At 72.8% G+C, this 56,154-nt stretch carries 51 protein-coding genes and 1 riboswitch (1 of these 52 cut by a window edge); of the genes, 32 read left to right on the forward strand and 19 right to left on the reverse strand.

What is annotated here, in order from left to right; all coding sequences use genetic code 11:
• The 4 genes from AC3X7R_RS11895 to treY form a co-directional block, all read left to right on the forward strand.
• On the forward strand, positions 1-1,716 hold the 3' portion of the coding sequence (locus AC3X7R_RS11895) for a PP2C family protein-serine/threonine phosphatase (RefSeq protein WP_489965860.1). The gene continues 462 nt to the left of window position 1, outside the view; the window shows 1,716 of its 2,178 coding nt (coding positions 463-2,178); the start codon falls outside the window, past its left edge; it ends in the stop codon at positions 1,714-1,716.
• A gap of 98 nt (positions 1,717-1,814) precedes the next feature.
• Complete coding sequence (locus AC3X7R_RS11900; protein WP_489965861.1) at positions 1,815-2,138, forward strand: STAS domain-containing protein; 324 nt, start codon at positions 1,815-1,817, stop codon at positions 2,136-2,138.
• Between the two features lie 138 nt (positions 2,139-2,276).
• Positions 2,277-4,451 carry a glycogen debranching protein GlgX gene (glgX, locus tag AC3X7R_RS11905; protein ID WP_489965862.1) on the forward strand — a complete coding sequence of 725 codons (2,175 nt, stop codon included), beginning with the start codon at positions 2,277-2,279 and terminating at the stop codon, positions 4,449-4,451.
• The gene (gene treY / locus AC3X7R_RS11910; RefSeq protein WP_489965863.1) at positions 4,448-8,656 is read left to right on the forward strand and encodes a malto-oligosyltrehalose synthase; all 4,209 of its coding nucleotides are present in this window, start codon (positions 4,448-4,450) and stop codon (positions 8,654-8,656) included. The genes glgX and treY overlap by 4 nt, the downstream gene beginning before the upstream one ends.
• Here the strand turns inward: treY and AC3X7R_RS11915 are convergent.
• From AC3X7R_RS11915 to AC3X7R_RS11925, 3 genes are all read right to left on the reverse strand, one after another.
• Complete coding sequence (locus tag AC3X7R_RS11915) at positions 8,653-9,975, reverse strand: TolB-like translocation protein (protein WP_489965864.1); 1,323 nt, start codon at positions 9,973-9,975, stop codon at positions 8,653-8,655. The two genes, treY and AC3X7R_RS11915, sit on opposite strands and share 4 nt — an antisense overlap.
• Complete coding sequence (locus tag AC3X7R_RS11920) at positions 9,972-10,535, reverse strand: SigE family RNA polymerase sigma factor (RefSeq protein ID WP_489965865.1); 564 nt, start codon at positions 10,533-10,535, stop codon at positions 9,972-9,974. Before AC3X7R_RS11920 ends, AC3X7R_RS11915 begins: the two co-directional genes overlap by 4 nt.
• A gap of 133 nt (positions 10,536-10,668) precedes the next feature.
• Positions 10,669-10,854: a hypothetical protein gene (locus AC3X7R_RS11925; RefSeq protein ID WP_489965866.1), complete on the reverse strand. Its 186-nt coding sequence runs from the start codon at positions 10,852-10,854 to the stop codon at positions 10,669-10,671.
• Between the two features lie 38 nt (positions 10,855-10,892).
• Here AC3X7R_RS11925 and ppk2 point away from each other — a divergent pair, with 38 nt between their 5' ends.
• Positions 10,893-11,789 carry a polyphosphate kinase 2 gene (gene ppk2 / locus AC3X7R_RS11930; protein ID WP_489965867.1) on the forward strand — a complete coding sequence of 299 codons (897 nt, stop codon included), beginning with the start codon at positions 10,893-10,895 and terminating at the stop codon, positions 11,787-11,789.
• Here ppk2 and AC3X7R_RS11935 read toward each other — a convergent pair.
• A complete protein-coding gene (locus tag AC3X7R_RS11935; protein ID WP_489965868.1) occupies positions 11,758-11,952 on the reverse strand; it encodes a hypothetical protein in 195 nt (64 codons plus the stop codon). The genes ppk2 and AC3X7R_RS11935 overlap by 32 nt on opposite strands.
• Positions 11,953-12,042: 90 nt before the next feature.
• On the opposite strand from AC3X7R_RS11935, the gene AC3X7R_RS11940 reads away from it, so the two are divergent.
• The 4 genes from AC3X7R_RS11940 (at position 12,043) to AC3X7R_RS11955 (ending at position 15,329) form a co-directional block, all read left to right on the forward strand.
• A complete protein-coding gene (locus tag AC3X7R_RS11940; protein WP_489965869.1) occupies positions 12,043-13,116 on the forward strand; it encodes a serine hydrolase domain-containing protein in 1,074 nt (357 codons plus the stop codon).
• Between the two features lie 39 nt (positions 13,117-13,155).
• Complete coding sequence (locus AC3X7R_RS11945) at positions 13,156-13,698, forward strand: flavin reductase family protein (RefSeq protein ID WP_489965870.1); 543 nt, start codon at positions 13,156-13,158, stop codon at positions 13,696-13,698.
• A 106-nt stretch (positions 13,699-13,804) separates the two neighbouring features.
• Entirely contained in the window at positions 13,805-14,530 is a 726-nt protein-coding gene (locus AC3X7R_RS11950) for a hypothetical protein (RefSeq protein WP_489965871.1), read from the forward strand.
• 109 nt (positions 14,531-14,639) lie between these two features.
• Positions 14,640-15,329 (forward strand): response regulator transcription factor, encoded by a 690-nt coding sequence (locus tag AC3X7R_RS11955; RefSeq protein ID WP_489965872.1) that lies wholly within the window; start codon positions 14,640-14,642, stop codon positions 15,327-15,329.
• 6 nt (positions 15,330-15,335) lie between these two features.
• On the opposite strand, the gene AC3X7R_RS11960 is transcribed toward AC3X7R_RS11955, so the two are convergent.
• From AC3X7R_RS11960 to arsM, 5 genes are all read right to left on the reverse strand, one after another.
• Complete coding sequence (locus AC3X7R_RS11960) at positions 15,336-17,354, reverse strand: thioester domain-containing protein (RefSeq protein WP_489965873.1); 2,019 nt, start codon at positions 17,352-17,354, stop codon at positions 15,336-15,338.
• Between the two features lie 82 nt (positions 17,355-17,436).
• Complete coding sequence (locus tag AC3X7R_RS11965) at positions 17,437-17,829, reverse strand: hypothetical protein (RefSeq protein WP_489965874.1); 393 nt, start codon at positions 17,827-17,829, stop codon at positions 17,437-17,439.
• Between the two features lie 16 nt (positions 17,830-17,845).
• Positions 17,846-18,223 (reverse strand): hypothetical protein, encoded by a 378-nt coding sequence (locus AC3X7R_RS11970; RefSeq protein ID WP_489965875.1) that lies wholly within the window; start codon positions 18,221-18,223, stop codon positions 17,846-17,848.
• A 109-nt stretch (positions 18,224-18,332) separates the two neighbouring features.
• Positions 18,333-18,929, reverse strand: a complete 597-nt coding sequence (locus tag AC3X7R_RS11975) for a malonic semialdehyde reductase (RefSeq protein WP_489965876.1) — start codon at positions 18,927-18,929, stop codon at positions 18,333-18,335.
• Positions 18,930-18,953: 24 nt separating this feature from the next.
• The gene (gene arsM / locus AC3X7R_RS11980; protein ID WP_489965877.1) at positions 18,954-19,772 is read right to left on the reverse strand and encodes an arsenite methyltransferase; all 819 of its coding nucleotides are present in this window, start codon (positions 19,770-19,772) and stop codon (positions 18,954-18,956) included.
• Between the two features lie 91 nt (positions 19,773-19,863).
• Between arsM and AC3X7R_RS11985 the strand changes: the two genes are divergently transcribed.
• Positions 19,864-20,241 carry an ArsR/SmtB family transcription factor gene (locus AC3X7R_RS11985; protein WP_489965878.1) on the forward strand — a complete coding sequence of 126 codons (378 nt, stop codon included), beginning with the start codon at positions 19,864-19,866 and terminating at the stop codon, positions 20,239-20,241.
• Between the two features lie 14 nt (positions 20,242-20,255).
• On the opposite strand, the gene AC3X7R_RS11990 is transcribed toward AC3X7R_RS11985, so the two are convergent.
• Together AC3X7R_RS11990 and AC3X7R_RS11995 are read right to left on the reverse strand one after the other, a co-directional pair.
• Entirely contained in the window at positions 20,256-20,606 is a 351-nt protein-coding gene (locus tag AC3X7R_RS11990) for a hypothetical protein (RefSeq protein WP_489965879.1), read from the reverse strand.
• Positions 20,597-21,304 (reverse strand): alpha/beta hydrolase, encoded by a 708-nt coding sequence (locus AC3X7R_RS11995; RefSeq protein ID WP_489965880.1) that lies wholly within the window; start codon positions 21,302-21,304, stop codon positions 20,597-20,599. The genes AC3X7R_RS11990 and AC3X7R_RS11995 overlap by 10 nt, the downstream gene beginning before the upstream one ends.
• 104 nt (positions 21,305-21,408) lie before the next feature.
• Here AC3X7R_RS11995 and AC3X7R_RS12000 point away from each other — a divergent pair, with 104 nt between their 5' ends.
• Together AC3X7R_RS12000 and AC3X7R_RS12005 are read left to right on the forward strand one after the other, a co-directional pair.
• On the forward strand, positions 21,409-21,909 hold the full coding sequence (locus tag AC3X7R_RS12000; protein WP_489965881.1) for an NfeD family protein: 501 nt from the start codon (positions 21,409-21,411) through the stop codon (positions 21,907-21,909).
• 33 nt (positions 21,910-21,942) lie between these two features.
• On the forward strand, positions 21,943-23,463 hold the full coding sequence (locus tag AC3X7R_RS12005; RefSeq protein ID WP_489965883.1) for a flotillin family protein: 1,521 nt from the start codon (positions 21,943-21,945) through the stop codon (positions 23,461-23,463).
• A 24-nt stretch (positions 23,464-23,487) separates the two neighbouring features.
• Here AC3X7R_RS12005 and AC3X7R_RS12010 read toward each other — a convergent pair whose 3' ends face one another.
• Positions 23,488-24,762: a cytochrome P450 gene (locus AC3X7R_RS12010; RefSeq protein ID WP_489965884.1), complete on the reverse strand. Its 1,275-nt coding sequence runs from the start codon at positions 24,760-24,762 to the stop codon at positions 23,488-23,490.
• 168 nt (positions 24,763-24,930) lie between these two features.
• On the opposite strand from AC3X7R_RS12010, the gene AC3X7R_RS12015 reads away from it, so the two are divergent.
• The 6 genes from AC3X7R_RS12015 (at position 24,931) to AC3X7R_RS12040 (ending at position 31,688) form a co-directional block, all read left to right on the forward strand.
• Positions 24,931-25,770, forward strand: coding sequence for a mycofactocin-coupled SDR family oxidoreductase (locus AC3X7R_RS12015; RefSeq protein ID WP_489965885.1), 840 nt, complete (start codon positions 24,931-24,933; stop codon positions 25,768-25,770).
• A 208-nt stretch (positions 25,771-25,978) separates the two neighbouring features.
• Positions 25,979-27,571, forward strand: a complete 1,593-nt coding sequence (locus tag AC3X7R_RS12020) for a peptide ABC transporter substrate-binding protein (protein WP_489965886.1) — start codon at positions 25,979-25,981, stop codon at positions 27,569-27,571.
• A gap of 98 nt (positions 27,572-27,669) precedes the next feature.
• Positions 27,670-28,680, forward strand: coding sequence for an ABC transporter permease (locus tag AC3X7R_RS12025; protein WP_489965887.1), 1,011 nt, complete (start codon positions 27,670-27,672; stop codon positions 28,678-28,680).
• Positions 28,673-29,617, forward strand: a complete 945-nt coding sequence (locus AC3X7R_RS12030; RefSeq protein WP_489965888.1) for an ABC transporter permease — start codon at positions 28,673-28,675, stop codon at positions 29,615-29,617. The genes AC3X7R_RS12025 and AC3X7R_RS12030 overlap by 8 nt, the downstream gene beginning before the upstream one ends.
• 126 nt (positions 29,618-29,743) lie before the next feature.
• Positions 29,744-30,679, forward strand: a complete 936-nt coding sequence (locus tag AC3X7R_RS12035) for an ABC transporter ATP-binding protein (protein ID WP_489965926.1) — start codon at positions 29,744-29,746, stop codon at positions 30,677-30,679.
• Positions 30,672-31,688, forward strand: coding sequence for an ABC transporter ATP-binding protein (locus AC3X7R_RS12040; protein WP_489965889.1), 1,017 nt, complete (start codon positions 30,672-30,674; stop codon positions 31,686-31,688). Before AC3X7R_RS12035 ends, AC3X7R_RS12040 begins: the two co-directional genes overlap by 8 nt.
• Positions 31,689-31,707: 19 nt before the next feature.
• Here AC3X7R_RS12040 and AC3X7R_RS12045 read toward each other — a convergent pair whose 3' ends face one another.
• Positions 31,708-32,532, reverse strand: a complete 825-nt coding sequence (locus tag AC3X7R_RS12045; protein WP_489965890.1) for a helix-turn-helix domain-containing protein — start codon at positions 32,530-32,532, stop codon at positions 31,708-31,710.
• A gap of 37 nt (positions 32,533-32,569) precedes the next feature.
• On the opposite strand from AC3X7R_RS12045, the gene AC3X7R_RS12050 reads away from it, so the two are divergent.
• Positions 32,570-33,130 carry a TIGR03086 family metal-binding protein gene (locus AC3X7R_RS12050; RefSeq protein ID WP_489965891.1) on the forward strand — a complete coding sequence of 187 codons (561 nt, stop codon included), beginning with the start codon at positions 32,570-32,572 and terminating at the stop codon, positions 33,128-33,130.
• A 30-nt stretch (positions 33,131-33,160) separates the two neighbouring features.
• Positions 33,161-35,071 (forward strand): penicillin-binding transpeptidase domain-containing protein, encoded by a 1,911-nt coding sequence (locus tag AC3X7R_RS12055; protein WP_489965892.1) that lies wholly within the window; start codon positions 33,161-33,163, stop codon positions 35,069-35,071.
• Positions 35,072-35,096: 25 nt separating this feature from the next.
• On the opposite strand, the gene AC3X7R_RS12060 is transcribed toward AC3X7R_RS12055, so the two are convergent.
• The gene (locus tag AC3X7R_RS12060; protein WP_489965893.1) at positions 35,097-35,903 is read right to left on the reverse strand and encodes an SDR family NAD(P)-dependent oxidoreductase; all 807 of its coding nucleotides are present in this window, start codon (positions 35,901-35,903) and stop codon (positions 35,097-35,099) included.
• Positions 35,904-35,992: 89 nt separating this feature from the next.
• Between AC3X7R_RS12060 and AC3X7R_RS12065 the strand changes: the two genes are divergently transcribed.
• The 3 genes from AC3X7R_RS12065 (at position 35,993) to AC3X7R_RS12075 (ending at position 40,060) form a co-directional block, all read left to right on the forward strand.
• A complete protein-coding gene (locus AC3X7R_RS12065; protein ID WP_489965927.1) occupies positions 35,993-36,739 on the forward strand; it encodes an HAD family hydrolase in 747 nt (248 codons plus the stop codon).
• The gene (locus AC3X7R_RS12070) at positions 36,736-39,291 is read left to right on the forward strand and encodes a glycoside hydrolase family 65 protein (protein WP_489965894.1); all 2,556 of its coding nucleotides are present in this window, start codon (positions 36,736-36,738) and stop codon (positions 39,289-39,291) included. The genes AC3X7R_RS12065 and AC3X7R_RS12070 overlap by 4 nt, the downstream gene beginning before the upstream one ends.
• A 67-nt stretch (positions 39,292-39,358) precedes the next feature.
• Positions 39,359-40,060, forward strand: a complete 702-nt coding sequence (locus tag AC3X7R_RS12075; RefSeq protein ID WP_489965895.1) for a hypothetical protein — start codon at positions 39,359-39,361, stop codon at positions 40,058-40,060.
• A 291-nt stretch (positions 40,061-40,351) separates the two neighbouring features.
• Here the strand turns inward: AC3X7R_RS12075 and AC3X7R_RS12080 are convergent, their stop codons facing one another.
• On the reverse strand, positions 40,352-40,903 hold the full coding sequence (locus AC3X7R_RS12080) for a hypothetical protein (RefSeq protein WP_489965897.1): 552 nt from the start codon (positions 40,901-40,903) through the stop codon (positions 40,352-40,354).
• Positions 40,875-42,200 carry a hypothetical protein gene (locus tag AC3X7R_RS12085; RefSeq protein ID WP_489965898.1) on the reverse strand — a complete coding sequence of 442 codons (1,326 nt, stop codon included), beginning with the start codon at positions 42,198-42,200 and terminating at the stop codon, positions 40,875-40,877. Before AC3X7R_RS12085 ends, AC3X7R_RS12080 begins: the two co-directional genes overlap by 29 nt.
• Before the next feature lie 103 nt (positions 42,201-42,303).
• Here AC3X7R_RS12085 and AC3X7R_RS12090 point away from each other — a divergent pair, with 103 nt between their 5' ends.
• Positions 42,304-43,365, forward strand: coding sequence for an MBL fold metallo-hydrolase (locus AC3X7R_RS12090; protein WP_489965899.1), 1,062 nt, complete (start codon positions 42,304-42,306; stop codon positions 43,363-43,365).
• On the opposite strand, the gene AC3X7R_RS12095 is transcribed toward AC3X7R_RS12090, so the two are convergent.
• Positions 43,353-44,336, reverse strand: a complete 984-nt coding sequence (locus AC3X7R_RS12095; RefSeq protein ID WP_489965900.1) for an alpha/beta hydrolase — start codon at positions 44,334-44,336, stop codon at positions 43,353-43,355. The two genes, AC3X7R_RS12090 and AC3X7R_RS12095, sit on opposite strands and share 13 nt — an antisense overlap.
• A 25-nt stretch (positions 44,337-44,361) precedes the next feature.
• Here AC3X7R_RS12095 and AC3X7R_RS12100 point away from each other — a divergent pair, with 25 nt between their 5' ends.
• The 6 genes from AC3X7R_RS12100 to AC3X7R_RS12125 all read left to right on the forward strand — a co-directional run bounded on the left by AC3X7R_RS12100 (position 44,362) and on the right by AC3X7R_RS12125 (position 51,902).
• Complete coding sequence (locus AC3X7R_RS12100; RefSeq protein WP_489965901.1) at positions 44,362-45,327, forward strand: sulfotransferase; 966 nt, start codon at positions 44,362-44,364, stop codon at positions 45,325-45,327.
• A gap of 6 nt (positions 45,328-45,333) precedes the next feature.
• Positions 45,334-45,457, forward strand: a riboswitch (TPP riboswitch).
• A complete protein-coding gene (locus AC3X7R_RS12105; RefSeq protein WP_489965902.1) occupies positions 45,450-46,508 on the forward strand; it encodes a thiamine ABC transporter substrate-binding protein in 1,059 nt (352 codons plus the stop codon). (Overlaps the previous riboswitch by 8 nt.)
• Positions 46,484-48,139, forward strand: coding sequence for an ABC transporter permease (locus AC3X7R_RS12110; protein ID WP_489965903.1), 1,656 nt, complete (start codon positions 46,484-46,486; stop codon positions 48,137-48,139). Before AC3X7R_RS12105 ends, AC3X7R_RS12110 begins: the two co-directional genes overlap by 25 nt.
• 1 nt (position 48,140) lies before the next feature.
• Positions 48,141-49,178, forward strand: a complete 1,038-nt coding sequence (locus tag AC3X7R_RS12115) for an ABC transporter ATP-binding protein (protein WP_489965904.1) — start codon at positions 48,141-48,143, stop codon at positions 49,176-49,178.
• A gap of 9 nt (positions 49,179-49,187) precedes the next feature.
• The gene (locus AC3X7R_RS12120; RefSeq protein WP_489965905.1) at positions 49,188-50,264 is read left to right on the forward strand and encodes a phosphatase PAP2 family protein; all 1,077 of its coding nucleotides are present in this window, start codon (positions 49,188-49,190) and stop codon (positions 50,262-50,264) included.
• A gap of 171 nt (positions 50,265-50,435) precedes the next feature.
• Positions 50,436-51,902: a C40 family peptidase gene (locus tag AC3X7R_RS12125; RefSeq protein WP_489965906.1), complete on the forward strand. Its 1,467-nt coding sequence runs from the start codon at positions 50,436-50,438 to the stop codon at positions 51,900-51,902.
• 8 nt (positions 51,903-51,910) lie between these two features.
• Here AC3X7R_RS12125 and AC3X7R_RS12130 read toward each other — a convergent pair whose 3' ends face one another.
• Together AC3X7R_RS12130 and AC3X7R_RS12135 are read right to left on the reverse strand one after the other, a co-directional pair.
• Entirely contained in the window at positions 51,911-52,792 is an 882-nt protein-coding gene (locus tag AC3X7R_RS12130) for a sulfotransferase domain-containing protein (protein WP_489965907.1), read from the reverse strand.
• A gap of 10 nt (positions 52,793-52,802) precedes the next feature.
• A complete protein-coding gene (locus AC3X7R_RS12135; RefSeq protein WP_489965908.1) occupies positions 52,803-53,366 on the reverse strand; it encodes a dihydrofolate reductase family protein in 564 nt (187 codons plus the stop codon).
• 38 nt (positions 53,367-53,404) lie between these two features.
• Between AC3X7R_RS12135 and AC3X7R_RS12140 the strand changes: the two genes are divergently transcribed.
• Together AC3X7R_RS12140 and AC3X7R_RS12145 are read left to right on the forward strand one after the other, a co-directional pair.
• Positions 53,405-55,420 carry an acyl-CoA dehydrogenase family protein gene (locus AC3X7R_RS12140; protein WP_489965909.1) on the forward strand — a complete coding sequence of 672 codons (2,016 nt, stop codon included), beginning with the start codon at positions 53,405-53,407 and terminating at the stop codon, positions 55,418-55,420.
• Positions 55,417-56,016, forward strand: a complete 600-nt coding sequence (locus tag AC3X7R_RS12145; RefSeq protein WP_489965910.1) for a hypothetical protein — start codon at positions 55,417-55,419, stop codon at positions 56,014-56,016. Before AC3X7R_RS12140 ends, AC3X7R_RS12145 begins: the two co-directional genes overlap by 4 nt.
• Positions 56,017-56,154: the final 138 nt, after the last annotated feature.

The raw sequence follows: 56,154 nt of genomic DNA on the forward strand, positions 1-56,154 counted from the left end.
GCCGGCGGGACCGGCGGGGTCTCGGACGGCCCGGGCGCGGGGATGCCGGCCATCGACCTCGGCTCCCTGCTCGACCAGGCGCCGGTCGGGGTCGTCCTCTGCGAGCCGGACGGTCGGCTGCGCGGCTGGAACCGACGTGCCTCGGTGCTGCTCGACCTGCACCGGCACGGCTCGACGCCTGGCCTCGGGGACGTGCTGAACGACGCGGCCCCGTTGCTGCAGGCGGTCACGGACCGCGACGGCGAGGAGGATCCGCTCGAGCTCGGCCTGGTGGCCACGACCCCGGGCGGGCGTCACCTGGAGGTGACCGCGGTGGCGACCGAGGCGGTGGCCGGCCGGGTCGACGTCCTGCTCCTGCTGGTCGACGTCACCGACCAGCGGCGCGCCGAGCGCGAGCGCGAGCGGCTCAGCCGCCAGGTCGACCTGCTGGGCCGCACCTCCGAGGCGCTGGTGAGCAGCCTGGACATCGACGAGGCGCTGGAGCAGCTGGCCTCCGTCCTGGTCCCGGAGTTCGCCGACTGGGTGAGCATCCAGCTCGCCGACGAGCTCGGCGACCTGAGCCTGGTCACCGTCCGGCACCGCGACCCCGCGCTGGAGGCCACGGTCGCGGAGGTCGAGCGGCTCCAGGCGCGCCACGCCTCGGACGAGGCGCCGAGCCGGCGCGTGGTCCAGGGGGACGGCCCTCTCCTGATCAACCACATCGACGACGAGGAGCTCGCGCGCTCGGTGCGAGACGAGACGCTCCGCGCGCACTTCCGCACCCTGGGGGTCTCCAGCGTGATCGCGGTGCCGCTGCCGGGTCGCGACGGGATCCTCGGGTCGATGGTGCTGGTCCGCGACGAGTCGCGGCAGGTCTTCCGTCGCTCCCACCTCTCGGTCGCCGTGGAGGCGGGGCGCCGCGCCGGCATCGCCCTGGACAACGCCCGCCTCTACGCCCGTCAGCACGAGCTCGCCGGGGAGCTCCAGCGCAGCCTGCTGACCGCGCCGCCGCAGGTGGCCCACGGCCGGATCGCGGTGCGCTACGTCGCGGCCGCCCACGAGGCCCAGGTCGGCGGCGACTGGTACGACGCCTTCGCCCAGCCGGACGGCGCCACCGTCCTGGTGGTCGGCGACGTCATCGGCCACGACCGCCGCGCCGCGGCCGGGATGAGCCAGATCCGCGGGGTGCTCCGCGGGATCGGCTACACCACCGGGGAGGACCCCGCGGCGCTGCTGGCCCGCGCCGACCGGGCGATGGCCGGTCTGGCGATCCAGGCGATGGCCACGGCGGTGGTGGTGAGGCTGGAGCCCCTGGCGCCGTCCGCGCCCGACCGGCCGGCCGAGCTGGAGCTCTCCTGGTCGAGCGCCGGTCACCCTCCGGCCCTGGTGCTGACCCCCGACGGGGAGGTGCGGGTGCTCGACCCCGGCGACGCCCCCGCGGGCCCGGACCTGCTGCTGGGTCTGGATCCCGAGACGCCGCGGACCGCCTCGAGGATCTCGGTGCCCGACGGCTCGACCCTGCTGCTCTACTCCGACGGACTGGTCGAGCGCCGCGGCGAGGACCTGGACGACGGCATCTCGCGGCTCGTCGACGCGCTCTCGTACGGCCGAGAGTCGGAGTCCCTGGAGGAGCTCTGCGACCGGGTGCTCGAGCAGCTGCTCCCGGTGGAGCCAGAGGACGACGTGGCGCTGGTGGCCATGCGCCTCGGCGGGTCCGGTGCGGAGTCGGCCACGTGACGTCGCGGGGCCGCAGGTGAAGTCTGCGTGACATCGTGGCGCGAACCCTCGTCGCGCCCGTCCCGCCCGCCTAGCCTTGCTGGCAGGAGGGGGGAACGATGCCTGGTACGACACTGCACGTCATCTCCTCGGTCGCGCGGGGCGATCCCGGTCCCGCCGTGCTCGAGGTCGACGGGCTGCTCGACGCGGTCGGTGCCTACGACCTGCGGCGCCACGTCGAGGAGGCGCTGGGCGGCGGGATCCGCGAGCTGGGGCTCGACCTGACCCACGTGGTCGGCGTCGACGCCGACGGGCTCGACGTCCTGGAGTGGTGCGTGCGGCGACTGGCCGAGGCCCACGTGAGCCTGAGGCTGGGCTCCTGCAGCCGGCCGGTGCGGGTCGCGCTCCGCGACCGCGGCGCCCCGTGGCACCAGGCGGGCTGAGCGGGACGGTCCGGGCCGGCGGCAACGACGGGTGTGGGGGCGCGGTGCGGTGGGTACCCCCCGGTTGGAACGTTCAACACCCCCCTCGGCGCCCGGCTGGACAGCGCCGCTCGGGGCACCTCGACATCAGGAGCGCACGTGCAGGTCTGGCCCGGATCCGCCTACCCCTTGGGAGCGACCTACGACGGGAGCGGCACCAACTTCGCCCTCTTCAGCGAGGTCGCCGAGCGCGTGGAGCTCTGCCTCTTCGACGTCGACGAGGACGGCACCCGGACCGAGACCAGGCTCGAGGTCACCGAGGTCGACGCCCACGTCTGGCACTGCTACCTGCCCCTGGTCCAGCCCGGTCAGCGCTACGGCTACCGGGTGCACGGGCCCTACGACCCGGCCAACGGCGTGCGCTGCAACCCCAGCAAGCTGCTGCTCGACCCCTACGCGAAGGCCACCGACGGGGAGATCGAGTGGAACCAGGCCCTCTTCGGCTACGACTTCGGCGCCGAGGAGAGCCGCAACGACGACGACTCCGCGCCCTACATGACCCTCGGCGTCGTCATCAACCCGTTCTTCGACTGGGAGGGCGACCGCCACCTGCGGGTCCCCTACAACGAGTCGGTGATCTACGAGGCGCACGTCAAGGGGCTCACCCAGCTCCACCCCGAGGTGCCGGAGGAGCAGCGCGGCACCTACGCCGGGCTGGCGCACCCGGCGGTCACCGACCACCTGACCAAGCTCGGGGTCACCGCCATCGAGCTGATGCCGGTCCACCAGTTCGTCCAGGACTCCACCCTGCTGGAGAAGGGCCTGCGCAACTACTGGGGCTACAACACCCTCGGCTTCTTCGCACCGCACGCCGAGTACGCCGCCAACCGTGAGGCCGGCCACCAGGTCCAGGAGTTCAAGACGATGGTCAAGGCGATGCACGCCGCAGGCATCGAGGTCATCCTCGACGTGGTCTACAACCACACCGCCGAGGGCAACCACCTCGGGCCGACGCTGAGCCTCAAGGGGATCGACAACAAGGCCTACTACCGCACCGTCGACGACGACCAGCGCTACTACATGGACTACACCGGGACGGGGAACTCCCTCAACGCAGGCAACCCCCACTCCCTCCAGCTGATCATGGACTCGCTGCGCTACTGGGTGACCGAGATGCACGTCGACGGCTTCCGCTTCGACCTGGCCTCGGCGCTGGCGCGGGAGTTCTACGACGTCGACCGGCTCGCGACCTTCTTCGAGCTGGTCCAGCAGGACCCCGTGGTCAGCCAGGTCAAGCTGATCGCCGAGCCCTGGGACGTCGGCCCCGGCGGCTACCAGGTCGGCAACTTCCCGCCCCAGTGGACGGAGTGGAACGGCAAGTACCGCGACACGGTGCGCGACTTCTGGCGCGGCGAGCCGGCGCTGGGCGAGTTCGCCTCCCGGCTCGCGGGTTCCTCCGACCTCTACGAGCACTCCGGCCGGCGTCCCTTCGCCAGCATCAACTTCGTCACCGCCCACGACGGGTTCACCCTGCGCGACCTGGTCTCCTACCAGGAGAAGCACAACGAGGCCAACGGCGAGGAGAACAACGACGGCGAGGGCCACAACCGCTCGCAGAACTTCGGCGTCGAGGGGCCGACCGACGACATCGAGGTGCTGGCGATGCGGGCTCGCAGCCAGCGCAACTTCCTGGCCACCCTGCTGCTCAGCCAGGGCGTGCCGATGATCCTGCACGGCGACGAGATCGGCCGCACCCAGTGCGGCAACAACAACACCTACGCCCAGGACTCCGAGCTCTCCTGGGTCCACTGGGACCGCGCCGACTGGCCGCTCGCCGAGTTCACGGCGGCGGTGGCCCGGCTGCGCCGTGAGCACCCGACGTTCCGTCGCCGTCGCTTCTTCACCGGCGGCACGGTCCGCACCGGTGACGGCGAGCGGCTCAACGACATCGTGTGGCTGCACCCCGACGGGGAGCCGATGCACGACGGGCAGTGGACCGAGGAGGGCGCCCAGGTGATCGGCATGTACCTCAACGGCCACGGCATCCCCGGCCTCGACGCCCACGGCAACCAGGTGGTCGACGACCACTTCCTCCTCTACTTCAACGCCGGCGAGGGGGCGGTCGACCTGGTGCTGCCCGCCGAGGAGTACGCCGAGGCGTGGGAGGCGGTCGTCGACACCGCGGCCGCCGAGCTCGCCGAGCCCCCGCTGCCCGCGCGCTCGGCGCTGACCTTGGAGGGCCGCAGCGTGCTGGTGCTGCGCCAGTACGAGACCCCCGAGCCGGAGCCGGAGACCTCGGTCGCCGCCTCGCTGATGGCGATGGCGGAGCAGTGAGCGCCGCGGTCCCGGGGCGCCGGCTCCCGCGCAGCACCTACCGGCTCCAGATCACCGAGGAGCTCGACCTCCTCGAGGCGGCGCGCACCCTGCGCTACCTGCACGAGCTGGGCGTCGACTGGGTCTACCTCTCGCCGCTGCTCGCCTCGGAGTCCGGGAGCTCCCACGGCTACGACGTGGCCGACCACCGGGCCATCGACCCCTCGCGCGGGCGGGCCTCGGGGCTGGCCGCGCTGGCCGCGGAGGCGCAGCGGCTGGGGATGGGGGTGCTCGTCGACATCGTGCCCAACCACGTCGGCATCGCCAACCCGTGGCAGAACGAGTGGTGGTGGCACGTGCTCACCCACGGCGCGGAGTCGCCGTACGCCGGGGCGTTCGACATCGACTGGGACGCCGGCGGCGGCCGGCTGCTGATCCCGGTCGTCGGCGACGACGACCTCGTCGAGGTCGACGGGGTGACCCGGATCAAGAACCTGACCGTGCTGGCCGGGGAGCTGCACTACCACGGCCACCGGTTCCCGCTCGCCCCCGAGAGCGTGCACGCGCTGGGCCCGGACGAGGCCGACGCCGACGAGGTGCACGCCCGGCAGCACTATGAGCTCGTCAGCTGGCGCCGGGCCGACACCGACCTCAACTACCGCCGCTTCTTCGCCGTCAACACCCTGGCCGCGCTGCGGGTGGAGGAGCCGGAGTGGTTCGAGAGGTCGCACGCCGAGATCCGCCGCTGGTTCGACGAGGGGCTCGTGCAGGGACTGCGTGTCGACCACCCGGACGGCCTGCGCGAGCCGGCCCGCTACCTGGAGGACCTGGCCGCGCTGACCGGCGACGGCTACGTGCTCGTCGAGAAGATCCTGCACCCCGGCGAGGAGCTCCCCGGCTCGTGGCGCACCGACGGCACCACCGGCTACGACGTGCTGGCGCTGGTCGACCGGGTCTTCGTCGACCCCGCGGGCGAGGAGCCGCTGGACGCCCTGGAGACCCGGCTGCGCGGCAGCCGGGTCGACTGGCGCGCGATGGTCCACGACTCCAAGCGCGCGGTCGCCGACTCGATCCTCAACTCCGAGGTGCGTCGCATCTCCCGCGAGGTGGCCCACGTGCTCGCCGCCCAGGAGCAGCCGGTCCCCGGGCTCGACGTGCTGGTCGACGGGGTCGCGGAGCTCCTGGCCTGCTTCCCGGTCTACCGCTCCTACCTGCCGGAGGGCCACGAGCACCTCGAGCAGGCTCTCGCCGAGGCCCGTCGCCACCGCCCGGACCTGCTGCCGGTGCTGGAGGTCCTCGGCCCGGTGCTGGCCGACGGTGCCGCCGACCCTGCTCTGCGGTTCCAGCAGACCAGCGGCATGGTGATGGCCAAGGGGGTCGAGGACACCGCGTTCTACCGGTGGTCGCGGCTGACCTCGCTCAACGAGGTCGGCGCCGACCCGGCGGTCTTCGCCGTCGCCCCGGACGACCTGCACGAGGCGATGGCCCGGCGGCAGGCCGGCTGGCCGCACGCGATGACCGCGGCCTCCACCCACGACACCAAGCGCGGTGAGGACACCCGCGCCCGGATCACCGTGCTCGCCGAGATCCCGGAGCAGTGGGCGGCGGCCCTCGACCGGTTGCTGGAGCTGGTGCCGGTGCCCGACGCCGGGTTCGCCAACCTGCTCTGGCAGGCGATCGTGGGCGCCTGGCCCTCCTCGCTGGAGGAGCCGGTGCAGTCCTACCGCGAGCGTCTGCACGGCTACGCCGAGAAGGCGATGCGCGAGGCGGCGCAGGGGACCACCTGGACCGCACCGGACGAGGAGTTCGAGGCGGCGATCCACCGGTGCGTCGACGCCGTCTTCGACCGCCCGGAGGTCTACGCGGTGGTCGCCGAGCTGGTCGAGGCCCTGGCGGCCCCCGGCTGGGTCAACTCCCTGGGCGCCAAGCTGGTCGGGCTCACCCTGCCCGGCGTCCCCGACGTCTACCAGGGCAGCGAGCTGTGGGAGCAGAGCCTGGTCGACCCCGACAACCGGCGTCCCGTCGACTTCTCGCGCCGCACCGCGCTGCTGGAGAAGCTCCGGCTGGGCGAGCGGCCCCACGTGCACGCCCACGCCGACGACGACGGTGCCGCCAAGCTGCTGGTGACCCACGTGGCCCTGACGGCCCGGCGCGACCACCCGGAGTGGTTCGACGGCTACCGCCCGCTCGCCGCCCACGGACCGGCGGCCGACCACGTGCTGGCGTTCTCCCGGGGTGTGGACGGGCCCGGTGCGATCACCGTGGCGACCCGGCTGCCCGTCGGGCTGGTGCGCGCCGGCGGCTGGGGGGAGACCGCGCTGGCGCTGCCACCCGGCCAGTACGTCGACCTGCTCACCGACCGCCGGGTCCGCCCGGACAGCGACGGGCTGGTGGAGCTCGCCCACCTGCTGGCCGACTACCCGGTGGCGCTGCTGGTGCCCGACGAGTCCCGGGGCCGCGGCCGCTTCGACGTCTGGGCGCCGCACGCGGAGTCCCTCCAGCTCGTCGTCGGGCCCGAGGGCTCACGGCGCGTGGTGGAGATGGAGCGCGCCGAGCCCGGCGGCGACCACGACGGCTGGTGGCACCCGGTCGGACCGGAGCCGCTCGGCGAGGTCGACTACGGCTACCGGATCGACGGCAGCGACCACGTCGTCTTCGACCCGCGCGCCCGGCGCCTCCCCGACGGGGTGCACGGCCTGGCGCGCACCGACGACCCGGCGGCCCACGAGTGGCACGACGAGCAGTGGACCGGACGCAGCCTCGGCGGGTCGGTGATCTACGAGCTCCACCTCGGCACCTTCACCCCCGAGGGCACCCTGGACGCGGCGATCACCCGGCTCGACCACCTCAAGGAGATCGGGGTCGACCTGGTCGAGCTGCTGCCCGTCAACGGCTTCAACGGCACCCACAACTGGGGCTACGACGGGGTGGCCTGGTTCACCGTGCACGAGGCCTACGGCGGCCCCGCGGCCTACCGGCGCTTCGTCGACGCCTGCCACGCCGCGGGCCTGGGCGTGATCCAGGACGTCGTCTACAACCACCTCGGCCCGTCGGGCAACTACCTGCCGCTCTTCGGTCCCTACCTCGCCACCGAGGGGCGCAGCACCTGGGGCGACCACCTCAACCTCGACGGCGAGGGCAGCGGCGAGGTACGGGCGCTGATCCTCGACAACGTGCGGATGTGGCTGGAGGAGTTCCACGTCGACGGGCTGCGGCTCGACGCCGTGCACGCCCTGCCCGACTCGTCTCCGACCCACCTGCTGGAGGAGATGGCGGTGCTGGCCGCGCGGCTCTCCGCCCAGCAGCGGCGCCCGCTCACCCTGATCGCGGAGTCGGACCTCAACGACCCCCGGCTGATCACCCCGCGCGAGGGCGGCGGCTACGGCCTGGACGCGCAGTGGAGCGACGACTTCCACCACGCCGTGCACGTGGCGCTGACCGGGGAGACGAGCGGCTACTACGCCGACTTCGCCCCGCTGGCGGCGCTGGCCAAGGTCTGCGAGCGCGGCTTCCTCCACGACGGCACCTGGTCGTCGTTCCGGGGCCGCGAGCACGGCAGCCCGGTCGACGTCGAGCGCATGCCCGGCTGGCGCCTGGTGGTCTGCAACCAGAACCACGACCAGGTGGGCAACCGGGCGGCCGGCGACCGGCTCACCGCCCATCTCGACGACGACCAGCTCGCCGTCGCGGCGCTGCTCACCCTCACCGGCCCGTTCACCCCGATGCTCTTCCAGGGGGAGGAGTGGGCGGCCTCCACGCCGTTCGCCTTCTTCACCTCCCACCCCGAGCAGGAGCTCGGGCGGGCCGTCTCCGAGGGCCGGGTCAAGGAGTTCGAGCGGATGGACTGGGACGTCTCGACCGTCCCGGACCCCCAGGACCCGCAGACCTTCCTCGCCTCCAAGCTGGACTGGTCGGAGGCCGAGGGCGGACGGCACGCCGTGCTGCTGGAGGTCTACCGGTCGCTGGCCGCGCTGCGCCGCGAGCTGCCTGACCTGACCGACCCCGACATGCGCCGCACCTCGTGCGAGTACGACGAGGACGCGCGGTGGTTCGTGATGTCGCGCGGCGAGGTGGCGGTGGCCGTCAACTTCTCCGACGAGCCCGTCACCATCGACCTCGGGGGCGACCACGTGGTGCGCTGGGCCACGCCCGCCGGGGCGAGGGTCGTGCCGGGCGGCGTGGAGCTGCCCGCCCACGCCGGGGCGGTGCTGCTGCCGCTGGACTAGGGACTGGACTGCTGCGCCTCCGGGAGGAACGGCGGGTCCAGCTCGTCGCCCATCACCTGTCCGGTGACCCGCTCAATCCCGCCGTCGGCGGTGAACCGGACCAGCTGCCAGCGGCCGCCCTGGTAGGCCGCCGCGAGCAGGGTCGCGTCGTCCTCCCACTCGGCGAACGCGACCCGTCCCATCTGCGCGGTGGTCGCCACCCGCTCCCAGCGCACGTCGCCGGTCCCCAGGTCGTAGACCGCGATCGTGCCGCTCGCGCTGTCGCCTTCGGCGCCCCAGGCGAGGAGGGAGGTGCCGTCGCGCGAGAAGGAGTCGAAGTAGTGCGTGCACGTGCTGACCTGGACCCGGGTCTCGAGCTCGTCGGGACCGTCGCCGCGGACCTCGGAGCAGGGAACCCCGTCCTTGCCCACCCCGAAGGACTGCGCCGTGTAGCTGACTCCGGTCAGGTCCTGCTGGTTTCCGAGCCGGATCGAGTCGGCGTGGCCGGGGTAGGCGACGACCTCCTCCTCCATGGCGAAGTCGGCCATGGTCATCGTGAAGAGGGCGAGGCCGCCCGCGCCGTCGCCCGCCTGCGCGTGGACGACGCACCCGAAGTCCTCGCCGGGCTGCGTCGGTCGGAAGCACTCCGTGCCGTTGACGTCGGTGACCGTGTGTCCCGCGTCCTCCGGCCCAGGGAGGTCCCCGAGGACCCGCGGTTCGGACGCCTCGGCGCCCAGCACCAGCACCTCGCCGTCGGCGTTCGCCCACGCCACCTGGACGTGCGACTCGTCGACCGCGAAGCCGCTCGTGCTCGGGAACGTCGCCTGGGTGGTGCCACCCGTGTCGGTGACCTCGACGTACCAGTTCCCGTCCTCGTCGGCGGTCAGCACGACGTACCGCCCGTCGGCCAGGTCGGTGTAGCGCATGGGCCGGTGCTCCAGCTCGAGCACGGTCTCGTTGCCGCTGGGCTCCACCACCACGGGCTCGTCCCCGCTGAGGTCGAGGTAGCCGATCGACGGGTCCGGCCCGACGGGCAGGTCCCGGAAGTCCAGGGACCCGTCGCCGGGCAACGCGTGCTCCGGCGTCGGGGCCGGGGACGAGGTGGGCGGCGCGGTGGTCGGCGCCTCGGAGGTGCGGTCGAAGGTCGGGGCCAGCGCGAGTGCCCCGGGGATGGCGACCGCGGCGACCGCGGCGGCCACCGCCGCCCCCACCCCGCGCCGTCGCCGCTCGATCCGGCGGGCTCGGAGCCTGACGCCCGCGAGGTCGAGGGAGGAGTCGCCGACCCCGTCCTCGGCCCGCCGCGTCAGGGAGGCCTGGAGCTCCTCCTCGAAGGTCCTCATCGCCCCTCCTCCTGGTCTCCGAGAGTCGTCGGATGCTCCGCGGCCCGTTCTCGCAGGGTGGCGAGCGCGCGGCTCGCCTGGGACTTGACGGTCCCGGCGCTGATCCCCAGCGTGGCGGCGATCTCCGCCTCCGAGAGGTCCTCGTAGTAGCGGAGCACGATCACCGCGCGCTGCCTCGGCGGCAGGGACTCCACGACGTGCCACAGGGCGGTGCCCTGCTGGTCGTCGTACTCGTCGAGCACCGCCGTCTCCGGCACCACGTCGGAGCTGCGCTCGAGCCGCTTCCACGCCCGGCGCCACAGCGAGTTGTGCTCGTTGACCACGATCCGGCGCACGTAGCCGTCGAGGGACTCCCGGTCGCGCACCTTGTCCCAGGAGAGGTAGAGCTTGGCGAAGGCACTCTGCGCCAGGTCCTCGGCGCTCGCGAGGTCGCCGGTCAGCAGGTAGGCGGTGCGCAGCAGGGAGGGCTGGCGGGCCCTCATGTAGGCCGAGAAGTCGACGTCCCGCGTCGACCCCCGCTCTCCTGTGCTCAGGCCCACCGAGCCCCCCGATGCCGTCATGGTGCCGTCCACACTCCCCTCCTCATCCTTGCCTAGAGGACGCAGAAGGGCCCTGCGCGGTTGCACCGTCGTCGCCTCCGTGGTGCTCGCCGGCCTCGCCTTCCTCCTCCTCCCGCGCCGGCTGACGCGCGGGTCAGAAGGCGAGGAACCACCAGCCGGCGAGCACGAAGACGAGGAATCCGACCGTGACCATGGTGGTCTCGTCGAAGCCCAGGCCGGCCAGCGCCACGGCGAGGCCGGCCGCCCCGACCACCCCCATGGTCCGGTCCGCGGACCACCGGCGGCGGGGGTCGGCCGGGTCCGGCAGCTCGGGTGTCACACGCGTCAGCGTAGGGGTGTTCCGGGTACACAGGGTCCATGCCGCAACACATGGACCTCCGCAACTACATCGACAGCCTCCGCGAGGGCGGCTACACCGTCCGCGACGACCAGGGCGAGGACCCGATGCTCATCGGGCCCGACGGCGAGGCGGTCGACACCTGGCGGGAGAACTACCCCTACGACGAGCTGATGACCCGGGAGGACTACGAGGTCGAGAAGTACCTGCTCCAGATCGAGCTGCTCAAGCTGCAGTACTGGGTGCAGGACACCGGGCGCCGGCTCGTCGTCGTCTTCGAGGGCCGCGACGCGGCGGGCAAGGGCGGCACCATCAAGCGGTTCACCGAGCACCTCAACCCCCGCGCCGCCCGGGTGGTCGCGCTCAACCGGCCGACCACCACCGAGCAGGGTCAGTGGTACTTCCAGCGCTACGTCACCCACCTGCCCACCGCCGGCGAGATCGTGCTCCTCGACCGCTCCTGGTACAACCGCGCCGGGGTCGAGCGGGTGATGGGCTTCTGCTCCGACGAGGAGTACGCCGTCTTCATGCGGCAGGCGCCGCTCTTCGAGGAGATGCTCAACGAGTCCGGGATCCTGGTCACCAAGCTCTGGTTCTCCGTCACCCAGCAGGAGCAGCGGACCCGGTTCGCCATCCGTCAGCTCGACCCGGTGCGCCGTTGGAAGCTCTCCCCGATGGATCTGGAGAGCCTCGACAAGTGGGAGGACTACACCGCGGCCAAGGAGGAGATGTTCCGCAGCACCGACACCGACCAGGTGCCGTGGCACACGATCAAGAGCAACGACAAGAAGCGGGGCCGGATCGCCGCGATGCGGCTCTTCCTCAGCCTTTTCGACTACGAGGGCAAGGACGAGCAGATCGTCCTGGCCCCCGACCCCCGGCTGGTCAGACGCGGCCGGGACGCGGTGGGCGACTGAACCAGCCGAAGCCCAGCACCGCCCAGACCAGGAGCATCCCGACGACGCCCGCAGGAGTGGTCTGCCCGGTCTCCGCCCACATGCCGAGCACGAAGGCGGTGAAGGCGGCCGCGACCACGCAGGCCACGTTGAGGGCGAGGGTCTCGAGTCGCTCGTCGGTCACCTCTCCAGGGTGCAGGACGACCCCTGACCGCGTCGCGGGTTCCGCGGAATCCGTGGCCTCGTATTCAGGCCAGGAGCGTAATGTGCGCTCATGAGAACCCGCACGACCTCCGCGCGAGTGGTCGCCGCCCTGGTCGCCGCCCTCGTCGTGGGGACCACCGCGGCCTCGGCCCCCGGCGCCGGCTCCCGCCCCGCCGGTGCCGGCTCCGGCAGCGCCGCGGGCACCCTCCTCGCCGAGGCTCGTGCGGCGGACTCGCACTGCGTCACCGTGGTGCGCAACGGCAGGACGCTCCTCGAGCGGGACCTCGCGCCGAAGGTGTCGACCGGCCCGGCCTGGTCGATCACCAAGTCGGTGACCGCGCTTCTGGTCGGCATCGCCCAGGACAAGGGGATGCTGCGGCTCGACGACAGGGTCTCCAGGTACGTCCCGGCCTGGCGGGGCACGCCGTCGCGCACGGTCACCATCCGGCACCTGCTCGCCAACACCTCGGGCCGGGAGTGGGCGTTCGAGACCGACTACCAGGAGATGATCGCCGCCCGGAACAAGACGCGCTTCTCGACCCGGCTCTCCCAGCAGCAGCCGCCGGGGACCGCCTGGTTCTACAACAACTCCGCCATCCAGGTGCTCGAGGAGGTGCTCCGCAAGGCCACGAAGAGGCCCGTGCACCGGTTCGCCGACCAGGTGCTGCTGGGGCCGCTGCGGATGCGCGACAGCTCCCTGCTGCGCGACCCCTCCGGCAACACGATGCTCTTCGCCGGGCTGATCACCACCTGCCCCGACCTGGCCCGGCTGGGCGTCATGCTCGCCGACGGCGGCAAGCACCGTGGCCGCAGGATCGTCTCGGCCCGCTTCCTGCGGGAGGCCACCCGCCGCCCGAGCTCGGAGCTGAACGCCGGCTACGGGCTGCTCTTCTGGATCAACGAGCCGGGCCCGCTGTTGCCGGCGATCCCGCTGACGGAGGGCTCGGAGGTGCCCCAGGGTCCGCTGGCGCCCGCGGCCGAGGACGACGCCTTCTGGGCGATCGGTCTGGGCCAGCAGATCCTGCACGTCTCACCGTCGAGCAAGGTGGTGGCGGTCCGGATGGGGACCGCGCCCCCCGCGGAGGCGCCGCTCACCGTGGCACGCTTCACCGAGCTGGCCCTCGCGGTGGCCCGGAACCGCTGACGCACAGGACACTCCCAGCACCGACGAGAAGGAGCTCCGATGAGCGACGAGGACCCGTTCTCCACGATCGTGTCGTCCCTGGACACCCCGCTGATCGTGGTGACCAGCGGGAACGAGACCGACGGGGTGCCCGAGCGGGGCGGCTGCCTGGTCGGCTTCCACGCCCAGTCCAGCATCGAGCCCCAGCGCTACTGCGTGTGGCTCTCCAAGGCCAACCACACCGCTCGCGTCGCCCAGCGCTCGACCCACCTGGCGGTCCACTTCCTGACCGCCGGCGACCTCGACCTGGCGGAGCGGTTCGGGACGCGCACCGGTGACCGGGAGGACAAGTTCGAGGGACTGCGGACCGAGGTGGGCCCCGGAGGGGTGCCGGTGCTGCTCGACTGCCCGCACCGCCTCGTGGTCCGGCGCACCAGTCTGCTCGACGAGGGGGGCGACCACCTGTGCCTGGTCACTGAGCCGGTCTCGGTCAGGGCCGGCGGCCCGTTCACCCCGCTGCGCCTCTCCGACGTCTCCCACCTCACGCCGGGCCACGAGGCGGGGGAGCGGCACGCCCCGCCGACCGAGCGCGCGGCGCGTTGAGTGTTTCCGGTGCCTCAAATTGGGTAGAACCTCCTCTGCCGGCCGCGGTTCCTCCGAGGCCGGCGTTCGTACGTCCCAGACACGACTTTCCCGAGGAGTCTCATCCATGCGCACACTCGCCCGCTTCGCCACCGCGTCGGTCTCGGCACTGGCCCTGGCGATCCCTGCCACGGCGGCGGTCGGCACCGCCCAGGCGGCACCGAGCGACTCGGCCGCCAGTGACGTGCTGGCCCGCAAGGCGCCCGGCAAGCTCAAGCTGAAGAAGGCCGCCGCCGGCACCCACTACGGGCTCGCGGGCAACAAGATCACCGCCCAGGTGCGCGGCAAGGGCAAGGTGACCTTCACCGTCAACGGCACCAAGGTCAAGAAGAAGATCAAGAAGGGGAAGGCCAGCTTCCGGCTGCCCTCCGAGCTCGCGCCCGGCACCTACAAGGTCAAGGCGAAGTACAAGAAGGCCAAGAGCACGATCAAGACCGTGGTGTGGGACTCCGCGCTGAACGTCAACGAGGCCGTCTTCACCGTCTCGGCCTCGACCCCGAGCTACGAGCTCCCGGAGCTCTTCGGTCAGGTGAAGTACAAGGGCGCGGTGCCGGACAAGGGCTATGTCGACATCTACCTCGACGGCAAGAACAAGGGCGGGGTGGACTCGCCGAACTTCTGCTGCATGGCGGGCGTCAACGCCGACGGCACGTTCAACTTCCGTACGGGATTCCTGAGCAAGGTGGTGGAGAACGGCCCGGGCGCCTACCAGTACCGCGCCTTCTACACCCCGACGTCGTCGTTCGACGAGTACATCTACTCGGCGTGGATCACCGTCACCGTCACCCCGTGACCTGACGCCTCCGGCGCAGCGAGGCCGTCGTCCCTCGGGGGGCGGTGGCCTCGTGGTGTCCCTGGCCGAGCCGGGTGCCACGGGCGCGTCCCGCTGTTACCGTCGATGAGTGGTGCAGGTGCTCATCATCGAGGACGACGACCGGATCCGCCCGCAGCTGATGCGTTCGCTCGGTGAGCACGGCTGCGCCGTCTCCTCCAGCGACTCCGGCATGGCAGGGCTGGGTCTGGCCATGGCGCACCGGCCCGACGTGGTCGTGCTCGACCTGGACCTGCCCGACGTGGACGGGCGCCAGGTGCTCGTCATGCTGCGCGCCGTCAGCGACGTGCCGGTGATCGTCGCCACCGCCCGGGAGGACGAGGCCTCGGTGGTGGGCTGTCTCGACGCCGGTGCGGACGACTACGTGGTCACCCCGTGCCCGCCCGCCGAGCTCGCGGCCCGGATCCGGGCGGTGCTGCGACGGGCCCGGCCCGACGCCTCCGGGCCGGTCCGCCTGCTCCACGTGGGCGGCCTGGACATCGACGTCCCCGGACGCCGCGCCAGTCTCGACGGCACGGTCGTGGAGCTGACCCCACGGGAGTTCGACCTGCTCAAGCACCTGGTCGAGCATGCGGGCGAGGTGGTCACCAAGGGGAGCCTGCTCAACGACGTCTGGCACCAGGCGTGGGGCGGGTCGGAGAAGACCGTCGACGTCCACATCTCCTGGCTGCGGCGCAAGCTGGGCGAGAGCGCCCAGCACCCGCGCTACCTGCACACGGTGCGGGGCGTCGGGGTCCGGCTCGACGCTCCGGAGGAGTGAGCCCGCTCAGCTTCGCACCAGGACGGCGCCGCCACCGACCATGGCGAGCAGCCCCAGCGCCAGCACCAGGGGGGTGCCGTCGCCGTCGGTCGGGCGCGGCGTGGCCGCCGTGCGACGGGGGCGCTGTTCCCCGGGGACACCGCCCGGCGGGACCGGGAGGCTCGTGCGGGGGGTGGGCCGCTGCGTGCGGGGCGTGTCGGTGGAGCCGGGGAGCCGGACGCGCAGCGCGGTCCGGGACTGGACGCGCGGGCCCTCCGGCACGCGGGCGACGACCCGGGCACGGACCGCGACGTGGCCGCGTGCGCGGTCGGCCCGGGTGAGGGTGTAGGTGGCCGTGGCCCGGACCCGCTGGCCCGGGGCGAGGGCGCCACGTCGGGAGGGCCACGCGCGGTACCGGGTGGACGAGCCGTGCTGCCCGGCGAGGATCCGGACCCCGGAGAGGTGGACGTCGCCGGTGTTGCGCGCCACGAAGGAGAGGCGGAGCAGGTCGCCGCGCCGCTGGGCGTGCAGCCGCACCGAGACCCCGGGCGTGGCGACGGGGCCGGGCACGACGCCGGGGGTGCCGGCCGGGGGCTCCGGCGTCGGAGCCGGGACGGGCACCGGCCCGGACGACGACGTGGGCGTCGGGCTCGCCGCGGGCGCGGGACGGGAGGTGACCGTGTCGGTGACCGTCACCGTCGTGCCGGTGGCCCCGATGACCACGGTCCACGGGGCGTCGGTGGTGACCTCCACGGCCCCGGCCGTCCCGGGCGCCGCGGCCGAGGAGATGACGAGGCAGGTCGCCCCGACCGGGACGTCGCGGTAGGTGAACGTCTGGGTGGTGGTGGCTCCGGCCGGGACGTCGAACGTCGTGGTGGACCCGGCGTCGCAGTCGACGGTGAGCCGGGTCGCCCCCTGCTCCCCGACGGCGTCGCCGGTGAAGGCCTGGTGCACGGTCAGGTCCGCGGCGGAGTGGAAGGCCGCGGACGCCGTGGCCGTGACGTCGAGCTCGGTGGTGGCGGCCAGCACCAGCGGGGCCGCCGGGACCCCGGACGCCGCGGGCAGGTAGACGGAGCCGGCCGGCACGGTGGCCTGGGCGCGGGCGGCCAGCACCGCCTCGCCCGGGGTCGCCGAGTCCTGTGCCAGCCAGATCGGGGTGCCGGGCGCGGCGGTGTGCGGGCTCGACAGGGGGAGCGTGGCGTCGGCGTCGGCGTACAGCGTGTGGGCCGCGGGCGCGGTGAGGGTCACCGGTCCGCGGTCGGACGTCGCGGTGAAGGGGCCGACCGGGGTGCCGGTGGGGGCGGTGGCCTCGCCGGGGGTGAGGGAGACCGTGCCGGGGCTCGACTCCGGCAGGGAGCCGGCGAGCTGGGCGTCGGCGAGCCGGGCGTCGGCGAGCTGGGCGTCGGCGACGACCGCAGCGGCGGCGGCACGCACCCCGGCCATCTCGGGGGTGCGGTCGACCACGAAGCCGTCCGTGAAGTACCAGATGGCCGCCTGGACCGCCGCGGCCCGCTCCTCGGCGCTGCCCAGCCCGCCGGGACTGCCCGGCACCGTGGGGTGGTGGTGGTCGAGGATGAAGGCGACGTGGCCGAGGTTCGGCACGCCGGAGGCGGTCCAGCCGCCGGCCCGGTAGCCGGCGTCGGGGGTGAGGTCCGCTCCGGCCGCCAGCGAGTACATCTCCCCGGTGAGGCTGGGGTCGGAGGGGGAGGTGGTCCTCACCACGCCCGCCGCGGCGCTCAGGGGGGCGTGGCCGGGCGGGTCCGAGGCGGGGTAAGGCACGCTCGGGTCGGGCGGGACCGGCGCCGCGGGCAGGGAGCCGCTGATCGTGCGGGCGCCCGCCCTCGGGGTGATCGCGAGGTCGGTGCGGGCGAGCGGGTCCGAGGCGGACGCCGCGGGCGCCCCGGGGCCGGCACCGCCGGCCGGGAGCGTCGCGGCGAAGAGCGTCGCGGAGACCGCCAGCCCGACCAGCGCGACACCGGCCCGGAGTCGCGGTGCCCCGCGGCGGGTGCGTGCGGCGCGCACGGCTGCCTCGCTTGTCGGTTCCACCGCACGAGGATGGCGCAGGCGCGGGGCGCCCGAGCCCGAATACGGGAAATGACCCTCGCCCGGGCGGGGTGAGGGGGAGCGGTCAGCGCACCCGCACCCGGGCACCGCACGACTGTGAGCCGTCGGTGCGCCTGGCGGTGAACCGGACGGTGTCCCGGCCGGCTCGGCCGCGCAGGAAGCGCTCCACGTCCAGCTCGCCCTCGCGGTCCGCGGCGACGGTGACGCGGGCGACCCTGCGACCGTTGTGCCGCAGCACGATGCGCCAGCGGGTCCCCGCCCCGACCCTGTCGAGCTCCACCGTGACGTCGTAGCCGCGACCCTCGCGGTCGACGGAGAAGTCGTAGGTGCCGCTACCGCACGCGCCCCGGCGCTCGACGTCCGCGTGCGCGGCCGCGGGGATGCCGACCGCGGCGAGGGGCACGGCGAGCAAGGTGGCCGCAGCCGTCGTGCGGGCGATTCGTGTCGTGATGCTCATGCTTTCCTCCTGAAGATCAGCCGTTGATCGAGGCGACGCAGGGCTCCCCGTCCGAGGGGGTGGCGGTCACGACGAAGTCCTCGGCCTGGTCCTCCCGGGCGAGCGCCTCGACCTCCAGCTCCGCGCCGTCGTCGCTGGCCCGCTCGCCCTGGATGAGCGGTTGCCCGTCCTGCTCGATGACGACGTCCCAGGTCTCGCCGGGGGTGTCGGTCTGCAGCTCGAAGGTCACCTGGAGGCCTTGGTCCTCCTCCTCGAGCGTCAGCTCGTAGGCCTGCCCGTCGCACTCGCCCGTGGTCGTGGTCGTGTCGTTGTCGTCGCCCCAGATCAGCCAGGCTCCGACCGCGGCTGCGACGATCACCACGAGGAGCACCACGACCAGCACCGCGTTCTTCATGTCCGCTCCCGACTCCGTCCGAGGTCCGTCTACCGGACACCTTCGCCCGCCGCACGCTAAGGGCGAAGCAGCGGCGGGCTAAGGGGAGGCAAGGGCGCCCGACGCGGGGTCAGGCCTCGCGGACGACCTCGTCGAGCTCGAGGCGCGGAAGACGGTCGAACCACGCGCCCTCGGCCGGCTTGCCGAGGTTGACCACCATCAGGGAGCGCAGCCCCGTGCCGGCGAAGAGGTCCTGGTCGAGCGCGTCGGCGTCGAACCCGGTCATCGGCCCGGCGGCGAGCCCCGCGGCGCGGACCCCGAGGATGAAGTAGCCGGCCTGGAGGGTGGCGTTGAAGCGTGCCGTCTGCTCGCGCGCAGCGTCGTCGGTGAAGAGGTCCCGGGCGCCGGGGAAGTGCGGGAAGGTGCGCGGCAGGTGCTCGTGGAAGTCGGTGTCGGCGGCCAGGACCGCGACCAGCGGGGCGTTGGCGGTCTTGTCGCGGTTGCCGTCGGACATGTGCTTGAGCAGGCGCTCGCGCGCCTCGCCGGCCCGGACCAGCACGACGCGCAGCGGCTGGACGTTCATCGCGGTGGGCGCGTGCTTCACCAGCTCGTAGATCGCGGCCACCTGCTCGTCGGTGACCGGCTCGTCGGTGAAGGCGTTGGCCGTGCGGGCCTCGGTGAACAGGAGAGCCTGGGCGTCGGGGTCGAGGGTGAGGAGGTTGCTCATGGACGCGCCAACACGGTTGACACCTCAACTATTCCGGGGCTTGGTGGCCCGCACGATCGCCCCGTGCATCCCCGGGGCGGCCTCGTGGGTGAACTCGACCTCGGCGTCCACGAACCCCGCGGCGGCGAGGCCGTCCAGGTACTCCGCCCGGGAGAGCGCGCCGGCGATGCAGCCGGCCCAGGTGCCCCGCTCCGCGCGCTCGGCCGCGGTGAGGTGGTCCTCGGCGACCACGTCGGAGATCCCGATCCGGCCGCCCGGGACGAGCACCCGGTGCATCTCGGAGAGCACCTTCGGCTTGTCGGCGGAGAGGTTGATGACGCAGTTGGAGATCACCACGTCGACCGACGCGTCGGGCAGGGGGACGTCCTCGATGGTCCCCTTGAGGAACTCCACCTGGGTGATCCCGGCGCTCGCGGCGTTGGCGCGGGCCAGCTCCAGCATCTCGTCGGTCATGTCCACGCCGTAGGCGAATCCCGTCTCGCCCACCCGGCGGGCGGAGAGGAGCACGTCGATGCCGCCGCCCGAGCCGAGGTCGAGGACCCGCTCGCCCGGCTGGAGCGCGGCCACGGCGGTCGGGTTGCCGCACCCGAGGCTCGCGGCCAGCGCCTCTGCCGGCAGCTCCGCGTGGTCGTCGGTGTCGTAGAGCCCGGCGCCGAAGGACGTGTCCACCGCGGTCTCGGCTCCGCTGCAGCACGAGGCGTCGCTCTGGTCGGCCAGCTGGAGCTCCTCGTTGAGCCGGAGGTTGTCGGTCCCGGCGCGGACCGAGGTGGCGGCGGCCGCGTAGCGGGACCTGACGTGCTCGCGGAGGTCGTCGCGGTCGGTCGTGGTGTCGTGGGCAGTCATGGTGCGCTCCTGGTGTCGTTCCCTGGTGGTGCGATGCATCGAGCATTATCAATGCATCGAGGAATGTCAATACGTCTGGCAGACTGTGACCATGCCCGCGCCCGTCGCCCCGCCACACCCCGCCGTCCCCACCGCCGACCCCACCGCCGACCTGGCAGCCGCGTGCTGCTCGCCCGTCACGGGCGGGGTGCTCGAGGTCGACGAGGCGCAGCGCCTGGCGCGGATCTTCAAGGCCCTCGGCGACCCGACCCGGGTCCGGCTGCTCTCCCTCATCGCCGCCCGGCCCGAGCGCGAAGCCTGCGTCTGCGACCTGGTCGACCCGGTGGGGCTCTCCCAGCCGACCGTCTCCCACCACATGAAGCAGCTGGTCGACGCGGGGCTGGTGACCCGCGAGCAACGCGGTCGCTGGGCCTACTACCGCGTGGTGGAGCAGGCCCTGGCCTCCTTGAGCGACGTGCTGCGGCCGTAGCCCCCGGTCGGCGCCTACCCGGTGCCGAGCCGGTGGGCCGCCAGCCAGCCGTCCACCACCTCGTAGGCCCGGCGCCGCGGCTCGGGCAGGGAGAGGAAGACGTCGTGGCGCGCGTCGTGGATCGGCACGATCGTCGTCTCGCCGCCCAGGCAGCCGGCCCACCTGGCGATCTGCCGCACGTCGAGCACCATGTCCGCGCGGTCGCACTCCGGGCTCCACTCGCGGGCGAAGAGCGACTTGTCCGAGCGGAGCACCAGCGACGGGACGCCGACGTCGAGCCCTCGGTGCAGCTGGGCGTGGCCGCGGCGGACGGCGGCCAGCCAGCCGACGGTCACCGGGTCGCCCAGGATCGGCTTCAGCTCCACGTCGTACTCCCACTCGCCGTGACCGCCTCCGGAGACGTGCAGGGAGGCGCCGTACGCCGAGGTGACCCCCAGCTTGAGCTCCCTCGTCGGCTGCGCCTTGGCGAGCCCGCGCACCACCCCGGTGACCGGCCCGCGCAGCACCGCGTTGGCCAGGGGGTGGAGCCGCCCTGGAGGTCGAACCAGGGACTGTTGAGCACCAGGCCGCCGACCGGGGGCACCCGGCCCGCGCGACGACGCCGGTCCAGCCACAGCGGCGTGATCAGCCCGCCGGTGGAGTGGGCGACCACCACCACCGGCACGTCACCGGTCTCGGCGTTGACCCGCTCCAGGGACAGGTCGAGCTCCCGGTCGTAGTAGGCGAGGTCCCGGGCGAAGTGCGGCGTCTGGTCCGGCTTGCGGGCGCGGCCGGACTTGCGCAGGTCCAGTCCGTAGAAGGCCAGGCCGCGGGCGGCGGCGAAGTCGGCCAGCTCGGTCTGGAAGAAGTAGTCGGAGAAGCCGTGCACGTAGAGGACGGCGCCGCCGACCTGCTCGTCCTCGCGGACGGTGCGGCGCACCAGCACCGCCTCGATCGCCCCCTGGCCGTCCGGGTCGTCGCCGAGGTCGAACCTCAGCTGCTGGTATCCCGGACCCAGCAGGTCGGGCTGCCAGTCCGGGCTGCCGACCCGCGAGGGCGTGCTCGTCGTCGTCCCCTGGCTCATCGCCGCACCTCCGTGGCTCAGGCTGCTCGCCCGTCGACGGCGTCGCCGGGCGTCCGTGACATGCTAGGCGCGTCGCAGGGGGCGACGGGCGGGGGAGACGCGGAATGACGACCTTCTTGGTGATCGGAGTCGTGGGCCTCGCCCTCCTCGCGATCTCGCTGGTCGTCGGTGACCTCTTCGACGGCGCCCTCGACGCGCTCGCCGGGGACGCCTTCTCCAGCGCGGTGATCGGGGCGTTCGTGTCGGCCTTCGGTTTCGGCGCCGCCGCCGTCCAGCCCGCGCTCGGCAGCGTGGTGGCTCTCCCCGTCGGAGCGGTCACCGGGGTCGCGTTCGGCTGGTTCGCCTGGTGGCTCACCCGGCTGCTGGGCGAGGGCAGCAGTGACGCCACCCCCTCCATCGACGACACGCTCGGCCGGGACGGCAGGGTCGTCACCTCGGTGCCGGGCGACGGCTTCGGGGTGGTCGACATCCTGGTCGGCGGCCACGTGCTGCGCCTCAACGCGCGCGCCGAGCAGCCGATCGAGCCGGGCACCCCGGTCCACGTCACCGGCGTCCTGTCGCCCACCGCGGTGACGGTCGCGCCGGTGTGGCCCGAGCTTCCCTGACCGCACTCCACCCGCACTCCCGAGGAGAACCCCATGGAACCGTCCACCCCCGTCGTCGCGATCGGGGGCCTCGTCCTCCTGGTGGTGCTCCTGGTGCTGCTGATCACCAGCCGCTACAAGGTGGCCGGCCCCAACCAGGCGTTCATCGTCACCGGCCGCAAGGGCAAGGCGGTGCTCAACCCGGAGACGGGCGCGCTCAGCACCGACCTGTCGGGCCAGAAGGTGATCCTGGGCGGCGGCGTCTTCGTCATCCCCTTCGTCCAGCGGCTCGGCACCCTCGACCTCTCCTCGCGGCGCATCTCGGTGCAGATCCGCGGCGCGGTCTCGGGGCAGGGCATCAAGCTCAACGTCGAGGGCGTGGCCATCGTCAAGGTGGGCGGCAACGCCGACCAGATCCGGCTCGCGGCGCAGCGGTTCCTCAGCCAGCAGCAGGAGGTGGAGGCGTTCACCCAGGAGGTGCTCGCGGGTGCGCTGCGCTCCATCGTCGGCGGTCTCACCGTCGAGCAGATCATCCGCGACCGGGCGGCCTTCGCCCAGCGGGTCGCCGACGAGTCGGAGAACTCGCTGACCGGCCAGGGCCTGATCCTCGACACCTTCCAGATCCAGGACGTCACCGACGACGGCACCTACCTCGCCGACCTCGGGCGTCCCGAGGCGGCGAGGATCCAGCAGGCCGCCTCGATCGCGGAGGCCAACGCCCGTCAGGCGGCCGAGCAGGCCCGGATCGCCGCCGAGCAGGAGATCGCGGTCTCCACCCGGACCCTGGCGCTCAAGCAGGCCGAGATCAAAGCCGAGACGGACGCCGCGGCCGCCACCGCGGCCGCCTCCGGCCCGCTGGCCCAGGCCGACCGAGACCAGGCCATCCTGCTCGAGCAGGAGAAGGTCGCCGTCCGGCAGGCGGCGCTGACCGAGCGCAACCTGGAGACCGAGGTGCGCAAGCCCGCCGACGCCGCCCGCTACAAGGTCGAGCAGGAGGCCGAGGCGCAGCGCAACGCCGAGATCGCCGCCGCCGAGGCGCGCAAGGCCGCCACCATCGCGTCGGCCCAGGCCGAGGCGGAGAAGGCCCGGCTCAACGGTGAGGCGGAGAAGTCCCGTCGTACGGCGCTGGCCGAGGCCGAGGCGATCGAGGGCGCCCGGCGCGGTGAGGCCGAGAAGGCCCGCCGTGTCGCGGAGGCCGACGCCACCCGCGCCGAGGGTGAGGCCACCGCGGCCGCGACCCTGGCCGTCGGGCAGGCCGAGGCGGAGGCGATGGACAAGCGGGCCGAGGCCTTCGCGCACTACAACGACGCGGCGGTGCTGCAGATGCTGATCGAGGTGCTCCCGCAGATCGCCCGCGAGGTCGCCGCCCCGATGTCCAACATCGACCAGCTGACCGTGATCTCCACCGACGGCGCCGGTGCCCTGCCCCGTCAGGTCAACGACAACGTCGTGCAGACCCTCAACATGCTCAAGACCTCCACCGGACTCGACCTGGAGTCGCTGATCAAGAGCTCCATCGGCAAGGCGGCGCAGGGCTCCGGCCTCGAGGTGGAGCCGGTCGACGGCCGTGGCTGAGCCGGCCGACCGCCCCGTCGTCCCTCAGCGGGCGACGGGGTCGAACTCGATCAGCAGCTCGGGGATGCCGCGGGAGTAGAGGCCCTCCTCCCGCGGCTCGAACCCCTCGGCGAACCGCAGGTTCTCCAGGCGGTCGAGCACCAGGTTGAGCGCGATGCGCATCTCGGTCTGGGCGAGCAGCGAGCCCACGCAGAAGTGGCGGCCGAGGATGAACTGCACGTGGTTGGCGGCGCCGCTGAACGCCTTGGCCACGTCCAGGTCCTCGCGGAAGATGTCGAACCGGTCGGGGTCGGCGAACTGCCGGTCGTCGCGGTTGGCGGAGGCGAGCATCATGATGCAGGTCGAGCCCGCCGGGATGGTCGTCCCGTGCAGCTCCACGTCCTCCTCGGTCTGGCGCATGATCATGTGCACCGGGCCCGAGTGGCGCAGGGTCTCGGCGATCGCGTTGTCGACCAGGGAGCGGTCCAGGCGCACCGCCTCGAGCTGGTCGGGGTGCTGGATCAGGTTGCGGACCATGCTGGCCACCGCCTTGTCGGTGGTCTCGCCGCCGGCCACCAGGAGGAGGCTCACGAACGCCTTGATCTCCTCGTCCGACATCTGGTGGCCCTCCACCTCGGCCCGGCAGAGCCGGGAGAGCAGGTCCTCGCCGTCGCCGGTGCGCCGCTCCTGGATGATCGGCAGCATGTAGTCGCGCAGCTCGTGCCGGGTCGCCTCCGCCGCGGCCGCGATCTCCGGGTCGCCCGCGAGGTTGTTGAGACTCGCCATGATCGACTCGTACCACCGGTGGAACCGGGCGTGGTCGCTCTTCGGCAGACCGAGCATGTCGACCATGACGTTGATCGGGAACCAGGTGGAGAAGTCGGCGACGAAGTCCGTCCGGCCGCTGCCCGCGACGCTGTCCATCAGCTCGCTGCCGGCCCGCTGCACCACTTCCTCCATCAGCCCCGCGGCGTTCTCGGTGATCACCGGCATGAACCTCTCCAGGCCCTTGCCCCGGAAGAACGGGTTGAGCAGCGCCCGGTGCCGGGAGTGCTCGGTGCCCTCCATCTGGAGGATGGTGCGGCCGTGCAGGGGCTCGAGCTGCCACTCGTAGTTGCGGCTGGAGAACGACGGGCTCCGGAAGGCGCCGGCGACGTCCGCGAACCGGCTCAGCAGGTAGCTCTGGGTGGCCTCGTGGTGGAGCACGGGGTACCGGTCGCGGAGCACCCGCTGGAAGGGGTAGGGGTCGGCCAGGTACTGCGGGGACAGGATGTCGGGCGCCTCGGCGGTCGCGCCGGTCGCCTCGGTCGTGAACGTCATGGTGGCCTCCGAGAGTGGGTCCGAGTACTGAACCCTGCGGACCATACGTATCTGTGACCTGGGTCACAATGCCCTGACGGGTCGGGTGTTCGCACTCCGACCTTGACGGAGGCGGATGTGGCGGGGATCATATTAATCCCAATCATGCGCATGGAATGGAGTCTCCTCATGGCAGGACGCCTGGCAGGAAAGGTCGCCTTCATCACGGGTGCCGCACGTGGTCAGGGCCGCAATCACGCGATCCGGATGGCCGAGCAGGGGGCCGACATCATCGCGGTCGACATCTGCGCCCAGATCGACACGGTGACGCCCTTCTACCCGCTCGCCACCGAGGACGAGCTGCAGGAGACGGTGAAGGCCGTCGAGGCCACGGGCCAGCGCATCGTGGCCCGCAAGGCCGACGTTCGGGACCTCGACGGTCTCCAGCAGGCCTTCGACGAGGGTGTCGACGAGCTCGGCCGCATCGACATCGTGCTGGCCAACGCCGGGATCGCGACGTACGGGAAGTCGTGGGAGCTCACCTCGGAGATGTGGCGCGACATGATCGACGTCAACCTCACCGGCGTCTTCCACACCGCGAAGGTCGCCGTGCCCCGGCTCATCGAGCAGGGCGAGGGCGGCTCCATGGTCTTCACCAGCTCGATCGGCGGCCTCAAGGGGATCCAGCACGTCGCGCACTACGTGAGCGCCAAGCACGGCATCGTCGGCCTGATGCGCACGATGTCCAACGAGCTGGCGCCCTACAACATCCGGGTCAACACCGTGCACCCGACCAACGTCGCGACGATGATGATCCAGAACCCCGGGACCTACTCGATGTTCGTGCCCGACGACCCCGAGCCCACCGAGGAGAAGGCGATCCCCGGCATGGTGGGGCTCAACTCGCTGGACGTGCCCTGGATCGAGTCCGACGACGTCAGCAACGCCCTCATCTACCTCACCAGCGACGAGGGTCGCTACGTGACCGGCGTCACCCTGCCCGTGGACGCGGGCGCCTTCACCAAGTAGGACGCGACCTCCCCGGCGCAGCCGGACCGACGACCGGTCAACGACAGGTCAACAAGTCGCTCCGGCATCAGTGCAGTCACAAGTCGATAACACCCTCTCGTCCTTTCGGCGGATCGGTGACATGGTGACCGCGCGGGACGAAATCGTCCTGACCGTGCGCCGGGGACGGCGTTCTAGATGGAGGACTTTTATGCGAAGGACAGCAAGGGTGAGGCTCGCGGCGACTGTCGCGGCACTCGGCATGCTCACCGCCGCCTGCGGTGGATCGGACTCCGACGAAGAGTCGGGCGGCTCGGAAGGCGGCTCGGCCGGCGGCGACCTGCGGATCTACAGCTCCGAGCCCGCGTTCCTGGTGCCCAGCGCCGCGGACGACGAGCCGTCGATCCTCGTCGTGCGTCAGATGTACCGCGGCCTGGTCAAGTACGACCAGGAGGGTGCTCCCCAGCTGGACGTTGCGGAGTCCATCGAGAGCGACGACAACAAGACCTGGACGGTCACGCTGAAGGACGGCTACACCTTCACCAACGGTGAGCCCGTCGACGCGGACTCGTTCCTGCGCTCGTGGAACTACGCCGCGAACATCAACAACACGCAGAACAACTCCTACTTCATGAGCCGCATCGCCGGCTTCGACGAGCTGCAGAAGAAGAACGCTCCCAAGGACGCGACCTTCTCCGGCCTCAAGAAGGTCGACGACCTCACCTTCACGATCGAGCTGACCGAGCCCTTCTCCGGCTTCGAGTCGGTCCTCGGCTACTCCGGGTTCTTCCCGATGGCCCAGGAGTGCGTCGACGACTGGGACGCCTGCAACAAGCAGCCCATCGGCAACGGTCCCTACAAGATCGACGGCGAGTGGGAGAACAACGTCCAGATCAAGCTGACCCGCAACGAGGACTACGCGGGTGAGGACAAGGGCAAGCCCGACACCCTCACCTACCGCATCTTCGACTCGGTCGACGCCGCCTACGCCGCCTTCGAGGGTGGCGAGCTCGACGTGATGTACACGGTGCCGCCGAACAAGATCGCCGAGCTCGAGCAGAACCTCGGTGACCGGCTGCTCAAGGAGCCCAGCTCCAGCTTCACGTACCTCGGCCTGCCGAACTACGACAAGCGGTTCCAGGACCCGAAGCTGCGCCAGGCGCTCTCCATGGCGATCGACCGCCAGGCGATCATCGACGCGATCTTCGACGGCTCGCTCTCCCCGGCGACCGGCTTCGTGGCGCCGAACTTCGACGGCGCCCGCGAGGGCATCTGCGAGTACTGCGAGTACGACGTGGACGCCGCCAAGGCGCTCTACGAGGAGACCGACGGCATCGACGGCCCGGTGGAGCTGTGGGCCAACGGCGGCGCGGGTCACGAGGAGTGGCTGCAGGCCATCGGTGACGGCTGGAAGAGCGCGTTCGGCATCGACTACAAGCTCAAGGTCGACGTGACCGACTTCGGTCAGTACCTCGCGATCGCCGACAACCAGGAGTTCACTGGTCCCTACCGCCTCGGCTGGGGCCCGGACTACCCGGTGATGGAGACCTACCTGGCTCCGCTCTACATGACCGGCGCTCCGAGCAACAACTCCGGCTACGCCAACGAGGAGTTCGACCAGCTCATCGCCGAGGGCGACGGTGCCGACTCGCTGGAGGACGCCATCCCGTCCTACCAGCAGGCTGAGGACCTCCTCGTCGAGGACATGCCCGTCATCCCGATGTGGTGGGGCTTGACGACGGTCGTCTGGAGCGAGAACGTGGCTGAGATGGTTCACAACCCGATCACGGACGTGGACTACGGCCAGATCTCGATGAACTAGCAAGTCCGTACCATCACGCCGGCCCCGACGGCGGCGGCGGCTTCCCTCACGGGAGGTCGCCGCCGTCTCGTGGCCGGCCTCCTCAGGAGGACCCCCGCGTGGGACGCTACGTCGTACGGCGCCTGCTCCAGTTCATCCCTACTGTCCTGGGCGCCATCTTTCTTCTGCACTACCTGACCTCGCTGGGCATCCAGCTCACCGGCAACCCGGCGCGCGCCATCTTCGGCGACCGGCGGCCGAGTGAGGCCCAGCTCGAGGCCATGTCGGAGTCCCTGGGGCTCGGCGACGAGTGCCTGACCCGGGTCGGCGACCCGTGCTTCGGGCTCTACCTCGACCGCCTCAGCGGCATCTTCCTCCACTTCGACCTGGGCATGAACTTCACCCGGCGCCCGGTCACCGACATCATCGCCGACGGTCTCTCCTACACCGTGAAGATCGTGATCATCGCGATCCTCTTCGAGATCCTCGTCGGCATCACCGCGGGTGTGCTGGCCGGCCTGCGGTCGGGGAACTTCATCGACTACCTGGTGAAGATCAGCACCGTGCTGGTCATCTCCGTGCCGGTCTTCGTCCTGGGCTTCCTGGTCCGCGACATGTTCCTGGTCAACGTCGGCAACTGGTTCCGCGAGAGCGGCGACTGGCCGGACTGGTTCGCCTATGGAGTGATGAGTCCGGTCTACAAACCGGACTACCCCTGGGCCAGCCTGATCATCCCGGGCCTGGTGCTCGGCTCCATCTCGCTCGCCACCACGGCCCGCCTGACCCGGACCAGCATCCTGGAGAACGTCCGCGCCGACTACGTGCGCACCGCCCGGGCCAAGGGTCTGGCGGAGAGCCGGGTCATCGGGGTCCACACCCTGCGCAACTCCCTCATCCCGGTGATCACTTACCTGGGCATCGACTTCGGCGCCCTGATGGGCGGCGCGGTGGTGACCGAGGGCATCTTCGGGGTCCCCGGGATCGGGCGCGAGATCTTCCGCGCCATCCAGCAGCAGCAGCCCTCGGTCGTCGTGGGCATCGTGACCGCCCTGGTGCTGGTCTTCCTGGTGGTCAACCTCCTGGTGGACATCCTGTACGCCGTTCTCGATCCGAGGATCCGTTATGACTGACCCGTCGTCCATGGCCACCGGTGCCACCGGCACCACGTCTCCCACCGCCGGCGACGGCGCCGAGGGCGCCGTCGAGGCCTCCAGCACCGGCAAGCCCACCAGCCTGTGGGGCGACGCCCGGAAGCGGCTGATCCGCAGCCCGGTCTTCATGCTCTCGCTGGTCTACCTGCTGGTGGTGACCTCGATGGCGGTCTTCCCCAAGCTCTGGACCAGCCAGGACCCGTTCAACTGCTCGATCAGCCTCTCCCGGCAGCCTCCGGTCTCGGGCCACCCCTTCGGCTACAACCTGCTGGGCTGCGACTACTACGCCCACGCGATCTACGGGGCGCGTCCGTCGCTGGCCATCGCGGTGGTGGCGACCGCGGCCGTGGTCCTGATCGGCGGCTCGATCGGCCTGCTCTCCGGCTTCTTCGGCGGGTGGCTGGACGCGATCATGTCCCGGATCACCGACATCTTCCTCTCGCTGCCGTTCCTGCTCGGGGCGCTGGTGGTCCTGGCGATGGTGAGCTCGCGCAACATCTGGACCGTGGCACTGGCCCTGATCGTGCTGGGCTGGACCACGATCGCGCGGATCATGCGAGGCAGCGTGATCGAGGCGAGGAACCTCGACTACGTGCAGGCGGCGCGGGCCCTGGGGGCGACGAACGGGCGGATCATGTTCCGGCACATCCTGCCCAACACGATCGCCCCGGTGCTGGTCTACGCCACGATCATGCTCGGCAGCTTCGTGGCCGCCGAGGCGACGCTCACCTTCCTCGGCGTGGGGCTCCAGCCTCCCGCCGCCTCGTGGGGCGTGATGATCAACATGCACCAGGTCTACTTCGACACCGACCCGTGGCTCCTCCTCTTCCCGGTGGGTCTGCTGGTGGGCACCGTCCTTTCGTTCATCCTCGCGGGCGACGCTCTGCGCGACGCCCTCGACCCGAAGCTCCAGTGAGGGCCGATGTCTGAACCCACAACCGAGGTGCTGAGCCAGGAAGGCTCGGTGGCCCCCACCCCGCGGTCCGGCCGCGAGGCGCCTCCGCTCGAGGTCAAGGACCTGCACGTCGAGTTCCGCACCCGGATGGGCGTGGCCCACGTGGTCAACGGCGTCAGCTTCCGGGTCGACGCCGGCGAGACGCTGGCCATCCTGGGCGAGTCCGGTTCCGGCAAGAGCGTCACCGCCCAAGCGGTGATGGGGATCCTCGAGACCCCGCCGGCCGCGATCACCGGTGGGCAGGTGCTCTACCGGGGCACCGATCTGCTCACGCTGCCCGAGTCCGAGCGCCGGCAGTACCGGGCCCAGAAGATCTCGATGATCTTCCAGGACGCGCTCTCCGCGCTCAACCCGGTCTTCACCGTCGGCTACCAGCTCTCCGAGCTCTTCCGCAAGCACCGGGGCATGTCCCGCAAGGACGCCAAGGCCCGGGCCGTGGAGATGCTCGACCTGGTCAAGATCCCGGCGGCCAAGCAGCGGGTCTCCGACTTCCCCCACCAGTTCTCCGGGGGCATGCGGCAGCGCGTCATGATCGCCATGGCGCTGGCGCTGGACCCGGAGGTGCTGATCGCGGACGAGCCGACCACCGCGCTCGACGTCACCGTGCAGGCCCAGATCATGAAGCTCCTCGCGGAGATCCGCGAGGAGCGCAACATGGCGCTGGTCCTGATCACCCACGACATGGGCGTGGTGGCCGACGTGGCCGACCAGATCGCGGTGATGTACGCCGGCCGGATCATCGAGCACGCGCCCGTCTACGACATCTACGCGCGTCCCTCGCACCCGTACACCAAGGGCCTGCTGGAGTCGATCCCCCGCCTGGACCGCAAGGGACAGGACCTCGCCGTGATCGGCGGGCTCCCGCCCGTGCTCACCAACATCCCGCCGGGCTGCCCGTTCAACCCCCGCTGCCGCTACGCCCGCGACGTCTGTCGGCAGGACCCGCCGCCGCCGGACTACGTGGTCGCGGCCCAGCACACCAGCGCCTGCCACTTCTGGAAGGAGGTCCGTGAAGGTGAGTGAGATCGTCCTCGAGACCCACGACCTCGTCAAGCACTTCCCGCTGACCCAGGGGATCGTCCTGCGCCGTCAGGTCGGCGCCGTCAAGGCCGTCGACGGCGTCAACATCGAGCTGCGCCGCGGCGAGACCCTCGGCATCGTCGGGGAGTCCGGGTGCGGCAAGTCGACCCTGGCCAAGCTGCTCACCGGCCTGGAGACGCCGACGTCGGGGTCGATCGCGGTGCACGGCACCGACCTGTCGACCCTCTCGCCCCAGCAGGTCCGCAAGGCCCGGCGCGACATCCAGCTGGTGATGCAGGACCCCTACACCTCGCTGAACCCGCGCATGACGGTCGGCGACATCATCGGCGAGCCCTTCGAGATCCACTCCGACGTGGTGCCCAAGGGGAGCCGCCGCGGCAAGGTGCAGGAGCTGATCGACCTGGTCGGGCTCAACCCCGACCACATCAACCGCTACCCGCACCAGTTCTCCGGTGGCCAGCGGCAGCGCATCGGGATCGCCCGCGCGCTGGCGCTGCGGCCGTCGATCATCGTCTGCGACGAGCCGGTGAGCGCCCTCGACGTCTCCGTCCAGGCCCAGGTGATGAACCTGCTGGAGCGCCTCCAGGGCGAGCTCGACCTCTCCTACATCTTCATCGCCCACGACCTCTCGGTGGTGCGCCACATCGCCGACCGGGTCGGGGTGATGTACCTGGGCCAGGTGATGGAGATCGGCAGCGACACCGACATCTACGACCACCCGACGCACCCCTACACCCAGGCGCTGCTCTCCGCGGTGCCGGTGCCGGACCCGACCCTGCGCGGGCTCCGCGACGAGATCGTCCTCGAGGGCGACGTGCCCTCGCCGGCCGACCCGCCGTCGGGCTGTCCCTTCCGCACCCGGTGCTGGAAGGCGGAGGACATCTGCGCCGAGGAGCGGCCGGCCCTGATCGACCGGCCGGCGCACCCGCACCCGAGCGCCTGTCACTTCGCCGAGCAGCGCAACGTCGTCCACGCGGCCACGGACGACTGACCGGCGCCCCCGGCAGGCCTCACCGACGGGTCTGCCGGGCGGCGAACTCCCCGGGGGTCATCCCGGTGACCCGCGCGAAGTCCCGGATGAAGTGCGACTGGTCGGCGTAGCCGAGGGTGGCCGCCACCTCCGCCTGGCCGGCCTCGCCGCGGCGCAGCAGCGCGGAGGCCTCCTGGAGCCGGCGGCGCTGGATCAGCCACTTGGGCGAGAGGCCGACCCGGCGCCGCACCAGGCGCTGCAGCGTCCGCTCGGAGAGGCCGAACTCCTCGCAGACCTGGGCCACCCGCAGCACGTCTCGGTGCTCCTCGACGAAGGCGACCACGCGGTTGACCAGCTCGCCCTCGGCGTCGATCGGGCGCAGCGGCGCCAGCAGGTCGGCGTACGCCGCGACCGCCGCCGCGTGCGCCCCGGGATCCTGCGGCTCGGGCGCCATCACCTCACGTATCCGGCAGATGGTCGCCGCCGCGCGGGGGACCGCCTCGGTGAGCCCGGTGTGGCGGCCGGTGTGCTCGGAGGCCGGCGAGCCGGTGAGCAGCAGGCCGGCCGCGGGCGTCAGCATCACGCCGGCCGCCCACCCGTCGCCGCGCAGGGTGGTCCGGCTGAGTCCGGGAGTCACGCCGTAGAACCGGGCGTAGTCGGCCGTGACGACGATCAGGCAGACCGGGTACTGCAGGACCTGCTGCTCAGCCTCCGCGCCAGGCGGCACCGACCAGACCGGGAACCAGAAGCGCCGTACCAGCTCTTCGAGGCCGGCGGGCGGACCCAGGCGGTGGATGGCGTGCGAGCGGTCAGCGGGGTCCCGGAGGTGGGCCCGCTCGATCTCGTCGAGCCTGTCGGGTTTCATCAAGTGCCATCCTGCCGCGCTGACTAGCGTGGCCGCCATGACCGAGACCTCCACGAGTACCGCCGTCGCCTACCAGTCCGCCCTCGCCCCCCTCACCGCGGTGGTCCGCGGCGTCGGGCCTGCTGCCTGGGAGGCGCCCTCGCCGTGCGAGGGCTGGACGGCCCGCGACGTGCTGGCTCACGTCATCGGGACCCAGCGCGACTTCTTCGACGGGGTCGGGCTGGCCCTCGGGCCCGCCCCCGACCTGGCGGACCCCGCCGCGGCCTGGCAGGCGCACGTCGACCAGCTCGCGCCGCTGGTCGCCGACGAGGAGGCGATGGCCCGGGAGTTCTCCGGCCACGACGGGCCCAGCACCGTCGGCGCCACCTTCGCCCGGTTCTACGTCTTCGACATGCTGGTGCACCGCTGGGACCTGGCCGTCGCCACCGGGGCGGAGGGCTGGCTCACCGGCGACGAGCTGGACCGGATCGAGGCGTCCGCGGACAGCTTCGGGGAGGCGCTGCACAGCGAGGGAGTCTGCGGCCCGGCCCTGGAGGCCCCGGTGGAGGCGGACCGTCAGACCCGGGTGCTGGCCCGGCTCGGCCGCGTCGCCGCCTGACCCTCGCCCCGGTCCGGCAGGATTCGGACCATGTCCCGCACGCGTCGCACCGTCCTGCCCCTCCTCTGCTGCCTGCTGGCCTCCGGGTGCGGCCTGTTCGGCGGGGACGAGGAGGCAGGGCCTCAGGCGGCCGCGGAGCAGCTCGCGGCGGCCGCCGGGGAGCTCACGCTCGCCGGTGTGCCGCTCGCCGGTGAGCCGGTCGAGGGTGATCCGCTCGCCGAGCTGGCCGAGCCGCTGGCCGAGCACCCGGTCTCCGTGGAGCTCCTCGAGGTGGAGGAGCCGGCCGACTCCGACGACTCCGACGACGGCTCCGCCCCGGCGCGGGCGGTGGCGCGGCTGGGCTGGTCGTGGGAGGTGGACGGCGACTTCTGGGACTACGAGTCCAGCGCGGAGCTGGTCCGGACCGGCGAGGAGTGGCAGGTGGAGTGGGCGCCCACGGTGCTCCACCCCGAGCTCGTCGCGGGGCACCAGCTGGTGCTCAGCGAGCCGGCGCCGCCCCGCGGCCGGGTGCTGGGCGCCGGCGGCCAGCCCCTCGTCGTCGACCGCCCGGTGCTGCGCTACGGGATCGACAAGGCGAAGGTCTCGCCCCGGGGGGCGCGGGAAGGAGCCCGCCGGGTGGCTGAGCTCTTCGACCTCGACGTCGCCGCCTACGTGGCGAAGGTGAAGGCGTACGGCCCCGAGGCGTTCGTCGAGGCGATCGTGCTGCGCGCCGAGGACGCCGTCGACCAGGTGCCGCCCAGCTATGTCGAGATCCCGGGGGTCGCCGTCCTCGAGGCCATGCTGCCGCTGGCCCCCACCCGGGACTTCGCCGCCGAGCTGCTGGGACGGGTCGGCCCCGCCACCGCCGAGATCATCGAGGGGTCCGACGGGCGGGTCCGTGAGGGCGACGAGGTCGGTCTCTCCGGGCTCCAGGCGCGGTACGACGCCCAGCTGTTCGGGTCGCGCGGGCTCACCGTCACCGCGGTGCCGGCCGAGAGCAGCGGAGGGGAGGCGGTGACGCTGCACCAGCGCGAGCCGCAGCCCGGCGCCGACCTGGAGACCACCTTGGACCCCGCGCTCCAGCAGCGGGCCGAGGCCCTCCTCGAGCCGATCGCGAGGCACGCCGCGGCGGCCGTGGTGATCCGGCCCTCCACCGGGCACCTGCTCGCCGCCGCCACCGGTCCGGGCAGCGACCTCAACGCCGCGACCTACGGCCAGTACGCCCCCGGCTCCACCTTCAAGGTGGCCACCGCCCTGGCCCTGCTGCGCGCCGGGACGAAGCTCGGCGACGTGCTTCCCTGCCCCGCGACCACGGTGGTGGACGGGCGGACCTTCAAGAACTACGACGACTACCCGTCCGCCCACCTGGGGCGCACCACCCTGCGCACCGCCTTCGCCCACAGCTGCAACACCGCGATGATCGACGCCCGCGAGCGGCTCGCCCCCGGGGAGCTGGCCGGCGCGGCCGCCTCCCTGGGGCTCGGCGTCGACCACGACCTGGGCTTCCCCGCCTACTTCGGCCAGGTGCCGGAGCCCGAGGGGGAGACCGAGCGGGCCGCCGCGACGATCGGCCAGGGCCGGGTGCTGGCCAGCCCGATGACCATGGCCTCGGTCGCCGCCTCCGTGGCGGCCGGCCGGACGGTGCTGCCAGTGCTGCTGCCCGGCCAGCCCGCGGCCGAGCCGACCGGGGAGCCGCTCACCCCCGGCGAGGCCCGGCAGCTCGGCGAGCTGATGCGCGCGGTGGTCACCGAGGGTTCGGGACGCGGCCTCGCCGACCTGCCGGGCGCGGTCGGCGCCAAGACGGGCACGGCGGAGTTCGGCTCGCCCGGCCCGGGCGGGGAGCTCGACACCCACGCCTGGATGATCGGCTACCGCGACGACCTGGCGGCGGCCGTCTTCGTGGAGCGCGGGGAGTCGGGCTCGGGCACCGCGGGACCGGTCCTCGAGGAGCTGCTGCGCTGAGGCCGGGGGCCGGCGGCGCCGGCCGTCAGGCGAGCAGCGACCCCATCTTCTTGGCGACCAGGTCGATCGCGCGCTGCGGCGCCACCCGGGAGAGGAGGTCGAGCATCCGGGCGTCCCGACCGATCCGGACCCGGAAGGTGCCCTTCTCGATCGCCTCGACGACCTGGCGGGCGGCGTCGCCCGGCGAGGTCATCTGACCGGCCAGGTCGCTCTCCGAGGCGTCCCGGCCCGGGATCTCGGCCCCGGAGTTCGTCGCGATCTCGGTGCCGACCGCGCCGGGGAAGACCAGGGTGACGGCGACCGAGGTGCCTCGCAGCTCGGCGTACAGGCCTTCGGTGAGCAGCTTGACGGCCGCCTTGCTGGCGCCGTAGAGCGACTGGCCGGGGACCGGCACGAAGGCGCCCATGCTCGAGACGTTGAGGAGGCTGGCCGCCGGGCGGCTCCGCAGGTGGGGCAGGAACGCCTCGCAGACGTTGACCACCCCCCAGAAGTTGACCGCCATCACGTGCTCCATCGCCGCGCGCTCGAGCTTCTCGAACGGGACGAACCGCTGGATCACCCCGGCCACGTTGGCGACCCCGTCGACCTGCCCGTGGGCGGCCCGGACCTCCTCGACCAGCGCCGTCACCGCGGCCCGGTCGGAGACGTCGACGGGGTGGGTGGTCAGGCGCTCGCCCGCGGTGCCGGCGAGGGCGAAGGTGCCGGCTAGGCCCTCGGGCCGCAGGTCGACCGCGGCCACCCGGGCGCCCCGGGTGAGCAGCTCCAGGACGACGTCGCGACCGATGCCGCCACCGCCGCCGGTGACCACGAACACGTTCCCGCTGATCTCCATGTGCCCTCCCATGGTGAGACCTGGTGAGGATTCGCCTCGATCCTAGTCCGGGCACCTACGCTGGCTCCGTGAGCAGTGAAGCAGCAGCTGTGTCCTGGGCCGACTACGACGCCGTCCTCTTCGACCTGGACGGGGTCGTCACCCCGACCGCCGAGGTCCACATGCGGGCCTGGTCGGTGATGTTCAACGACTTCCTTGCCGCGCCCGACGCGCCGGGGGGCGGCGATCGCGCGCCCTACACCGACGCCGACTACTTCGCCCACGTTGACGGCAAGCCTCGCTACGACGGGGTCCGCGACTTCCTGGCCTCCCGCGGGATCGAGCTGCCCGAGGGCACCGACGAGGACCCTGCCGAGGCGGCCACCGTCCGTGGGCTGGGCAACCGGAAGAACGAGGCCTTCAACGAGGTCCTGGAGCGCGACGGGGTGGTGGCCTACCCGGGGTCGGTGCGCCTCCTGGACCACCTGCGCGACCTGGGCGTCCCGCTCGCGGTGGTCTCCTCCTCGCGCAACGCCCCGGCGGTGGTCGCCGCGGCGGGCCTGGAGGACCGCTTTCGCACGGTGGTCTCCGGGGCGGTCGCGACCGAGCAGGGGCTGCCGGGCAAGCCGGCGCCGGACACCTTCGAGTACGCCGCCGAGCTGCTCGGCGCCTCGCCGGAGCGGGCCGTGGTGCTGGAGGACGCGGTCTCGGGCGTGCGCGCCGGGGCCGCGGGCGGCTTCGGCCTGGTGATCGGCGTCGACCGGGGTGCCGGGCGTGACGTGCTGACGGCGGCGGGTGCCGACCTGGTCGTCGCCGACCTCGACGAGCTGGTCCCGGCCGCGGAGACCGGCCGATGAGCCGGGGCCGCCGCGCCCGCGCCCACCGCCCGCTGGACCGGCACCGGTTCCCCGCCGACCCGTGGCGCCTGGTCGAGACCTCCTTCGTGGGGGAGGACCTGGGCACCACCGAGACCCTCTTCGCCGTCGCCAACGGGTACCTCGGCATGCGGGGCAACCCGGAGGAGGGACGCGAGGCGCGCGAGCACGGCACCTACCTCAACGGCTTCCACGAGACCTGGCCGATCCGCCATGCCGAGGCCGCCTTCGGCTTCGCCCGCACCGGGCAGACCATCGTCAACGTGCCGGACGCCAAGCTGGTGAAGCTCTACGTCGACGACGAGCCGCTGATGCTGGGCACCTCCGAGCTGGAGAGCTACGAGCGGGAGCTCGACTTCGCCGCCGGGATCCTGCGGCGCTCGCTGGTGTGGCGCACCCCGTCGGGCAAGCGGGTCCAGGTCGACTCGACCCGGATGGTCTCGATGACCGAGCGGCACCTGGCGGTCATCACCTTCGAGGTCACCATGCTGACCGGCAACGGCGCCCTGGTGATCTCCTCCCAGCTGCTCAACCGGCAGGACGGGCAGGACGAGTACTACCAGGCCCGGGAGGCCGGCGACTCGATGGACCCGCGCAAGGCCTCGGCCTTCGCGGGGCGCGTCCTCCAACCGTGCCACCACGCCGCGCGCGACGGCCGGCTGAGCCTGGGCTACCGGTGCACCCACTCGGGGATGACGATGGCCGTCTCCGCCGAGCACCGGTTCACCTCGGACGACGACTGCGACACGCGCAGCCGCAGCGACGACGACCTTGCCAAGCAGGTCTACCGGGTGGAGGCCACCCAGGGCACCACGACCCGGCTGGAGAAGATCGTCACGTACCACTCCTCCCGCGGGGTGCCGGTGCGCGAGCTCACCGACCGCTGCGAGCGGACGCTCGACCGCGCCGCCCGCCACGACGTCGCCTTCTACCACCAGCAGCAGCGCGAGTGGTTCGACGAGTTCTGGGCCTCCTCCGACGTCGAGGTCGGCGCCACCCCCGAGATCCAGCAGGCGATCCGGTTCAACCTCTTCATGCTGGCCCAGGCCAGCGGCCGCGCCGACGGCCAGGGCATCGCGGCCAAGGGGGTCACCGGCTCGGGCTACGAGGGGCACTACTTCTGGGACACCGAGATCTACGTCCTCCCGTTCCTCGTCTACACCCAGCCGCGGCTGGCCCGCAACGCGCTGCACTTCCGGCGCCGGATGCTGCCCGCCGCCCGCATCCGCGCCGCCGAGATGGCCCAGAGCGGCGCCCTCTTCCCGTGGCGCACGATCAACGGCGAGGAGGCCTCGGCGTACTACGCCGCGGGCAGCGCGCAGATGCACATCAACGGCGACGTCGTGCACGCGGTGATGAAGTACGTCGCCGCGACCGACGACGTCGACTTCCTCCGCCACGACGGGGTCGACCTCCTGGTGGAGACCGCCCGCATGTGGCGCGACCTGGGCTTCTGGCGCGGCAACGGCGGCGAGCCGACGTTCCACATCCACGGGGTCACCGGGCCCGACGAGTACACCACCGTGGTCAACAACAACCTCTTCACCAACGTGATGGCGCGCGCCAACCTCGAGTCCGCCGTCCGGGTGCTCGACCGGCTCCGCGAGGTGGACCCCCGGATGTACGCCCGGGTCGCCTCCCGGCTCCGGCTCGCCCCCGACGAGCCGGTGGAGTGGGCCCGCTGCGCGGAGCGGATGACGGTGCCCTTCGACGCCGGCCTCGGCATCCACCCCCAGGACGACTACTTCCTGGACCGCGAGGTCTGGGACCTCTCCCGGACGCCGGAGGAGCTGCGTCCCCTGATGCTCCACTACCACCCGCTGGTGATCTACCGGTTCCAGGTGCTGAAGCAGGCCGACGTGGTGCTGGCGCTCTTCCTCCAGGGGGACAGGTTCACCGCGGAGGAGAAGAAGGCGGACTTCGAGTACTACGACCCGATCACCACGGGCGACTCGACGCTCTCCGCGGTGGTCCAGTCGATCATCGCCGCGGAGGTCGGCTACCACGAGGCGGCGATGGACTACTTCGTCCAGGCGCTCCACACCGACCTCGGCGACCTGCACGCCAACACCGTGGACGGCATGCACATCGCCTCGGCCGGCGGCGTCTGGGCCGCGCTCGTCCAGGGGTTCGGCGGGATGCGCGACTACCAGCGCCGGCTCACCTTCGACCCCCGGCTCCCGGCCAGCTGGAGCCGGCTCCTCTTCCACCTCACCTGGCGGGGGAACCGGCTGCGGATCGAGCTGTCCCAGGAGCTGATCCGCTTCGAGCTGGTCGACGGGGACGGCCCGGTCGAGCTCGAGGTCCGCGGCGAGGAGTACGTCGTCGCGGCGGGCGCGCCGGTCGAGGTCCAGCTGGAGCACCAGGGGCCGCGGATCGACGGCCTGCTCGGCGACAAGCCGCAGACCGGCGGCGTCCGTGCCGACGGCACCAAGATCACCGCCGGCGTGCCGGACCCGAGCGTGATCAGCGAGCAGCCCGACCCCTACGCCGGCGTGGTCTCGGGTCCCGACCCGGACGCCGACGTGGTGTAGCGCGCCTCCTGGGACGGCCCCGGTGGTGTGACTAGGGTGGGCGGACCCACGATCTCGGGAGGCCGCGATGTCCGCTCGGCGTCTGCTCCACGCCGCCCTGTCAGCGACCGCGGCCGCGCTCGTCCTCGCGCCGGGTACGGCGCACGCGGCGCTGAGCGACGTCGTGAGCGACGTCGTGACCGAGCAGGCGGAGCAGGTGCGCGAGGCCAGGCCGGCCGGCGACTACGACGAGCTCCAGAGCGAGCGCTGCGAGTACGCCGTGGACGACGAGGAGGTCGACGTGACCTGCCGGGGCGCCGGGACGCTGTGGCTGGAGTACGAGGTCGAGGTGCCGAGGCAGGCGATCAACCTGCGCAGCTCGGTGGCGCGGACCTACGACCCGGACAGCACGGGCCGCTACGTGCGGGCTGACGGGGCCCGCACCGGTGCCACCACCTACCTGGTGACCGTCAGCGTGGCGCGGGGGACCGCGGCGACCCTCGGACCGGTGCGGGTGACCTACGACCTGCCCACCGTGGTGGACCACCGCGACTGCGTGACGCCGGGGGAGTGGCAGGCGGTCGACGTCGCCAAGGGCGGCGCCGGGGGCAGCCTGCGCCGGGTCGCCGAGGTCTTCGACCACCCCGGGAGGCGCGAGGAGCGCAGCGCGTGGCGCAGCGGCTACCGCTACCAGGTTCGGGCCTATCCGCGGTGCGACTCCGACCGCGAGGTGCGGATCACCTTCCACGAGTACCGGGACCAGAAGGGCTGGCACTCCTACTGGGGCTGACCCAGGCGGTGGGCGGTGCCAGACCCCGCAGGATGGCCCCGCGGGGTCAGGGGCTCGGTGATGGACTGGATGAGGAAGCAGGTGAGCTGGTCTGCCGACTGCCTCGAGGAGGTACCCATGCTGTTCACCCGCCACTGCACCGCGTGCGACAAGGTCCAGCTGACCTTCCGAGCCTGGGCCACGCGGTGGCCGAGACCCCCGAGGGCCCCGAGATGACCTTCACCTGCTGGTGCGGCGCCGAGCAGAAGCACGTCCTCACCGACGACCTGTCCACGCGGGACGAGGTCCAGCTCATCGCCTGACGTGCCAGAGGCCGTTGCCGTCCGCGGTCGTCGCCCGGGCCAGGTGCGCCCGGATGCCCTGGTGGGGGACCCACGGCTGCGACCGGGTGGGCGGGTAGATCTCGACTCGGTCGAGCACCGTGCTCCAGTCCGGGTCGATCTCGACCCGGGCCGCCACGAGCGCCCCGGCCAGTGACTCCTCCAGGATCCAGAGGTGCTCGAACTCCCGGCGGGTGTCGGACCACAGCGAGGTCCAGCTGCGACGCTGGGCGTAGGGGGAGCCGTGGACCTTGGCCTTCACCTGGTTGAGGGCGAGCTCGAACCGCCGGCTCTGCTGGACGAAGATGCGCGCCAGGTCGTGACCCTGGGTCAGCTTGTGGCGGACCGCGGGCACCAGGACGGCGAGGACGGCCGCGTTGTGCCGCGAGATCGCGGTGAGGAAGACGTCGATCGCCGGGTAGCCGTCCCGGGGATCCGTCGCGCTGTGGGCGACCTCCGCCCGGGCCAGCCGGTCCTCCAGGACGCGGTGGCTCTCACGGAGGTGGGGGAGGAGGGTGTCCATGGGAGGTCTTTTCTGTGACGACGGCCACAGGGGTTTCCTCAAGTGTGCGTTGCGGGTGGGGAGAGGACAAGGCCGGCTGACTGCTCCGGGTGGCCCGCCACCCCACCGCCGCCGCGACGAGCGCCGCCACCGCCAGGAGTGAGAGGGTCGCCGGCACCACCGCGACCCCGAGCGTCGCCGCGAGCTCGCCGCTGCCCTCGTCCCCCCAGACCTGGCCCTCGGCGCTGCCCGAGCCGGAGAGCCGGGTGGCCAGGCCCAGGACCGGCAGCGCCACCGCCAGCAGCGCCAGCCAGCGCAGCAGGTCGCCCGGCACCCGACGCGCCTCGGTGGACGCGCGCACCACCCGGAGGGCGGAGACGGCCAGCACGACGACGGTGAGCGGGATCGCGGCCCACAGCCCCGGCTCGAGCTCGGTCCAGTGGCCGAGCCGCTCCTGGAAGACGCCGATGCCGACGTCGAGCTCGCCCGAGGCGGTGCCGGCGACGGTGCGCCCGGCCGGGCCGAGCGCCCCCAGTGCCACGACCGCATAGCCCCAGCTGGCGACCAGGGCCAGCACCAGCCCCACCCCGCTGGCGGCCTCGAGGTCGCCGGTGGGGGCCTCCTCGCCCCCGGCCAGCATCAGCAGGCCCGCCAGCCCGGCGAGCGGGAGGAGCAGCACGAACGTCACCACGCCCCGCAGCGGCGCCCGCAGCCGGTCGACCCACCGGCTGACGCCGGAGGACCACCCGTCGGGACGGAGCAGGGCGACGGCCGCCAGCACCGCGAAGGTGACGGTGAAGGCGCCCAGCGGGGCCTGCCACGCCACCACCCGCGCCTCGCCGGTGACCTGGTCGGCGTCGCGCGCGGTGATCCAGTCCAGCGCGACCAGGATGCCGCCGGAGTCGGTGCGGGAGAGGAGCGCCAGCACGAGCACCAGGGCCGCGAGCAGACAGGCGGCACGGGCTGCGTCGACCAGCGCGTCGAGACCACCGGCCGCCTGCCGCACGGCACGCCGGAAGGAGAGGGCGGCGGTGGTGAGCGCCAGCAGCGTCAGGGTCAGCGGCACGACGTGGGCACTGCCCTCGGCGGTGCCCCCGACCACCACGAAGCTGCCGCTCATCCGCCCCTCGACCCCGGCCCCGAAGGCCCCGGTGACCAGCGCGCCGGCCGTGGTGAGCAGCTGCTCCGTCGACATCGCCTCGGTGGCGAGCAGCCAGGCCAGCACCAGGGCGGCCGCGAGCGTCGCGGCCATCGTGGTCCCGGCCACCGTCGCGGCGCGGCGCCAGGAGGCGAGCTGGCCGGAGGGCGGTGGAGGCATGCCAGACAGGGTGCCCCACGGCCCTCGCCGGTGTCCCGGGGAAACCAGACCCTGAGACCCCTCGCCCCGTGGCGGGCGAGGCACGTCACCTACATTGGGCACAGTGCAGACCCCCGCCACGACCGCCACCGCCATCTCCCCGGACTCCGGGCAGCACTGGACCGCGGAGGGCGCGTGGCCAGTGGCGCCCGGCGTCTTCCGCATCCCGCTGCCGCTGCCCAGCGACGGCCTGCGCGCGGTCAACGTCTATGCCCTCGAGACGCCGGAGGGGCTGACCCTGGTCGACGGGGGCTGGGCCCTCGAGGCGTCGCGGGAGGTGCTGGACCGGTCGCTGGCCGTCCTCGACCGGACGGTCGCCGACATCGGCTCCTTCCTGGTCACCCACGTGCACCGCGACCACTACACCCAGGCCGTCGCGCTCCGCGCCGAGACGGGGGCGCGGGTCACCCTCGGGCTCGCCGAGAGGCCCGCGCTCGAGGCGATCCGGCAGGGCCTGCACCGCGACCCGCACGTGGCGCTGCTGGGGCGGGCCGGCGCCCACGACCTCGCCCGGCAGTGGGGCGACGTCGACACCGGAGCCACCGAGAACCTCTCCGTGTGGGCGGACCCCGACACCTGGTTGGACCGGGACCTGACGCTGACCGTCGGGGACCGCACGCTCGACGCGGTGCACACCCCCGGCCACACCCAGGGGCACTACGTCTTCGCCGAGCACCGGGCCGGGCTGCTCTTCGCCGGCGACCACGTGCTGCCCACCATCACCCCCTCCATCGGCTTCGAGGCGGTCCTGCCGGAGCAGCCGCTGGGCGACTTCCTCGCCTCCCTGGCCAAGGTGCGGGCGATGCCCGACCTGCGGCTGCTGCCCGCCCACGGCCCGGTGACGGACTCCACCCACGCCCGGGTCGAGGAGCTGCTCGCCCACCACGCGCACCGGCTGGAGCTCTGCCTGGCCGCCTTCGGGGGAAGCGCCCAGCCGTGCGAGCTCACGGCGTACGACGTCGCCCGGCAGCTGCCCTGGACCCGCCACGCCCACGCCTTCGCGACGCTGGACGTCTTCAACGCCTCCCTGGCCACCATGGAGACCCGGGCCCACCTGGAGCTGCTGGTGGCGCGCGGCGAGCTCGCCCGCGGCGAGGTGGACGGCACCGAGGTCTACCGCGGCTGAGCCCCGCTCAGGAAGGCGCACACCTGGGCCGTCGCCCGCCGGGCCTCGGGGACCAGCGGCAGCAGCGGATAGACGTGGAGCAGCCCCGGCTCCTCCACCGCGAGCAGGTCCCACTCGGCCTCCGCGCCCCGTCGCGCCAGCAGCCGGCAGCCGGGCGCCAGGGTGTCGCGGGTGCCGTACAGCAGCAGGGTGGGCGGCAGCTCCGCGAGCGAGCCGAGCGCCGGTGAGACCTCGGGCCGGGTGAGGTCCTCCTCGCCGCCCGCCCACCACCGGGCGTAGGCCGCGACCTTGCCCGCGAAGAGCCACGGGTCCTGCGCGGTGGCCCGGGCGGTCTCCTCCGGCGTGGTGCCGGCCAGGTCCACCCAGGGGGAGACGAGCACCAGCCGCGCGGCCCGTGGACCCCGGGCGTCGCGCATCGCCTGCGCCACCGCCAGCGCGTAGCCGCCGCCCGCGGAGTCCCCGCTCAGCACCAGCTCGCCCCCGCTCGCGGCAGCCTCGTCGGCCCAGCGCGTCACCAGCGCGACGGTCGCCGCGAAGGAGTCACGCCAGGTGTGCCCGGGCGCCAGCGGATAGTCCGGCAGCACCACCCGGGCCCCGGTCGCCGTGGCGACCCGGCAGACCCACCGCAGGTGGAAGGGGTCGAGCGGGTGCGCGTAGCCGCCCCCGTGCAGGTGAAGCACGGTGAGGCGGCCGGCAGCCGGACCGGGCCGGCGGGGCGTCAGCACCCAGCTCGGGTAGCCGGCCGAGTCGTCGCGCGTCACGGCGAACCGCCGCGCGAAACGCGGCACCAGGAAGGTGGGCAGGGCCGGCTCCCGGCCCCGGTAGCGCCGCTCGAGGCCGGCTCGCTCCCGCTCGGGGTCGACCAGCTCGCCGGTGCGGCGCACCCGCGGCAGCGCCCAGGCGACGAACCGGTGCCGGCGGCTGGGGCGCAGCCCGGGGCGGAAGAGCGCGGAGTCCGGGACGGAGGTCACCACCGCACCCTAGGCTCTGGCCACCATGACCGAGCCGTCCCGCACGCCCCCGTCCGCTCCCCGGGCGGTCGGAGCCGACCCGCTGGTGCTCTACCTGGCCGGATGGGGCCGCAGCGGCTCCACCCTGCTGGAGCGGCTGCTGGGGGAGATGGACGGGGTGACCCTCCTGGGGGAGGTGGTCCACCTCTGGGAGCGCGGCGTCCGCCGCGACGAGCTCTGCGCCTGCGGCGCGGCGTTCTCGGCCTGCCCGTTCTGGACCGCGGTGGGACAGCGGGCCTTCGGCGGCTGGGGGCAGGTCGACGTGGACCGGCTCGCCCACCTCAAGGAGGAGGTCGACCGGCAGCGCCGCCTGCCGCGCACCGTGCGCCGCACCCCGCCGCCCGCCACCCGCCGGGCGGTGCTGGAGTACGCCGGGCACTTCCGTGCCGTCTACGCCGCGGCCCGTGAGGTGGGCGGCGCCCGGGTCCTGGTGGACTCCAGCAAGGAGATCCCCACGGCGGTCACCCTCAGTCACCTGCCCGACCTGGACCTGCGCGCCCTGCACGTGGTCCGCGACCCGCGGGGGGTGGCGTACTCCTGGGCCAAGACCGTGGCCCGCCCGGAGGCGGGGGGCGAGCCGATGCCGCGCTTCTCGCCGGCCCGGAGCACGGCCCTGTGGGTCTCGGGCAACCTCACCGTGGCGGGGCTCTCGTGGCGGGGGACCCCGCTGGCCCGGCTGCGCTACGAGGACCTGGTCGCCGACCCGGCGGGGACGGTGGCCGCCGCCTGGCAGGCCCTGGAGCTGCCCGGCAGCCCGGCGCTGCCGATGCTCGGGCCGCACGAGGTCGAGCTCGGGCCCTGCCACTCGGTGGCGGGGAACCCGATGCGCTTCCGGACCGGGCGCACCGAGCTGCGGGCCGACGAGGAGTGGCGCCGCCGGATGCCGGCGCGGGACCGGCGGCTGGTGACCGCCCTGTCGTGGCCCCTGCTGCGACGTCTCGGCTACCGGTAGGGTGGCCGTACCAGACAGGGGAGCACCCGGCGTCGCGACGACGCTCATGTGCTGAGAGTGCGGACGAAGCCGCAGACCCTCCGAACCTGCACCGGTTAGCACCGGCGAAGGGAGTCAGAGAAGTGAAGTCCCATGCCCTCCTCGCGACCGTGGCGGTGCTCAGCGCGGTCACGGCCGGCTGCAGCGCCCTCGGTGACGACCGGGACGACGCGGCCGGGTCGGACGACCGCCGCAAGGTCATCCTGGTCACCCACGACTCCTTCCAGCTCCCCGAGGAGCTGGTCGAGGAGTTCCGCGAGCAGCACGACCTGGAGCTGATCGTCCGGGCCTCCGGCGACGCCGGCGCGCTGAGCGCCAAGCTCGGCCTGACCAAGGAGAACCCCACCGGGGACGCCGCCTTCGGCATCGACAACACCTTCGCCTCGCGGGTGCTAGCGGAGGGCGTCTTCGCCCCCTACGACCCGCCGCTCCCGGTCGGCGCGGAGAAGTACGACCTCCCCGAGGGCGCCGACCGGCTCACCCCCGTCGACGTGGGCCACGTCTGCGTCAACGTCGACGACACGTGGTTCGCCGAGCGCGGCGAGAAGCCGCCGCGGACGCTGCAGGAGCTGGCCCGGCCGGAGTACCGGGACCTGATGGTCGTCCCCGCGGCGTCGACCTCCTCGGTCGGGATGGCGTTCCTGCTCACCACGGTGGCCGCCTTCGGCGACGGGTGGCCCGACTACTGGCAGTCGCTGCTCGACAACGGCGTGAAGATCGTCGACGGGTGGAGCGACGCCTACTACACCGACTTCACCCAGGGCGGGGAGAACGGCAGCCGCCCGATCGTGCTCTCCTACGACTCCTCGCCGGCGTTCACCGTGCCCGAGGGGAAGAAGCGCTCCACGACCAGCGCGCTGCTCGACACCTGCTTCCGCCAGGTCGAGTACGCCGGCGTGCTGGAGGGGGCGGCCAACCCCGAGGGGGCGCAGGCGCTGGTGGAGTTCCTGGTGCAGCGGTCGGTGCAGGAGGCGCTGCCGGAGTCGATGTACGTCTTCCCGGTCGACAGGTCCGTCGAGCTGCCCGCCGCCTGGGCGGCCCACGCGGTCCAGCCCGAGGAGCCCTTCACCGTGGCGCCGGAGGAGATCGCGGCCAACCGGGAGCGCTGGCTCCAGGAGTGGACGGAGCTCACCACCCGGTGACCCGGCGGCTGCTGGCGCTCGCCGGGCTCTCCGCCGGGCCGCTGCTGGTGCTGGGCGTCTTCTTCGTGCTGCCCGTGACCGGCATGGTCGCCCGCGGGTTCTGGGTCGACGGCACCTTCGACCCAGGCGGGGTGCTCGAGGTGCTGCGCCGGCCCCGGGTGCTGCGGGTGCTCGCCTTCACGGTCGGTTCTGCGCTGGCCGGGACGCTCCTCTCGATGGTGCTGGGGCTGCCGGCGGCGTACGCCCTCAACCGGCTCGCGCTGCCGGGCCGCCGGCTGGTCCGCTCCGCCCTGCTGGTGCCGTTCGTGCTGCCCACCGTGGTGGTCGGCGTCGCCTTCCGGGAGCTGCTGGGGGAGTCCGGTCCGCTGGGCTTCCTCGGGCTCGACGGCACCCCGGTCGCCATCGTGCTGGGATTGGCCTTCTTCAACTCCGCGGTGGTGGTGCGTGGGGTCGGGGCCGCCTGGGAGTCGCTCGACCCGCGCCCGGCCGAGGCCGCTGCCGCGCTCGGCGCCACTCCGTGGCAGGTGCTGCGCACGGTGACCCTGCCCGCGCTGCGCCCGGCGATCGTCTCCTCCGCCTCGGTGGTCTTCCTCTTCTGCGCCACCGCCTTCGGCATCGTGCTCACCCTCGGCGGGGTGCGGCACGCCACCGTGGAGACCGAGATCTACCTGCTGACCACCACCCTCTTCGACCTGCGGGCGGCCGCCGCCCTCTCGCTGCTCCAGCTCGCCGTGGTCGCCGGGCTGCTCCTGGTGACCGGTCGCCTCCGCGCGACCACCGCCGCGGTCGACCGCCGGGTCTCCCGCCCCAGGCGCCCGGGCAGGCACGACGTCTGGGCGCTGGGGATGACGGCGCTGCTGCTGGGCTTCGTCGCGGCGCCGCTCCTCACCCTGCTGCTCGGGTCGCTGCGGGTGCGCGGGAGCTGGAGCCTGGACAACTACCGGGCCCTGGACGGGCGGGGCGACGACGCGGCCCTGCTGGTCCCGGTGACCGAGGCGCTGGTCAACTCGCTGCGGATCGCCGTGGACGCCACCTGGATGGCGCTGCTGCTCGGGCTGCTGCTCGCGGTGGTCGTGACGCGGCGCTCCCACAGCCGCACCGAGCGCCGGTTGCGGGCCGGGGTGGACGCCCTCTTCATGCTGCCGCTCGGGGTCTCCGCGGTCACCCTCGGCTTCGGCTTCCTCATCACCCTCGACCGGCCGCCGGTCGACCTGCGCGACTCGGCCCTGCTGGTGCCGATCGCCCAGGCGCTGGTGGCGCTTCCGCTGGTGCTGCGGACCCTGGTCCCGGTCCTGGCGGGGATCGACGACCGGCTGCGCCAGGCGGCCGCCTCGATGGGCGCCGGCCCGTTGCGCACCTGGGTCACCGTCGACCTGCCGGTGGTGTGGAAGCCGCTGCTGGCCGCCGGCGGCTTCGCCTTCTCGGTCTCCCTCGGCGAGTTCGGGGCGACCTCGTTCCTGGCCCGCGACGAGCGCCCCACCGTGCCGGTGGTGATCTTCCGGCTGATCGGGCACCCGGGGGAGATGAACTACGGGATGGCGCTGGCGGCCTCGGTGGTCCTCGCGGCGACCACCGCGCTGGTGGTGCTGGCCGTGGAGCGGCTGCGGGTGCCGAGCGTGGGAACCTTCTGACATGGCTGGTACCGACCCGGCGCTCGAGCTCGACCACGTCGAGGTGCGTTACGACGGCAGCCCCGCCGTCGTCGACGTCACCGTGCAGGTGCCCCCCGGGGAGGTCCTCGCCGTGCTCGGGCCCTCGGGCTGCGGGAAGTCCACGCTGCTGCGCGCGGTGGCGGGCCTGGAGCCCGTCTCGGCCGGGACGATCCGCTTCGCGGGCGAGGACCTGCGCGGGCGACCGACCCATCGCCGCGGCTTCGCGCTGATGTTCCAGGACGGGCAGCTCTTCGGCCACCTCGACGTGGCGCGCAACGTGGGCTACGCGCTGCGGCTGGCCCGGCGTCCGCGGGCCGAGGTGGCCCGCCGGGTGGCCGAGCTCCTCGACCTGGTGGGGCTCGCCGGCTACGGCCCCCGGATGCCGGCGACGCTCTCGGGCGGGGAGCGGCAGCGGGTGGCGCTGGCCCGCGCCCTGGCGGTCCGACCGCGGCTGCTGCTCCTCGACGAGCCGCTCTCGGCCCTGGACGCGGCGCTGCGCGAGTCGCTGGCCCGGGACCTGAGGGAGATCCTCACCAGCTCGCGGACCACCGCGGTGATGGTCACCCACGACCACGAGGAGGCGTTCACGGTCGCGGACCGTCTCGCGGTGATGTCCCGCGGCCGGGTGGTGCAGGACGGACCCATCGCCGAGGTCTGGGCCGCGCCCGCCACCCCGGAGACGGCCGTCTTCCTGGGCTACGCGACGGTGCTCACCGGGCCGGCGGCCCACCGGCTCGCCGAGGCCGCGGGGCTGCCCCGCGAGGGCGCGCTGGCGCTGCGCAGGTCCGCCCTGCGGGTGGACCCCGACGGGCCCCTGGAGGCGACGGTGACCCTGGCGGCGGCGACCCCGGAGCTGCTCCGGCTCCAGGTCGACGTGCCGGGCCTGGGAGGCCTGCACGCGGTGGCCCGCCGCGACCTGGCGGTGACGGTGGGGGAGCGGGTGCGTCTCTCCGTCGACGCGAGCCGGCTCGCGCCGGTGCCGACGCCCGTCCGGGCGGAGTTGCCCGGAACTCTCTAGGATGCGGGGGTGTATCGCCGCGCCCACGTCCTGCTCATCGGCGTCGCGGCCACCATGGGGCTCCTCGCCCTGGTGGCCTCGATCTCGTTAGACCGACCGCTCGTGGACCCCGAGGGGTTCCTGGGCCCGGCCGCCGTCCGGCTCCCGCTGCTGGTCGGGGCAGCCCTGCTGGCCGACATGCTTCCCCGCTTCTTCTGGGAGGGCAAGGGCCGTCCCCGCGCGGGGTGGTCCGCCATGAAGGAGCGCTGGCACAGCCACTGGAACCGCGAGCGGCTCACCCTCGTGGTGCTCGGCATCGTCTGCTTCTACGTCACCTACGTCAGCTACCGGAACCTCAAGTCGTTCCTGCCGTTCATCATGGGCGACAAGAAGTACGACCGCGAGCTCCACGTGCTCGACCGGGCGATGTTCGGCGGCACCGAGCCGGCCGAGGTGCTGCACACGGTCTTCGGCACCAGCTTCAGTGCCTTCTTCCTCTCCACCATCTACCTGTGGTTCCTGCCGCTGGTGCCGATCGGCGTCGCGGTCTTCCTGGTCTGGTCGCGCAACATCACCTTCGGGTACTGGTTCGCCAACTCCCAGGTGCTGATCTGGACGCTGGGGACGGCGTCGTACTACGCCCTGCCCACGCTGGGCCCCGGCTTCCGCTACCCGTGGCTCTACGCCGACCTGCCGGAGACCGGCACCAGCGCGCTGATGGAGGCGCTCTTCTACGCCCGCAAGGGCGTGATCCACGACGGGATCGAGGGGGCGGTCCAGTCCGTGGCCGGCTTCGCCAGCCTGCACACCGGCGTCACCCTGCTGGTCGCGCTGATGATCCAGTACACGATGCGCAGCCGCACCGTGAAGATCGTCTTCTGGATCAACTTCGGGGTCACCGTCATCGCGACCCTCTACTTCGGGTGGCACTACGTGGCCGACGACATCGCCGGAGTCGCGATCGCGCTGGTCTCCTTCTACGTCGGCGGGCTGGCGGCGGGGCAGAAGTTCACCAAGCGTGGCCTCCTGCTCAACTCGTCCTCGACGTCGGCGCGGCTGCCGGTCGACCCGTCCGCTGAGGGCGAACAACGAATTACATCGGTGTAGTACGTCAAGGAGACACGCCGGTGTGTCGCAGAAAACATGGCGTTTTTGTTTCCAATGTGACGAAAGCGCACTAACGTGCCTGCTGTGTCTCGGACGGTGGGGAAGCCGCCCGAGGCGCAGCCGGCTCGGTGACCCACCGGGCAGGCTGAAGGCCAGGCAAGGGGAACCACCGTGCGCAGCCGTCGGCACCACCGCACCCATGCGCTCCACCTGACGCCCGTGCTGGCGTCGCTGCTGGCGCTCGTCCTGATGGGGACCTCCGCCGGGGCCGCCGACGAGCCGGTGCCGTCCGCCGACGAGGTGGCCGCCGCGGAGCAGGCCGCCGCCGAGGCCGCCCGCGGCGTCTCCACGGTCCGCGCGGAGCTGGCCCTGGCCAACCACCGCCTCGACGAGTCGGCGGTCCGGGCCGCCCGGGCGGCCGAGAACGCCAACCGCGCCGGCTGGGAGCTGACGCAGGCCGAGGCCGCCGCCGAGGCGGCCCGCGTCGCCGCCGTGGCCGCGACCGGTGACCTGGCGGAGCAGCAGGAGGCGTACGGCGCGACCCTGGTCCGCTCCTACGAGGCGGCCCCGCAGGTCGCCGGGCTGGCCGCGATGGTCGAGTCCGACGGCATCACGACCTATCTGGAGCGCTCGGTCACCACCGCCAACGCCGTCGAGGCGTTGGAGAGCGGCTACGACCGGTTCCGGGCCTCCGCCACGCTCGCCGAGGTGGCGGTCGACGGTGCCGAGTCGGCCGAGGCCCGCGCCCAGGAGCTGGCCGACGAGGCGCGGCGCAGCCGTGAGGCGGCGGAGTCCGCAGCGGCCGCAGCCTCCGCCGAGGCGGTCGAGCTCGCCGCGCGCAAGAGCGAGCTGGTCGCCGAGCTCGCCACCCTCCAGGGCATCAGCGTGCGACTGGCCGAGCGGCGCCAGACGCGGCTCGAGGAGCGCGCGGCGCAGGCCGCCGCCCGGTCGGCGGAGCAGCGACGCCGCGAGGAGGCGGCCCAGGCGCGCCGTGCCGCGCGCGAGGCCGAGCGCCGGCAGCGGGCCACGCCACAGCCGGCACCGTCCCCCACCCCCACCCCCACTTCCGCCCCCACCCCGGCTCCGACGCCCAGGCCCACCCCGGCTCCGACGCCCCGGCCCACCCCGACCCAGGCGCCCACGCCCACGCGGGTCGCCACCCCGGCGCCCACTCCCGCTCCCACTCCCGCGCCCACCCCCGTCTCCACCCCGGCGCCGGCCCCCACCCTCGCTCCGGCTCCGGCTCCGGCTCCGGCTCCGGCTCCCGCGCCGGCGTCGGGTGCCCGGGCGGCCGTCGCGTTCGCCACCGCCCAGCTCGGCGACCGCTACAGCTGGGGCGCCTCCGGTCCCGATGCCTGGGACTGCTCCGGGCTGACCGCTCAGGCCTGGGCCGCGGGGGGCGTGTCGCTGCCGCACTACTCGGTGGGTCAGTACGCCGCCTCCACGCCGATCGGGGCCGGCCAGCTGGTCCCCGGCGACCTGGTCTTCTGGAGCTCGTCGTCGAGTCCCGGCTCGATCTTCCACGTCGCCCTCTACGTCGGCGACGGGATGATCGTCCACGCCCCCCGCACCGGCCGCCCGGTGGTCAGGGAGTCGATGTACTACTGGCGGGCGCCCACCTTCTACGCCCGCCCGTAGGCGCCGCCTCAGGCCGGGGCGACGCGGGTGGCGAAGCGGGCCGCCAGCTCGCCGGGATCCAGCTCCCCGCCCAGGATCCGCGTGGTGGGCCAGTGCGAGGTGTCGATCCCGGTCAGCCGGGTGAAGAGGGCCAGGTCGTCGGCGTAGAGCTGTGCCAGGGCGGCCAGGTCCTCGGCGGTCGGCGCGGTCCCCGGCACCAGCTCGGCGCCGGCGTAGCGGTTGCGCAGCGGGGGCCGCTCCTCGAAGCGGGGCAGCCCCAGGTGGTCGGTGACCCGGTCGACGACCGAGTCGTAGTCGGCCAGCATCTGGCGGAACTCCAGCAGCAGCCACTGCTCGCGGTCGAAGACCTCGAAGCCGTGCGCGAGCTGCGCGCCGTAGAACCCCCGGGCGATCCCCGACAGGTGCTTGTAGCGCATCGGCCGCACCCCCTCGGGCAGCGTGGTGGGGAAGGAGGTCGGGCGGAACTCGGTGAGGAAGCCCGGCCAGTCCGGCCAGTCCGGGTGCCGGGTGCGCAGCATCGTCCAGTGCGAGAAGAGCCGTTCGAGCGGGTCGCGGAAGATCGCGATCAGCGGCATGTCCGGCTTGTAGGCCGCCATCCGCTCCAGCGCCTGCGGCCACATCAGGTAGACCGGGGTGGAGTCGCCCACCATCCGGTGGATCCTGGCCCGCTTCGGGGCGGTGTAGTCGCGCTCGTAGTCGGGGTGCGCCCAGTCGTACTCCTCGTCGTTGAAGAAGTGCGCCTCCTTGCGCGGCGGACGGCAGACCAGCGGGTGCTGGCTGATCGTCCCCGACAGCGTGGAGGTGCCCGACTTCTGGGCGCCGACGATCGAGAAGTTGTAGCCCAGCCGGCCGAAGGGGGAGTCCTCGGGCTCGGGTCGGGTGGGAGTCACGCGGCTGAGGCTACCGACCGCCCACCGCGTAGGCCGAGTGGACCACCCCGTTCCCGAACCGGCGCACGTCGAGCAGCTGCAGGTCGAGCCGCATGCCCTGGGGCAGGCCGCGGAGCCCGCCGCCCACCAGCACCGGGGCGGCGAAGACGTGCACCTCGTCGACCAGCCCCGCGGCCAGGGCCTGCGCGGCGAGCCCGGGGCCGCCGATCGCGAGGTCCCGCTCGGAGGCGGCCTTGAGCTGCGCCACCTCGGCCGGCATGAAGTCGTCGACGATCCTCGTCCGGGTGCTGCGTGGCTCCGCCAGGGTGCGGGAGTAGACGAGCTTGTCGCAGCCGCGCCACAGTGCGGCGTACTCCCGCTCGACGTCGGAGAGCTCCGGGTCGTCGCCGAGGGTCTCCCAGACCGCGAGCACGTCGTAGGTCCGGCGGCCGAGCAGCATCATGCCGACGCGCGCCTGGAGCGCGTTGAGGGCCAGGTGCACCTCGGGGTCCGGGACCGCGTAGTCCCAGCTCCCCTGCTCGTCCGCCTCGTAGCCGTCCAGCGACGTCACCGCGGTGTAGATCAGGTCGCCCATCTCGATTGCCCCTCCTGCCGGTGGGTACCGTCTGGCACATGTCTGCCGAGCCCCTGAGCCCCGCCGAAGCCACCGCCGCCGAGGAGTCCGTCCAGGACAAGGGATACCGCCAGCCGGCGGTCGATGTCGAGGCCTTGACGAGGCTCCTCGACGGCAGGTATGCCGAGGTCCGCCAGCTGGTGCGCGACAACCTGGTCGAGCACGCGGGGCTGCTCGCCGAGGCCGAGGAGCTGACCGGCGAGGAGTTCCGCGAGCGCGTCAAGGAGGTCGTCGTCGAGCTCGCGGCCACCGGGCAGACCGGGATGGGCCTGCCCGCGGAGTACGGCGGCGGCGGCGACATCGGCGCCTCCATCGCCGCCTTCGAGACCCTCGCCCTCGGTGACCTCTCGGTGCTGGTCAAGGTCGGCGTGCAGTTCGGCCTCTTCGGCGGGGCGATCCTCCAGCTCGGCACCCAGGAGCACCACGACCGGTGGATGGCCGACATCATCAGCGGCCGGCTGATGGGCTCCTTCGCGATGACCGAGACCGGGCACGGCTCCAACGTGCAGGCGCTCGGCACCGTCGCCGTCTACGACCCCGAGACCGCTGAGTTCGTCATCACCACCCCCGACGACGCGTCCCGCAAGGACTACATCGGCAACGCCGCCCGGCACGCCGAGCTCGCGGTGGTCTTCGCCCAGCTCGAGGTGGCCGGCGAGCGGCACGGCGTGCACGCCTTCGTCGTCCCGGTCCGCGTCGACGGCGAGCCGGCCCCCGGCGTCCGGATCGAGGACTGCGGCCCCAAGATGGGCCTCAACGGCGTGGACAACGGCCGGTTCTGGTTCGACGGGGTCCGGGTGCCGCGCGGCAACCTGCTCAACCGGTTCGCCGAGGTGAGTGAGGACGGCGTCTACAGCAGCGAGATCGAGAGTCCGGGGCGCCGGTTCTTCACCATGCTCGGGACCCTGGTCCAGGGACGCGTCTCGGTCGGCGGTGCGGCGATCAACGCCGCCAAGGTGGCGCTGGCCATCGCGATCAAGTACGGCGACAAGCGGCGCCAGTTCGAGGCCGCCGACCCCGACACCGAGCAGCGCCTGCTCGACTACGGGATGCACCAGCGCAGGCTGCTGCCGCTGCTGGCCGAGAACTACGCCATGCACTTCGCCCAGGAGGTGGTCGCCGACCAGCTCCACGACGTCTTCTCCGGCATCGCCGACGACGCCGAGACCCGGCGCCTGCTGGAGTCGCGGGCCGCGGGCACCAAGGCCTACGGCACCTGGCACGCCACCCGCACCATCCAGGAGTGCCGGGAGGCCTGCGGGGGCGCGGGCTACCTGTCGACCAACCGCTTCCACGCGCTGAAGGCCGACACCGACGTCTTCACCACCTTCGAGGGCGACAACCACGTCCTGCTCCAGCTGGTCGCCAAGGGCCTGCTCACCGACTACGCGGGCGAGTTCGAGGAGATGGACCAGTTCGGGATGGTCCGCTTCGTCACCGGCCTCGCGGTCGAGACCGTGCTGGAGAAGACCGCCGTCCACAAGCTGCTCGAGCGGATCAAGGACGTGCTGCCCGGCGGCGACGAGTGGGACCAGGAGGCCGGCCTGCTCGACCCCCACTACCAGGTGGTGATGCTCCGGTTCCGTGAGGAGCACATGCTCGGCGGCGTGGCCCGGCGGCTCAAGGCGGGGGTGGACGCCGGGGGCAACCCCGGCGACGTCTTCTCCGAGGTGCAGGACCACGTCATCGGTGCCGCCCGGGCGCACGTCGAACGGCTGGTGCTGGAGGCGTTCGTGGCGAAGAACGCCGGGCTTCCCGAGGGCGACGAGAAGGTCGCACTCAACCTGCTCTGCGACCTCTACGCGCTCTCGGTGATCGAGGCCGACCGGGCCTGGTTCATGGAGCACGGGCGGCTCTCCATCGCCCGGAGCAAGGCGATCACCCGCGAGGTCAACAGCCTCTGCCGCAAGATCCGCCCCCTCGCGGTCGACCTGGTCGACGCCTTCGGCATCCCGCGGGAGCTGCTGCGCTCGGAGGAGCTGCTGGCGCCCGACGCTGTCGGGGTCGACCGGTGACCTTCGGGGGGCTGCCCGTCCGGTGGGAGCCGGAGGGCCCGAGCCGGGGGCTGGCGCTCGTCCTCCCGGGGCGCGCCTACGCCCCGAGCGCCCCGCTGCTGGAGTTCGCCCGGCAGGGGCTGCTCCAGCACGGCTTCACGGTGCGGCAGGTCTGGTGGGACACCACCGCGATGACCCCGGCCGACCACGACGCCCCCGAGGCCTGGGTGCGTCGTCACGTGGAGGAGACGCTCGCCGAGGAGTCGGCTCACGGGCCGGGGGAGGTGCTCCTGGTCGCCAAGTCGCTCGGCACCCGGGCGGCGTCGTACGCCGCGGAGCGGGGCCTGGACGCCATCTGGCTCACCCCGCTGCTGACGGTCCCGGAGGTCGCGGAGGCGATCGCCGCCAACACCGGGCGGCAGCTGCTGGTCGGAGGGCTGGCCGACGAGGCCTGGGACGCCGACGTGGCGGCCGAGCTGGTGCGGGGCGGGCGCGACGTCCTGGAGATCCCGGACGCGGACCACGCGATGGTCACCGGGGACGCGGTGCGGTCGGCGGAGATCCAGTACGCCGTCGCCGAGGCGACGGAGCTCTTCCTGCGCTCGCTGGGCGACTGACCCGTTGCGCCGGTATTCGAACAGGTGTACGATCGTCGCAAGACGTCAGTCGCTGGCGTTGTGTGATGTCGCAGGACGTAGGTGACGGTTCTGTATCAGGACATCGGTGACACAACCGGGGTGCTTGGTGGTGACACT

The organism is Nocardioides sp. Z22_16 (genome assembly GCF_058134365.1).

What these genes read in the sequence shown, in the direction of transcription:
- AC3X7R_RS11900 (WP_489965861.1), top strand. Translation starts at nt 1,815, where the DNA reads ATGCCTGGTACGACACTGCACGTCATCTCCTCGGTCGCGCGGGGCGAT.
- AC3X7R_RS11915 (WP_489965864.1), bottom strand. Translation starts at nt 9,975, where the DNA reads ATGAGGACCTTCGAGGAGGAGCTCCAGGCCTCCCTGACGCGGCGGGCC.
- AC3X7R_RS11920 (WP_489965865.1), bottom strand. Translation starts at nt 10,535, where the DNA reads ATGACGGCATCGGGGGGCTCGGTGGGCCTGAGCACAGGAGAGCGGGGG.
- ppk2 (WP_489965867.1), top strand. Translation starts at nt 10,893, where the DNA reads ATGCCGCAACACATGGACCTCCGCAACTACATCGACAGCCTCCGCGAG.
- AC3X7R_RS11940 (WP_489965869.1), top strand. Translation starts at nt 12,043, where the DNA reads ATGAGAACCCGCACGACCTCCGCGCGAGTGGTCGCCGCCCTGGTCGCC.
- AC3X7R_RS11945 (WP_489965870.1), top strand. Translation starts at nt 13,156, where the DNA reads ATGAGCGACGAGGACCCGTTCTCCACGATCGTGTCGTCCCTGGACACC.
- AC3X7R_RS11950 (WP_489965871.1), top strand. Translation starts at nt 13,805, where the DNA reads ATGCGCACACTCGCCCGCTTCGCCACCGCGTCGGTCTCGGCACTGGCC.
- AC3X7R_RS11965 (WP_489965874.1), bottom strand. Translation starts at nt 17,829, where the DNA reads ATGAGCATCACGACACGAATCGCCCGCACGACGGCTGCGGCCACCTTG.
- AC3X7R_RS11970 (WP_489965875.1), bottom strand. Translation starts at nt 18,223, where the DNA reads ATGAAGAACGCGGTGCTGGTCGTGGTGCTCCTCGTGGTGATCGTCGCA.
- AC3X7R_RS11975 (WP_489965876.1), bottom strand. Translation starts at nt 18,929, where the DNA reads ATGAGCAACCTCCTCACCCTCGACCCCGACGCCCAGGCTCTCCTGTTC.
- arsM (WP_489965877.1), bottom strand. Translation starts at nt 19,772, where the DNA reads ATGACTGCCCACGACACCACGACCGACCGCGACGACCTCCGCGAGCAC.
- AC3X7R_RS11985 (WP_489965878.1), top strand. Translation starts at nt 19,864, where the DNA reads ATGCCCGCGCCCGTCGCCCCGCCACACCCCGCCGTCCCCACCGCCGAC.
- AC3X7R_RS11995 (WP_489965880.1), bottom strand. Translation starts at nt 21,304, where the DNA reads ATGAGCCAGGGGACGACGACGAGCACGCCCTCGCGGGTCGGCAGCCCG.
- AC3X7R_RS12000 (WP_489965881.1), top strand. Translation starts at nt 21,409, where the DNA reads ATGACGACCTTCTTGGTGATCGGAGTCGTGGGCCTCGCCCTCCTCGCG.
- AC3X7R_RS12005 (WP_489965883.1), top strand. Translation starts at nt 21,943, where the DNA reads ATGGAACCGTCCACCCCCGTCGTCGCGATCGGGGGCCTCGTCCTCCTG.
- AC3X7R_RS12010 (WP_489965884.1), bottom strand. Translation starts at nt 24,762, where the DNA reads ATGACGTTCACGACCGAGGCGACCGGCGCGACCGCCGAGGCGCCCGAC.
- AC3X7R_RS12015 (WP_489965885.1), top strand. Translation starts at nt 24,931, where the DNA reads ATGGCAGGACGCCTGGCAGGAAAGGTCGCCTTCATCACGGGTGCCGCA.
- AC3X7R_RS12030 (WP_489965888.1), top strand. Translation starts at nt 28,673, where the DNA reads ATGACTGACCCGTCGTCCATGGCCACCGGTGCCACCGGCACCACGTCT.
- AC3X7R_RS12035 (WP_489965926.1), top strand. Translation starts at nt 29,744, where the DNA reads ATGGGCGTGGCCCACGTGGTCAACGGCGTCAGCTTCCGGGTCGACGCC.
- AC3X7R_RS12045 (WP_489965890.1), bottom strand. Translation starts at nt 32,532, where the DNA reads ATGAAACCCGACAGGCTCGACGAGATCGAGCGGGCCCACCTCCGGGAC.
- AC3X7R_RS12050 (WP_489965891.1), top strand. Translation starts at nt 32,570, where the DNA reads ATGACCGAGACCTCCACGAGTACCGCCGTCGCCTACCAGTCCGCCCTC.
- AC3X7R_RS12055 (WP_489965892.1), top strand. Translation starts at nt 33,161, where the DNA reads ATGTCCCGCACGCGTCGCACCGTCCTGCCCCTCCTCTGCTGCCTGCTG.
- AC3X7R_RS12060 (WP_489965893.1), bottom strand. Translation starts at nt 35,903, where the DNA reads ATGGAGATCAGCGGGAACGTGTTCGTGGTCACCGGCGGCGGTGGCGGC.
- AC3X7R_RS12070 (WP_489965894.1), top strand. Translation starts at nt 36,736, where the DNA reads ATGAGCCGGGGCCGCCGCGCCCGCGCCCACCGCCCGCTGGACCGGCAC.
- AC3X7R_RS12075 (WP_489965895.1), top strand. Translation starts at nt 39,359, where the DNA reads ATGTCCGCTCGGCGTCTGCTCCACGCCGCCCTGTCAGCGACCGCGGCC.
- AC3X7R_RS12080 (WP_489965897.1), bottom strand. Translation starts at nt 40,903, where the DNA reads ATGGACACCCTCCTCCCCCACCTCCGTGAGAGCCACCGCGTCCTGGAG.
- AC3X7R_RS12085 (WP_489965898.1), bottom strand. Translation starts at nt 42,200, where the DNA reads ATGCCTCCACCGCCCTCCGGCCAGCTCGCCTCCTGGCGCCGCGCCGCG.
- AC3X7R_RS12100 (WP_489965901.1), top strand. Translation starts at nt 44,362, where the DNA reads ATGACCGAGCCGTCCCGCACGCCCCCGTCCGCTCCCCGGGCGGTCGGA.
- AC3X7R_RS12115 (WP_489965904.1), top strand. Translation starts at nt 48,141, where the DNA reads ATGGCTGGTACCGACCCGGCGCTCGAGCTCGACCACGTCGAGGTGCGT.
- AC3X7R_RS12135 (WP_489965908.1), bottom strand. Translation starts at nt 53,366, where the DNA reads ATGGGCGACCTGATCTACACCGCGGTGACGTCGCTGGACGGCTACGAG.
- AC3X7R_RS12140 (WP_489965909.1), top strand. Translation starts at nt 53,405, where the DNA reads ATGTCTGCCGAGCCCCTGAGCCCCGCCGAAGCCACCGCCGCCGAGGAG.